Here is a 55804-nt window from a genome sequence, read left to right on the forward strand (position 1 = left end):
CGGGTTGTGACGACCGACATTGACACCCTCGCGACCGCACTCTACGTCAGAACCGACGACCTGCTGAAGGACGCGCCGCATCTGGCGCCGTGGCGGCCGCGGGTCGGTCTCAAGCCGCGGTTGACCGACGCGGAGCTGGTCACCCTGGCGATGGTGCAGGCCCTGCTCGGGTTCACCAGTGAGGCGCGGTTCCTGCGCCACGCCCACGCCCGCCTGCACCATCTGTTCCGCTACCTGCCCGGCCAATCCGGCTACAACAAGCGGCTTCGTAACGCCGCCGGTCTGGTCAAGGCCGTGATCCGCCTCCTGGCGGCGGACACCACACTGTGGACCGACGACGTGTGGCCGCTCGATTCCACCCCGGTGGAATGCGGCCGGTCCCGCCAGACCACGAAACGTTCCGACCTGGCCGGATGGGCCCAGTACGGCTACTGCGCCTCCCACACCCGCTTCTTCTGGGGCCTGCGCCTGCACCTGGTCTGCACCCCCGGCGGGCTGCCGATCGCGTTCGCGTTGACCGGCGCCAAGGCCGACGAGCGCACCACCCTGCTCGACATTCTCGACACCGACCCCGCGTTGGTCGAGCGACGCCCCGGTCAGACGGTGATCGCGGACAAGAACTACTACGGCCGCGACTTCGAACACGCCTTGGCCGAGGCCGGCCTCGTGCTGCTACGACCTGCCCGCAAACGCGAGGCCGAACGACCCGGCGCGACACTGTTCAAGCCGCTGCGCCAGGTCATCGAGTCGATCAACCAGACATTCAAGGCCCAACTCGACCTGGAACGACACGGCGGTCGCACCAAACCCGGCGTGATCGTCCGGGTCCTGCAACGCATCCTCGCCCTGACCGCCGCCATCTGGCACAACGACAAGACCGGACAACCCGTCAAGCGATCACTGACCGCCTACGACCACTGACCCCATGGAATCAATCATCTAGTCGACTTGGCCTACGCCCACGCGGCAGCAGGTGACCGCACCGCCGCCCAGTCCTACACCCGCGAAGCCCGCCGCCTGGGCCTGCAGATCAAGTCCGATCGCCACCTGCGCAGACTCGGTCAACTGATCCTGCCGTCAACGTGAGTTCAGGTAGTACAGCAACGCCACCAGCGTCCCCGACCCCAACAACTCCTGCCGCTGCGCCAGCTCGTTGACACGGCTCAACGGCACCCACTCCACACGACCAGCCTCTTCCGTGTCAGTCGGCTCCCCAAGGTGCTCGGCGGTCCGCCACAGGTAGACATCCATCGGCGCCGTGACCTGACCCGGCAACGGTTCGAAGCTCACCAGGTGCTCTGGCTCTCCGACCGGTCGCCAACCGCTCTCCTCAGCAGCCTCGCGCGCGGCGGTCGCGGCGGCTTCCTCTCCCTCGTCAACGAGCCCACCCAGCAACTCATAGCCCCACTGGTCGGTCGGGAACCGATAGCGCCACAACATCAGCGCCTCATCCCGCTCGTTCACGATCAACGCAATGGCAATCCGAGCCAGATGCACAACGTGGTAGTCCCACCGTTGCCCGTTCGGCGCCTCCACGTCCGCCAGCCCAACCCGCACCCAGGGGTTGTCATAGACGGTCCGCTCACCGAAGGTCTTCCAGGCACCGCGCTCATCGGTCACGTACGCCAGCCTAGACAGGATCACTGTCCGCACGCGTTGGTGATCATGGCGTTGAACGGCGCTTCGGCATCCTCGTAGCGAGGATCTCGGCGGCCTTGCGGTCCGATGCAGCCACCCAGGCCGCGTACACCCTGAGTGTCGTGGCTCCGCCGCCGCCATGGCCCAGCCGACCGGCGACGGTTCTAAGGTCCACACCCGCGATGAGAAGTTCGGTCGCGGAGTAGTGCCGTAGCTCGTGAACGTGCGTCTCTATGCCCAGCTTGCTGGCCATGTACTTGTATCGTCCGGACACGCTGTCCGGCTTGCAGGGCACACGCGGGTCTGGGTTGCGGATGCCGACGAACACGTACAGCTTGCCGGTGAACTCGATCCCGAGCGATGTGCATCGCTCAACGCAGCGTTGACGTTGTGCGCGCAAGAGGACCACCGTCTCTGAGTCGAGCGCGATACGCCGCATCTGGTGGGTCTTCGTGTCCTTGATCTGTTGGATGCTCTTCCGGTGGATGTAGTTCTGGCGGACCTCCACCACGGCCTCGTCAAGGTCGATGTTGTCCCATTGGAGCGCGCAGACTTCGCCTCGCCGCATCCCGGTGGTCATGACCAGCCAGACCAGGGTTCCCCACTCATCGTCGATGGCGAAAGCCGCGTCGACCAGCCTCGCCGCGTCCTGGGACGACGGCGGATCGGGTTGCGCCGGAAGCTGCTTCGGACGCTTCGCCTTGCGAGCCGCGTTGTCGTCAAGCCATTCCCACCGAACTGCGGCGGCCAGGGCACCGCTGATCACTGCCTGAATCTGCCGGACGGTCGAGGCGGACAACGGCTTGCACACGTGCGGCTTGCACCCACTACGCACGCAGTCGTGAACCCCGTCGACCTTGTGCGTGATGAACGGCGTTCCGTCACAACGCTGCCGACACCGGCGGAGTTCGGCATTGAAGGATTCGAGTACGCGCGGGGTGATCTTCTTGATGGACATCGAGCCCAGCACGGGCCGGATGTTCCGGTCGACATAGCCCCGGTAAGCCTCGCGCGTGCTGTCTTCCATCTCCGCGACACGCAGCCACTCGTCCAACACTGCCCCGAGGGGCACGGCCGACTCGGTCACCCGCTGCTTGTCGACCTGCGCGATGAGGCGGTTGAGTGTCGAGTTCGCCCTGCGGTGCGCGGCCTTGTCATTGCCTTTGACCGTCTCGCGAAGGTACGAACGTTTGCCCGTGACCGGGTCGTCTCCGGAGTAGACCACGACGCGGAGGTTGGTGCCGCGCGACTCGATCCTGCCGCGCTTGCGGGCCTCATCTGGCGAAACAGGCATGGCCTTGAGTGTACGTTCGCACCCAAGGCCGCACCCCAAGATCAACAGCAACTGACCCGCTGATCTACTCTTCGGTTATATATGCTGGTCAAGCTAGTTGGTGGCGGGTAGAGGATTCGAACCTCTGAAGCTTTCGCGACGGATTTACAGGCCATTCCCGCCACCATGTCTGACCTGCGGAAACCGTCTCTCACAGCATAACTTCGGTACGCATTCGGCACAACCCCGCCCGTCCGCCGTCGCCGGACGCCAGGTTTCCCGCCTCCCTCACGCCTGGTCGGGGCGACACGAGGGGCCCGGACGTGGAGGACGTTGCCCCTGGGCGCTGACGTCCAGCAGCCCGGGGCAAGGGGCGCAGAGTCAGCTACTCGCGCCGTTGGTCCCGCAACAGTTGCAGGATCTCGTCGAGCTTCACTCCCTGTTCAGCCTGGGCGGAGACGATCTCGGAGAGTCGGTTGCCCTGCCGACGCTGGGTGGCCTCGATCGTGGCCAGCATCTCGTAGATCGACTGCACGTCGTTGTCGAGCTGCCGCACCTTGCGCTCAAGCTCCGCCGGACTCGTCATGACCGTGAAGCCTAGCCGCCCTAGGCGTTGCCCAGCAGGCCACGGACCGACAAGGCTGGTTGCGGTTATCTAGGTAGCCTGCGCCACCACCTACCGCTCGACGCGCCCAAGGACCGGCTGTAGTCGACGGGGTGGGGACGTTCGCCGGGCCGGACACGAGCGGGGCTATGCCCGCCACAGGCCGTAAAGCCCGTAAAGGCCGTAAAAACGCAGGTCAGAGCTTTACGGCTCGACATCCGGTGCCGTAAACCGGTTTACGGCACACCTCGCCCGGTTTACGACCTTGCAAGCCCGTGACCAGCGCGTTTACGGCCTTTACGGGCTTTACGACCCCTGGAGAACAGGCAGCCCCCTCGACCACAGCCCCGCCCAGGGGCTCACCGGCTGTAGTCGCCGCTCCGACCAGCCTGACCCCGGAGGCCCGGGTCGTGTCGGCATCCGGCCGGGTCAGCGTGCGCGCCGCGCGGGCAGCACCGCCACCAGCCCGAGCGACTTCCTGGTGGCCCCACAGTCGGACGGTGTCCAGTTCGGTTGCGGGCGCGTGGGCAAGTCTTGGGAAGCTGGGGAAGGTAGGGGAAGATTCTGGAAGCCAGGGGGAAGATAGGGGAAGATTCTGGAAGCTGGGGGCTCTTCGAGAAGAGACGACGTTGTTCCGATTCGGAAGTCGCAGAAAGTCGCAGAACTGCGGCGATCTAGCGCTTGACCTGGCCAAATACAACTAGCGAGCGACATGTAGCCCGGCTGCCAACGTTAGCCAACTTTCGTCAAGTTTGGTCAACGTGCGCTAACTCCGACACCCGTGTGATGGTTTGCGTCAGTGCGGTCTTGTAGTCCATGATGCAGCGAGTAATGCCAAGCAAGACGAACGACCCTCCTGGGCTATAGGAGGGTCGTTCGGGTGTCAAACCAGTCAAGGAGTTGACCGCATGACTCTACCCAACAACACCCCAGGTCCCAACCCTTCAACCGCTCTGCATCCGCCTCTGCCTCTGCGCACGGCCTTCCTTCTTCTTCTCAGCGCTACGGTTGGGGCCCTGGTGGTACTGCATCCGTGGCTAGCGTTGCCCATCGGCATCGCCGGTGGCCTATTCAATGTGCTCGATCGCGCCATCGGGAATTAGACAGCCTGGAGACAGCCCGTCGGCTACGGCCCTACAGGGACACTCACCGGCCGTAGCCGACGGGAGCCCCAGGGTTGGACAGGGGCGGGGCTATGTCCGTCAGGGCCCGTAAAGGCCGTAATGGCCGTAAAGAAGCAGGCCAGAGCTTTACGGCTCGACGCTTGCGGCCGTAACCGGTTTACGGCCCACCCCGCCCGGTTTACGGCCTTGCAAGCCCGTGACCAGCGCGTTTACGGCCTTTACGGGCTTTACGACCCCTGGAGAACAGGCAGCCCCCGCGACTACAGCCCCACCCTAAGTTTTACCGGCTGTAGTCGACGTGGGGGCGTTCTCCGGGCCGGACACGAGTGAGGCTATGCCCGTCGCGCGGCCGTAAGCCCGTAGCGACAGCGGCGCGAAGGATGCCCGGAGGCTAGGCGTCTCGCTGTTGCAGCGCTCGAAGGTCGCGTTTGAGTTGGTCGACGTCCCAGCGGGCGTGACCACCGGCTGTCTCGCTTGCCGGGGTGACGAGGCCCGCGCGCCACCATGCCCGCAGCGTCTCCCGGTGGATCCCGAGTTCCCGCGCCGCGTCTCCGGTCGACACCAGGCGAGCAGTCACGGCGGTCACTCTGCCTGGCGAATCTGGCGTTTGCGCTGGTCAACTGGCGATAGTGGCGAATCTGGCGTTTCTGGCGTTTACTGCTCACGCCAAGAAGCGATCACCGACCGGAGGGTGACGGCAATGACGCCGCTATGGAGCGCCCGAGACCATCTAGTCCATCTCTGGGTGTCCCCCGACCCCGTACCGGGCCGTGTACGTCAGACGGTCTGTGGTCTGAGCGTCCCCGCCAGCCTCGTGCATGATCGGCGCGGCGCTATGTGCGTCCCCTGCCTGATCGCCGCCGGGAACGCGATAACCGATGAGAGCCGCTGGCGATCTGGGCCTTAGTCGAGGACTAACGTCCAACATCCTTGAAGGGTGTTGCTTTGATTTTCGGACCGACGACGGCGGGGTCAAAATTAGAGACACGCTTTTCAAAAAGCGTCGCACTGGGTGTCCAGTGATTCGGAACAGTGCGAACCATTTCGAAACCGAGAGACTCGTAGTAACGATGCAATCCATGATTCGTATTCCACACATCAAGGATCAAGTTCTCGCGGCCGTGGGAACGGGCGAGGTTCTCGGCAAATTTGACCATTTCGCCACCAATCCCCTTTCCGGCATGCCCACGTGGGACCATCATTCGATGAATGATGTATGACCGGTCGAGCTCATCATCCGTCCACAGCCCTTCGTCGGGGACAAGATCAACGGCAATAGTCCCGACGGGTTCGCCGTTGTCCGCGATTGCCAGCCAGGTCTCACCCGCATCGATGGAACGTTGGATGCGGCGTTGAAACTCGTCGCGAGTCAAGCCCGCATCCCCCCACTGGTCGCTTCCTTTTTCGTGTATCCAGTCAGTCACCTCCCACCGCCAGTCGGTGATGAGGTCCATGTCTTCTGCTGTCGCTCGCCGAAACTTCATGCCCCGGCTTCCTCGCCGTTATCGGTCATGTGCGTGATTACATTTCGGTCGGCAGGCAGGATTTCCATCGTCAGGCGGGTCGCTACACCCTTCGCGAAGGCGAGTCGCCGGAAGAGAAGAACGGAAACTCCCGAGGCAAGGTCGAATCTCTCACGTTCATCGTTTCGCGCTGGCCGACTAGATATTTCATGGTGAATCTGGTCTTCAACATATCCTCTTGCGGCCATTCTCCTGACGGTACCCTCCGGGATGTCGTACGGCACATCGAGGCCGCATTCTTGGGCAATTAGATGCGGATAGTACGTCGTTTGTACCGACCATGGAATCTCATCAACATAGCGGAACATCTCTCGAACAACGACGAGATCCTTGACGGCAACATTGAGCCTGTCGGCTACTACTACCGTTGCCGGTTCGATACGAAAATTGAAGTCCTGGCTCGGCTCGCGACCAGATGCGCGGACCACGGATGACCACGTGTCTGTGACGCTTCCTGGTTTATCCCTGCGTCGTGGATGTTCCGTATCCACGTTGTACTCCAGCATCGGCAGTCGCCGAATATAGGTTCCCGCGCGACCGCGCGTCTCAATCAGCCCCTCAGCCGCTAGCCCAGCTAGGGCGGATCGGATGGTGCCGCGCCCCGCCTGGTAGTGCTCGGCCATCGCCGGCTCGGTCGGCAGCTTCGCGCCATCGACAAGTCGTACGCCGAGCACGGTCGCCTCAGCGTGGATGGCTTCCCGCAGCTCATCGGCGAGCTCCTGGTACCTCGGTCCTGCTCCCACCGCACCTGCCTCCCGGTTGCGTTCGAACGAATCCTACGCAAGGGCTTGACAGGTGTCGACGCCAAGCCCTAGCGTCCATATCGTTCGAACGCAACGGACGGTATGAACGAATGGAGACGCGGGTGTACCCCAGTCATTACCCCGATGGCTTCACGGAGGCTGTCGTGGATGCGTTGTTGGCGGAGGTGGATGCGACGGTGCGGCCGGTGTACCGGTCGACGTCGCCGGTTGCGATGCGGGATGTGGATGTGCGGCGGGAGCGTCGTGCGATGCGCCGGGCGATCGGTGCGCAGGTGCGTGTGTTGCCGGTGGCCGGCCCTGTGGTTGTGCGGGGTGAGGCTGCGTGAGCGCGATGGGGTCGACCAGTCTGGAGCGGGCGACGTTCCGGTTGCCGGATGGTCGGCTGAAGGACACGGCGGTGGTTCGTCGACCGGACGCGGTGGGTGTGCTGCCGGTGCGGCGGGGTGTGCGCGGCGGGGTCGAGGTGTTCCTGGTGTCCCAGCCGCGTCCGGTGGTGGGTGTGCCGATGTTGGTCGAGGTCGTCGCGGGGAAGCTCGATCCGGGCGAGACCCCGGAGGCCGCCGCCGCGCGGGAGTTGCAGGAGGAAGCCGGGCTGTTCGCCGGTGAGCTGGTGGCGTTGGCGTCGGGGATGCCGGTGTCGCCGGGCTACACCACCGAGCGGATGTCGCTGTTCCTGGCGCGGGGGCTGGTCGAGGTGCCCGCGCGTGCGGAGGACTCCCACATCCACGGCGAGTGGTGGGAGCTGACCGGCGCGGTGGCGCTGGCGGCCAAGGGCTGGATCACCGACATGAAGACCGTGGCCGCGTTGCTGCTGGCCGTCCAGAAGGGGGTGTCGGCATGGGCGTGACGCGCTCGTTCGACCTGTACGCGGTGTTGTCGGTGACGCACCGGTTGCCGTCGAAGTGGTCGATGCATCAGGCAATCCTGGAGTTCATCACCGGAACGCAGATTGAGAGCCCGGTGGGGGTCCTGCCCGCTCGTCCGGCCTGCCGTGAGTGGATTCTCGGGCAGCACCCGCAGTTGCGCGGCATTCCCCGGCGCCCGGACTTCGCCGACGACGACTACGCGGGGATGGACGCGTGGGCGGACGCGCTGAAGCGGCAGTACGGGGCTGAGCTGGAGATCGCCGCGATGCCGGTGGGGCACTGGCAGCAGCCGTCCCTGATGGAGATCGTCCTGCTGTACAAGGACCCGAACCGGGTGCACGTCGTCGACCCCGACCGGCCCGGCTTCGGCGGGCAGGGCCCGTGGTGACCGCGCGGATGGTGCGGTTGCCGTGGAACGGGCAGCACTGGCCGGGCCGGTGGGCCGATGGCGTGCCGACCTTCCGTTTCCGGGACGCGCCCCCGGGGCTGGTCACCCGCCGCCAGTTGCGTGCCCGCGACATGTGCCCGGGTGGCGTGGACTGGGTGGCCCAGATCCGCTGGTCCCGGGGCCGACGCTGGGCCGCGCTCTACCGGCTCGACACCGCCAAACAGTCCCCGGGCGCGACCACCGCCCAGCTCCAGGCGCTGTGGAAGGCCAACAGGGCGTTGCGCACCTGCGCCGCCTGCGGACAGTTCACCGACTACCGGCTGCCCGCCTCCAACGGCCGCCGCTGCTGGCCCTGCGACCAGACCACCACACCCACCGATCCCACCACCTGATCACCAGGAAAGGGCACCAGAGATGGCCGAGAACACCTCCGACCACGAGTACGACCCGGAGTACGACCCGATGTTCGCCAAGATCATCCGGGGCGCCCAAGCCTTCCACCAGCGCGAAATGGCCGCGTTGCACGAGCGCATGGGCCTGCCCACCGACAAGTCCGCGAACGGCAAGCCCTCCAAGAAGGGCAAGTGACCCCGCCACCGGCCGGCAAGGCCGTGCCCGGGAACAACCCCCGATCCGGCGCTCGAACCGCCAAGAACGCTCGCCGGATCGGGGTCTCCAGCCACCACCAGGCAACCAGTAGTGGAGAGGGATCGATGCTAGCCACCCATGACAGCACCGTGGAACTGCTGTCCGACGCTGTCACCGTTCTGGACACGGTCGTGCGTCTGGTCTCCGCGCACCAGTTGGTCGCCGACCGGGTCTCGGTCGACGACCACGCCCTGATCTCGATTGACCACCCCGTCGAGTTCGGCCGCTGGGCCACGGCTCTGGGGGTCGAGGAGTTCACCGCGTGGCGCAAGGACGAGGACACCGTGGTGCTCCACGTCAGGAGCCGTGTCGAGTACATCGAGGTCACCGTCCTGGGCGAGGTCGCCGACCTGCCCGGGGTGAGCACCCGCCACCAGCGCTTCCTCGTGGCTGTGCTCACCACCACGACCACGCTGGCCGAGGCGCTGGGGGGTGCGGCGTGAGCGACGTGGTGATGGGGTCCTGCCTGACCTGGTCCGGCGGGTCCACCTACGGCATCCGGGTGCAGGTCCCGGTCGGTGAGGTCATCTATGCCCTGGACCGGCCGTTGATCCTGGTCACCCCGGTCGCGGCGGTGACCCCGGACCTGACCGTGAACGGTCCGGCGATCGAGATCCGCACCGACCGGTGGACGGTCGTGGAGGTGCGCTCTCCCTACGTCGGCGGGGCGGCGCGGGCGTTGCCGGTGGTCTGCGCCGACCGCGCGGTGGCCGAGCGCATCGCCGTCGCCTACACCGACGACCCGTCGGTGGACTGGGACACCGACCCCGCCGACCAGGAGGCGTGGTGCCTGTGCTGGACCGCCGCCCACGACCAGGACGGAGACACGGCATGAGCGCCTACATCGTCCACACAGGACGCCGCAAGTGGTGGGACGGGCGGGTGATCACCTTGTGCGGCCTGGTCATCCCGAAGATGGAAGCCGAACGCTGCTGGTTTTCGGCGCCGACCTGCCCGACCTGCAAGGAACTCAAGAAGCGGGGGGTGCGCCCGTGACCAGCGCCTACCCCGTCGCCCTGGACACGCTCGTGGAGCGGGTCAAGTCCCGCGCGGTCGAGCTGGGCGAGGTCCCGTCCCGCAACCGCATCAAGACCGAGTTCAAGGTGGGCGCGCCCAAGGCGTCCGCCGTGCTGGCCGAGTTGGAGGCCACCGGGTTCGACCCCACCCGCCCCGACACACCGACCCAGCCCCTGCACGTGGTCCGGGCCGGTGAACTCGCCGACCCCGACCCGGCGGGCGGGCCCGCCGCCGACGTGGTGACGCAAGCGACCGGGACGGTTGCGTCACCGGCCGACCAGGTCGGGCCCGTTCCCGTCCTGGTGGACCTGCCTGCTTCCGACGTGGCGGGGGTGTCCTTGGCGGCGCCTGAGGTCACCACCGTCACGGACCCGGGTCCCGTCCCGGTCGCGGTGCCTGCCCGGGCCGGGGTGCGGGGTGGGGGGGAGTGGTCGCGGACGTTGCCGCTGTTGGTGATCGCGGCGGGCGCGTTCGTCTCGATCTGGTCCGGCTGGGTGGGGCTGGGAGAGAAGTCCGGGTTCGGGTTGGTCCGGCTGCTGCCGGGGATCGCGGACGAGTTCGTCATCAACTCCGCGATCACCCTGCCGTTGGGCATGGAGGCCTACGCCGCGTTCGCCCTGCGGGTCTGGCTGACCGGCGGGTCGGCCGCGAAGGGACGCGGGTTCGCCAAGTGGTCGGCCATCGGCGCGCTGGTCCTCGGAGGACTCGGGCAGATCGCCTACCACTTGATGACCGCCGCCGGGATCACCGTCGCCCCGTGGTGGATCACCACGTTCGTCTCGTGCCTGCCGGTGGCGGTGCTGGGCTGCGCGGCGGCTCTGCTGCACCTGCGACGTGAGAGCACGGCAGAGGAGGCCGGGCGATGAGCGCGCGGGTCACCGGCCCCGTGGACCCGGGTCCGGGGCGTCGATCCGGGTGGCGGTCGGGGCTGCGCGCGCGCTGGCGTCGGGTGGTGTCGGCGGTGGGGTTCGTCGCGGTGCCGCTGGACGAGTTGGTGACGGCGTGGCTGGGTGTGCCGCCGGTGTTACCGCGGCTTCGGTGGTGGTGGCAGCAGGTGGCCGCCGAGTGGCGCGTGTGGCGGTGCGGCGTGGTCGAGGCCGAGGTAGTCGACGTGGAGAACGGGGTGTGGCGATGAGCAGGGACCGCAGGATCGATGAGTTGGCCCGGGTGGAGTTCACCGGGTCCATGGGCGAGGCGATCGGGCACTACTCGGCGGCGTTGCGGAACATCTCGCGTCGCTGGGACACCGAGCTGGGGTTGGCGTCGGCGGACGTGCGGGCGGCGCTGGTGGCGACACGCGGGTCCTGGCTGGGGCTGGACAAGGCGGCCCGGCGAGTGCGGGCGCGGCGGGTCGCGCGGCGTCTGCGGCGGGCCCAGTCGCTGGCGGCGGCCCTGGCCTCCAGGGCCGACCGGTTCCGGACCCAGTACGCCAAGCAGTTCCTGGTGACCGGCGTCGAGGCAGCCAAGGACTACACCCGCAAGCTGGAGGAAAGGGGCGGCGAATGAGGAGCGCGGCGGAGCGGATCGAGGAGATCGCCGAGTGCGAGTTCACCGGCAAACGCGTGGCCGAGCGCATCGCCCAGTACGCCCAGCTCACCCAGCGTCTCGCCCATGACCTGGCCCGGGAGCTGGACACGGCCGAGGAAGCCGCGGAGACCGCGTTGCGTCGGCTCAAGGGCCACCCGCTGCTGGTGGGCATCGATGTGCGCCTGCGGGCCCGGAAGGTGACCCGGGAACTGCGCGAGGCGCGGGAGCTGTGCAAGGGCATCTCGGCGGAGGCAGTCGCGTTCAACCTCCAGTTCCGCCGCGAGTTCGCCGACGCCCTGGACCCGAAACGGGCCGAGAAGACCAGGCACCATCGCGGAGAGGTCGACCTGTGATGCGACGCAACACCAACCCCGTGGCCCTGGTCGCCGCCGATGAGGCGAGCACCCCACGGCTGTGGGCCAAGATCGGCAGCCAGGCCGGGGTGCTGGCGCCCCCGTGGCTGCTGCTGGCCGGTACCGCCGGGGCCGGGGCGCTCTCACACGCGGTGTGGGGTGATCCGGGCGAGGTCGCCTGGGCCGCCGTCGCCGCGACCCTGGGCACCACCGGCCTGTCCAGCCTGACGTGGGCGATCACCCACGCACGGCGGCTTTTGGGGCGGGTGCACGCCACCGCCACCGTCGCCGCCGCCGGGGCGTGGCTGACCACCGCCACGGTCACCGGCCTGGACTCCGACGTGGTCACCGGCGCCCTGTGGTGGGGCGGCGCCGGTCTGGCCCTGTCGTGGAACCTGCGCTCGGTCATCCGCCGCCTGGACCCCGACCAGCAGGGCGGCGCGGACGCCCTGGCCACCCTGTTCGACAAGGCCAAGGACCAGGCCGGGCTCAAGGGCGCCCGCGCGCGGGCCACGCAGGTCACAGAACGCAAGATCAAGGGCGTGCTCGCGCTGGCCCCGGGCGAGGCCACCGTGCACGACGCCCAGCGCTCCATCGGCAAACTGGAGTCCGGAATGCAGGTCCCGCCCGGCACGCTGGCGCTGGCCGCGAACCCCGACCGCGCCGACCTGGCCGAGATCACCGTCTCCGACCCGCGTGTGCTGCGCACCCCGATCCCGTGGCCCGGACCGTCACGGCCCGGCGCGTCCATCGCCGACCCGCTGCGGGTCGGGGTGTTCCAGGACGGCGACGACTGCGAGTTCACCCTGCCCGGCAGCCACCTTCAGGTCATGGGCAGGACAGGGTCGGGCAAGAGTTTCGGCTCCGCCTGGAACACCCTGGGCGAGATCATGACCCGCCGCGACGTCCAGGTCATCGCCGTCGACACCAGCAAGGACGAGCAGACCCTCGGTCCGCTCAAGCCCGGCCTGGCCGCCGTGGTGACCGACCAGGCACACGCGGTCGAGGTGCTGCGCAGGCTGCACCGCCAGATCCCCCAGCGCACCAAGACGCTGGGCCGCACCGGCCACAGCAAGTGGACCAAGGGCTGCGGCATGGACTTCGTGGTGCTGTGGATCGAGGAAGCCTCCAAGTTCCTGGCCGCACTGTCCGGCAAGGACGAAGAGCGCTTCGAGGAGATCATCAAGGAAGCCCGCTCCGCCGGAGTGGCCATCGTCCTGTCGCTGCAACGCTCCGACTACACCCAGATGCCCACCCTGGTGCGCGGCCAGCTTGCCAAGTGGTGCTTCGGGCTCGGATCGTCCGACGACGCCAAATGGGGCCTGTCCACCCGCCAGCAGAAAGTGGACACCGTCGCCCCCGAGGAATGGGAGGCCAACTACCCCGGCATGGCCTACCTCGACGCGCAGGGCGTCTCCGAGAAACACGCCATGATGCCGCTGCGCTGCTACGACTGGGGCGAGAGCACCAGCCGCGAGACCATGGCCGCCCACGTCGCCGAACACCACCAGCACCACGACCCCGACCCGCTCACCGCGCAGCTGCTCCGCTCACCCGCCGGCGGCCCCCGGGACACCGACCTCGACCACACCGAGACCGACAGCGACAGCGACAGCGACAGCGACAGCGACAGCGACAGCGACAGCGACAGCGAGGACACCATGGACTGGGACGTGGCCGCCGACGAACTGGACGACGCGGCCCGGCACGACCCCGACCTCGCCGACCCCGACAGCACGGTCACCGCCGCCGCCCGACCCGACACCCCGATCCAGCAGCCCACCCCCGACGAAGCCGAGGCACTGCACACCGACCCGCCCGCCCAGCGGGCCACCCCCACGCAGTCCCGCGCCGCGCTGCACGACTGGCTCACCGAACGCGCCGCGACCGGACACGACACCTTCACCGCCTCCGACCCCGGCCTCGCCACACTGCGCGAACACCTCGGGATGGGACGAGCGTGGACCTACAAGGTCCTCGGGGAACTCCAGGACACCGGACGGCTGACCGTCCACAACGGCCTCTACACCATCGAACCCGACACCGACCCCGACACGGGACTGCGCGCCGCCTGACCCCCGCGCGCGGCTGCGCGTAAGACGCCCGACCACCCTCAAGATGATCTTGTCACGCGGGTGTCACACCCACCCGCGACCACCTGTCACGACACCTGTCACAGGCGGTGTCACGGCACCTGTCACGACCCGTGACACCGCCCCTGACCTCACACTCTCCACCCCAGCCCCGCCCCGCACCCCACCACAGGTGTCACGCGGGCCGCTCACCCTCCACAACCACACCCCCAGGGACACGCCACCAGGCCACTCCCCCTGGCCCCGCACGCCCTTGAGCCGGACTTGCCACCTCGGTCAGCCACCCCCAGTTTCTGTCAGCAAAGGACACTCGCCATGTCTGCCGCGCACAGCCCCACGCTCGACCCGGAGCGGATCGTTCTCGGCACGCTCATGTGGGCCACCCCCGACCAGGCCCGACCGCACCTGTCCCGTCTCGACCCGGGCGACTTCACCGACCCGAGGGGGCGGGAAGCGCTGGCCGTCATGTCCGACCTGATCGACACGCGGGTGCCCAGCCTCGACCCCGCCACCCTGCTCACCCACGCTCAACGCGGCGGCATGTTCCGTGACACCAACACCGCCCACCTGCTCACCGGCTGGGTGTTCGACGCCCACGCCACCGCCGTCCCCCTCGTGGTGGTCGAGTTCCACATCGCCGCGTTGATCGAGACCGCCTACCGCCGCGCCCTGACCGCCCACGCCACCCGACTCCGGCAGATCGCCGACATGCCCAGCCTCGCCGAGATGGACCACCACCTGGCCGCCGCCAACGCCACCCTCGCCCGACACCGCGCCCGCATCGACACCCCCGCGCTGCGCGCCTTCGACGAAAGGAGCGCAGCATGACCGCCGCGCTGCACGTTGTCCCGGCGCCACCACCGGTACCGGGACACCTGATCCTCGACCAGGTGCACGACTTCGTGACGCGGTTCTCCGTGTTCCCGCACGAGCACTGCGCGCCCATGCTCGCGCTCTGGTACGCCCACACCTGGGCGGCCGACGCCTTCTACATCACCCCCCGCCTGATCCTCTCGTCCCCCGAACCGGGCTCAGGCAAGACGCGGGTGCTGGAGATCGCGCAGCACCTCACCAGGCAACCGGAGATGACCGCCGGCGGGTCGGCCGCCGCGCTCGTGCGGATGGTCGCTGCCGGGCCGATCACCGTGCTCATGGACGAGGTCGACACCGTGTTCGGTTCCGGCGGTGCGGGCAACGAGGAAGTCCGCGGCATGCTGAATCTCGGCTACAAGCGCACCGCGACCATCCCCAAGACCAAGGGGGACCCTGCCAGCGGATTCACCGTCGAGCGCCTGCCGATCTTCGCCCCGACCGCGTTGGCCGGTCTCGCCGGGCGCATGCCCGACACCATCACCACCCGTGCCATCACCATCCACCTGCGCCGCCGACGCCACGACGAAACCGTGGAGCCTTACCGCGAGGCCAAGGTCATCCGCCAGGCCCTTCCGATCCGTGAGGCATTGAGCGCCTGGATGACCGAAATCGGCGAACGGCTGGTGGAGGCCGAACCGCACATGCCCGCCGGGGTGGATGACCGGCCCGCCGAAATCTGGGAGCCACTGCTGGCGATCGCCGACGAAGCGGGCGGACACTGGCCCGATACCGCGCGTGCCGCGTGCACCCACTTCGTGTTCAACCAGAAGAACACCCCTTCCCTCGGTGTCCGGCTCCTCGCGGATCTTCGCGCCCTGTTCACCGAGACCCGCACCGACCGCATGCACAGTGCCGAGATCATCACCCGACTCCGCGCACTCGATGACGCGCCCTGGTCCGATCTCGGCGGCAAACCACTCGACGCGCAACGCCTCGCCCGGGAACTCAGCTCTTACCAGGTCGCACCTTTGACGTTCCAGCATGAGGGCAGAAACGGAAAGGGCTACGTCACTTATCCCACCACCACCCAGGTCGAACAGGTGGGACTCGCCGACGCCTGGGCTCGCTATCTGACCGCGACGGACAACCAATTCGGCGACAAGGGGGAGCTATGACCACCAACCGGGCCCGTGGCACAGCACCGGGTGCCCGCCGCGTTTCTCGCGACTTGCTGACCGTCGCCGAGTTCTGCTCCGAGTTCAAGATCTCCCGGTCGACGCTCTACGAATGGCTTCCCAAGGGGCTTGCCCCGAAATGCACCAAACTGCCCAACGGTCAGCTCCGGTTCGACCGGGCCGACGTCGACCAGTGGTGGCAGAGCCTCCGGGCGGCAGCATGAGCACAAGCTATGACGTACGCGTCTACGCCACCGACATCTACCAGGGGAAACGCACAACCACCTACTGGGTGCAGTGGTCGGTGTCCCGGCAGCGGTTCAAGAAGCCGTTCAAGACCGAGGCGCTCGCGGACAGCTTCCGGTCGACGCTGGTCAGCACGTCCCGAAAGGGTGAGGCGTTCGACCTCAAATCCGGTCTTCCGCTGACGTTGCTGCGCAAGGAGACCAAGCACATCTCCTGGTTCCAGCACGCATGCAATCTCGTGGATGCCAAGTGGGACGAATCGTCACCCGGTCAACGGCGGACGGTTGCCGACACCCTGGTGCCCATAACCCTGGCTCTGACAGTGCCCAGGAAGGACCGCCCATCGGACGAGGTACTCCGGAAAGCGATGCGCCGGGCGTTCAGCCCCAACCGCAGGGACACCGGGCACCCGCCGGATATCGCGGACGCCCTGATCTGGCTGGTCGCGAACACCAGACCGGTAAGCGATTTGGAAGAGCCGAGTGTGCTACGCGAGGTGCTGACAAAGATTGAGCGCAAGATGGACGGACATCGAGCGGCACCGAACACGATCCGACTGCGCCGGGTAACTCTCGGAGTGGCACTGGACTACGCGTGCGTCGAAGAGAAGATCTTGACGACCAACCCGCTCAAGAACGGCGCTGTGAAGAAGCGCAAGCAGGCCGTACGCCAAGTCGACCGGCGGTCCGTGATCAACGCCGTTCAGTTCCGGACGATCCTCGCCGAGGTGCGGAAGATCGGCCGCACAGGACGCAAGTTGGTCGCGTTCTTCGCCGTGATGTTCTTCGCGGGGCTACGTCCGGAGGAGGTCACGGCCCTGCGTCGCGCCGACCTCGTGCTACCGCCTCGCGTGTGGGACGAGGACGCGCAGAAATGGCGAGTCACCGAGACCGGTGACATCAACGTCGCCGTGGCCACGCCGGAGGTCGGCGGTGCGTGGACCGACAGTGGACGACCCAACGAAGAGCGCGGGCTGAAGCATCGCGCCGAAGACGAGTTTCGGCGCGCGCCCATGGCCCCTGAGTTGGCGTTGATCCTGTACGAGCACGTGGACGAGTTCGGCATCCTGCTGGACGGGTTGCTCTTCGTCGCCGAGCGCGGCGGTCGCATCGGCAGCTCGACCTACTGCCGCGTGTGGTCCCAGGCCCGGGAAGTCGCGTTCACGCCGGAGGTGGCCGCGTCGGCGCTGGCGAAGCGCCCCTACGACCTTCGTCACGCGTGCGTGTCCTTCTGGCTCATCCTCGGAGTGGAGGCTGCCCGCGTGGCAGCGTGGGCGGGGCACAGCCTCGCCGTGCTGATGCGCGTCTACGCCGCGTATATCGACGCGGGAGAGGGCAGGGCCCGGCAGCTCATCGCATCCATGTGACCGCGCCAGCCCTTCGGTACGTCCTCGGTACAGACACCCGCAATCGACCGGATTCGGTCGGACACAACCGGACAGAACACAAACACCCCCGTGCCCTGTTTACGCAGGTCATGGGGGTGTTTTCGCAGGTGTGGCGGGTAGAGGATTCGAACCTCTGTAGCTTTCGCGACGGATTTACAGTCCGCTCCCATTGGCCGCTCGGGCAACCCGCCGGGGTGTCCGTTGCCGGACGGGGGGAACCTTACCCAACGGGCACGGGCTGGTTCCAACGGGTCCCCCCTTTTGCGCGGCGGGGGTCCGCTCGGGGGTGGCGGCGGTAGCATCCGTGCCGACCTGAACATCCCATGAACGCGGAGGTGCGTGGCACGTGGCGGACCCGTCATTCGACGTGGTGAGCAAGGTCGACCGGCAGGAGGTGGACAACGCGCTCAACCAGGCGGCGAAGGAGTTGACCACCCGGTTCGACTTCCGCAACACCGGGGCGAAGGTGAGCTGGTCGGGGGACGAGGCGATCACCTTCGAGGCGGAGACCGAGGAGCGGTGCGCGGCCGCGATCGACGTCTTCAAGGAGAAGCTGATCAAGCGCAGCGTCTCGCAGAAGGCGTTCGACATCGGGGAGCCGAGGCCGTCCGGCAAGAAGGTGTACCGGGTGACCGGGACGCTGGTGCAGGGCATCTCCACGGAGAAGGCGAAGGAGATCGCCAAGAAGATCCGGGACGAGGGGCCCAAGGGCGTCCAGGCCCAGATCCAGGGCGACCAGCTGCGCGTGTCGGCCAAGAAGAAGGACCACCTGCAGGACGTGATCGGGCTGCTGAAGAACAGCGACTTCGGCATCGCCCTGCAGTTCACGAACTACCGGTGACCCCCCGCTGACCTGCGCCGATGCCTCACGCAGCGGTCCCCGGTACACTCCGGGTAAATCCGAGCGAGGCATCGGCCAGGTTGCGGGTCTCCGGCCAGTACCCGACATAGGTGTCCAGGGTGATAGTCGGTGTGGCCCATCGCGAGCTGGTCCTGTGGTCGACGCAATCCGCGGTCGGTCTCCGCGCGGACACCGACCGCCGAGGCGCGACAACCACCCAACAGCACACAGGAGCCGGAGGAGCGCAACAACCACCGGACGACGGTTGAGCGATCGGATGCGGCCCGAGAGATTGCCCTCGCCGGGTGGACAGGTCTCCGGGATGACGGCAACCATGAACACTTGCGGTTCGTCGGGGGCAAACCATCATCCCGACAACCTTCCCGAGGGCTACCAGGGCCGGAGAGAGGGCGTAACCCTCGACCACGCTGGGGGCACAATCCTCAGTCACACACGCGCACTCGCCACCCCGGTCATGGAGGGTTGCGCCCTCTCCTACCCTGCAGGGCTGACGCCAGGGTGACGGGATGACGGGAACCCCGCTCCTTGTGGTGGCGAAAGCCACCCGAAGTGTCCACTATGGATGATCGGCACCGGTTGAGTTGATCATGAACAAATGGCCCCGACCTGGGGAAATGTTCAACAAAGGAGGTGCTATCGCCCGCGACAGGCCGGAGTCAATTGTGAGGCAGGTTACAGGCCGGGAGAGGCCGTCAGCATCTGGAGCGGCTGACTGAACGTCGCCACGGAGCCAGCCGCGTACGTGCGAGCAGGCGTCGAAGACCGCATAGCCTGCAGCAGCACAGCGAGTGACTCGCTCCGGATGTGGTACTTCACGACCAGTTCATCCAGCGGCACCGAGGCGTCCAGGTCGAGAATCTCGATACCGACAGTGACACCGTGCTCATCCAGATCGACAACGATGGAGTCGTTGAACTCAACGCTGCGAGCGACTGCAGCCGCGCTGAACTGCAGGTACGCGGCACCAGCCTCTTGGTCGATCTCCAAGGAGATGCCGTGGCTAGTTGTCATCGTCGCCCTTCCATACGGTCGTGATGATGAACTTCTCGGTGTCGCCATCCCTGTCCGTTGCAACAACGACCTTCAGCGTACGTGTTCCCACGTCGCCAATGTAGGTGGAACTGGCCTCTTTCACGATGCGGGTGTTGAAGTTACCCAACAGGTTAAAACATCACTCTCGGTGATCCCTCGCTGCGCCATGCGCCTGCGCGCGTGTCCCGAGAACTGCAGGCGCATCTCAGCTCGCAGTCCCAGCGACGATGCGAACTTCGAACGGAAGGGAGCCCACGACCTGACCATCAACCTGGATCTCCAGGGCGTAGCTCCCGGAGACTGCGACCGGGAATCCCAACGGAATGACGGTTACGGCGTGGCGAGCAACAGGCGCATCCGCTTCGCGGTTGTCAGTCACGGCAAGTCCTGAGACCTCGACTTGAAAGACCGGGTCGCCAGGGGTGAGCACACGAACACCGAAGCCGACAGAGGTCTCACCATCGCCCAAGTTGAACCGCATCACTAGGTGTACCTGTTGCACTAGGCCAGACGAGCGAACCTCCATGCGATCGAAGCCGCCACCGACGACGGTCAACAGGCCGCCTGAGTCCACCCTGGCAAACTCCGCCAACATCGCAAAGTCAAGACCCGCCACAACCATCCCTCTCTCAGCTGTACTGACGTACCGCCAGGCCCATATGGACGTTATCCAGAGGTCCTCAACATATGTTTGATCCGGGCCGAAAGATCCGCAGCGTTGAGGGACTCGGGCTCAGGGTGATCCGAGACGTTTATCAGCCGTTCGTCACGACACTGGCAACTAGCCGCAAACGTCATAACTTACTCAAAAGGCGTAGTTACGCCTATTCTGCAAGCTCAGTGGCGTTTTTGCAGGAACAGAGTGTAGCGCGCGTCGTTCCGCTTCGATGTCTGGCCGGTACAAGTCGGGTGCGGATCCAGCATGGCACCAGTCCGCACCAGCCATCACGCAACGGCACCAGTCCGCAGGTCAGAAGTCTCCCGCTAGGGTTGCCCAGGGTAGGGCGCGGTTCACGAACTAACGCTGACCAGCGCGAACAGGGGCGGGCCGGTCGGGCTCGCCCCCTGTGTCGTCGGTCACCCAGGTAACCCGACACCGGTCGGTCGCGATGCATTCGTGGGGGATCCGTCCCCGCCACTAGGCAGCCTTGAGTTCCGGGGGCTTCCATCAGGTGCGAGTTGGGATACGACAGGGGAGCCGTGATGAAGGGCATCGTCCTCGCCGGGGGCAGTGGCACCAGGTTGCACCCGATCACCCAGGCGGTGTCGAAGCAGCTGCTGCCCGTCTACGACAAGCCGATGATCTACTACCCGCTGTCGGTGCTGATGCTGGCAGGCATCCGGGACATCCTGATCATCTCCACGCCCACCGACCTGCCGAACTTCCGCCGCCTGCTCGGCGACGGCAGCCAGTACGGGGTGCGCTTCGGCTACGCCGAGCAGCCCCAGCCCAACGGCTTGGCCGAGGCGTTCATCATCGGCGAGGACTTCATCGGCGACGACCACGTCGCGCTGGTGCTCGGCGACAACATCTTCTTCGGCCAGGGCTTCTCGCAGCTCATGCAGGCCCACATCGCCGACCTGGACGGCGCGGTGCTGTTCGGCTACCCGGTCAAGGACCCGCAGCGCTACGGCGTCGGCGAGGTCGACGCCGAGGGCAGGCTGGTCTCCATCGAGGAGAAGCCCGCCCAGCCGCGGTCCAACCGGGCCATCACCGGGCTGTACTTCTACGACAACGACGTGGTCAAGATCGCCAAGGGCCTCGCCCCGTCCCCCCGGGGCGAACTGGAGATCACCGACGTCAACGTCGAGTACATGCGCCAGGGCCGCGCCCGTTTACTGGACATGGGCCGCGGCTTCGCCTGGCTGGACACCGGCACCCACGACTCGCTGCTGGAGGCGGGCCAGTTCGTGCAGGTCCTGGAGCACCGCACCGGCGTCCGCATCGCCTGCCTGGAGGAAATCGCCCTCGACCGCGGTTTCATCACACCGGACGAGTGCTACGCCCTTGGCGCCAAACTCGCCAAGTCCGGCTACGGCGACTACGTCATGGGCGTAGCTCGCGCGGCGGGCGCCACGGGCTGATCATCGGGTCCGAATCCCGCTGGCTGGAACCTCTTCGCACGCACCTGGGCACCACGTGGCCAGGATCTTGCGCTGCTCCAACGGATCTGTCCTCCGGTGTGCCCAAGATCGTGGTAATGCCACGAGGTACGGCGACGAGTTGGCCCGACTCACCCGCGCGGGGATCGACCTATTGGGACGACTGCCCGGTCGGCGCCGCACCCGAGTGACCGTGGCGGAGCTTGGTCTGGCCCTCGAAGGCCGAGAACGGTCGAAACGCCGGGGGTTGGCGCACGCCGGACGCGCGAGTGCCGGGTCAGAAGCCGTCGCGGGCCATGCGTTCGAGGCGGGCGATTCGGTCGGCGATCGGCGGGTGGGTGGAGAAGTGCCGGGCGACGCCGTCGCCGGGGCGGAACGGGTTGGCGATCATCAGGTGGGACTGGGCGGCGACCGCGGGTTCGGGGGCCAGGGGGGCGTGTCGGGTGCCCTGGTCGAGTTTGCGGAGGGCGGAGGCCAGGGCCAGCGGGTCGCCGGTGAGGCGGGCGCCGGACTCGTCGGCCTGGTATTCGCGGGAGCGGCTGACGGCCATCTGGACGATGGTGGCGGCGATGGGGCCGAGCAACGAGACCAGCAGCAGGGCGATCGGGTTGGCGCGGTCATCGTCGTCGTCGGTGAAGACGCCTGCGAAAAGGGCGAGGCTGGCGAGCATGCTGACGATTCCCGCGAGAGCGCCCGCGACACAGGAGATGAGGATGTCCCGGTTGTAGACGTGGGACAGTTCGTGGCCCAGGACGCCGCGGAGTTCGCGTTCGTCGAGTAGGTCGAGCAGGCCGGTGGTGCAGCAGACGGCCGCGTTGCGCGGGCTGCGGCCGGTCGCGAACGCGTTGGGGGCGTCGGTGGGGCTCAGGTAGAGGCGCGGCATGGGCTGGCGGGCGGTGGTGGCCAGCTCGCGCACGATCCGGTACAGCGCGGGCTGCTCGGCCTGCGACACCGGCCGGGCCCGCATCGCGCGCAGGGCCAGCTTGTCGGAGTTGAAGTAGGCGTAGCCGTTGACGGCCAGCGCGAGCACCGCGCCGACGAGCAGCGCCGTGCGGCCGAAGAGAGAACTCACGAGCAGGATCAGTGTGGTGAGCCCGCCCAGCAGGAGGGCGGTCTTGAGCCCGTTGAAGTGACCGTGCACGCCGCACCTCCTCGTCGTTCTCGTCTTCGTTCCAGTCCGCAGTATTCAACGACCACCCGGCGCGAGAAGTTCCAACCGGACAGTGGACCAGGCCGTGTCCCACAAGTCCGCGATGGTGGGAGGAAGAAGCTCAGTTGCCGCTTTCGCCCAAACGCCAGTAGGTCGTGGGGCGGACGCGCTGGCGGGGGTAACCACGTTCATCCAAAAGGTGGGCGCGCACCGCGAGCATCGACGTCCGTTCACCGGCCATCCACACCTCCGGCAGCCCCTCGGGCAGCTCCGCCGCGCGGACGGCATCGACGAGCGCGGTGCTCTCCCCCGCCGGGACGCCGTCACGATGCAGCCAGATGACGCCCGGGATCGGCTGTTCCTCGGCCGCATCGGCGACCTCCACATACGCGATGGCCCGCTTCTCGGACGGCAGCGCGCCGAGAATGGCGGTGATGGCGGGCAACGCGGTCTCGTCCCCGGCCAGCAGATACCAGTCGGCGGCGGGATCGGGCTGGTAGGCGGGCGACGGCCCGACAAAGATCATCTCGTCGCCCGGCCGGACCCGGGACGCCCAGGCCGAGGCCGGGCCCGCGTCGCCGTGCAGGACCAGGTCGAAGTCGACCTCGTTGGTGGCCGGGTCGTGCCTGCGGATGGTGTATGTCCTGGTCAGCGGCCGCACCTGGGACCAGCGGGCGCGCACGGACTCCAGGGTGAGCGGCTCGGGCAGCTCGGTGTCGTCGGGAAAGAAGTAGAGCATCACGTTCTGGTCGGTCCCCGCCCCCGCGAGCCCCGCCAACGACTCGTGCCGCACGGTCACCCGCGCCATCCGCGGCGTCACCCGCTCGACCCGGACCACGGGAACGCGCCACAACCGCGTCTCTTGCCTGCGCGAGCGCCTACGCGTCTCGGGGTGCGTGCTCATCACCCCTCATCCTCGCCCCCACACCCCCCAACGCCCGCACCGGCCCGCATCAGTCCTTCTGCGCGCTGAACACCGGCCCATTCACCTCGGCACGTTGCACGGGAACCACCTTCGGCTCCTCGACCACACCCGCACTCAGGAACACCGGCGTCTTCGGCTTCTCCGGTTGCACGCTGATACTCATCAAACACCCCTCTACTGGAACGACCGCCGCAGGCGGAGTGCCCCGCTTTCGACGACTCTAACGACATTCCAGCACCAGGGGACGACATTCCGCGACCCTTATCCGCGTAGTTCCATCGTGCAGCACTTCGGGCCGCCGCCGGACTTGCGGAGTTCGGTGATGTCGACGAAGTGGACGGTGTAGCCGTGGGTCACCAGTTCACCGGCGAGGTGGGTGGCTTCCTGGGGGAGGATCACGTTGTGGCCGTCGGAGACGGCGTTGAGGCCCAGGCAGGCGGCGTCTTCCGCGGTGGCGAGGATGGCGTCGGGGTAGAGGCGGCGGAGGGCCTGCTGAGTGCCCGGGGAGAACGCCTCGGGGTAGTAGGCGATGTGGGCCCGGGTGGTGGGGGTGGCCTCGGAGATGACGAAGAGGGCCACGTCCAGGTGGTAGTAGCGGGGGTCGACCAGGTGCAGGGACACGACCGGGACGCCGAGGACCTCCTGGGCTTCGGCGTGGGCGCCGGGGTCGGTGCGGAAGCCGGTGCCCGCCAACAGCAGGTCGCCGGTCCAGGTGAGGTCGCCCTCGGCCTCGTTGACGCGTTGGGGCATGACGACGTCGCGGTAGCCGTGGTCGAGGAACCAGGTGCGGTAGTGGTCGGCCTCCGCCGTGCGTTGGGGGGCGCGGAAGCGGGCGCCCAGGACCCGGCCGTCGATGACCGTGCCGGAGTTGGCGGCGAAGACCATGTCGGGGAGGCCGGGGGCCGGGTCGATGGTCTCGACGCGGTGGCCGAGGCGTTCGTAGGTGTCCTTCAGCGCCGTCCACTCGGCCACGGCCCGGTCGGTGCTCACCGGGCGGGTGGGGTCCATCCACGGGTTGATCGAGTACTCGACCGTGAAGAACCGGGGCGCGCACATGAGGTAGCGGCGCGTGGTGCCGAGGCGGGTCGCACCGGCCAGGCGAACGGGTGCTGAAGTCATGGATCGAAATGTAAGGGCGGCGAGTGCAGGCATCAATGTCGCTGAGGCGCCCTTGTGCATGCAGAATGTTGCGTGTGGACACGATCGATCAGCGAATCATTGCTCAGCTCGTGGCCGACGCCCGGTCGAGTTACGCCGATATCGGGAAGGCCGTGTCGCTGTCGGCGCCCGCGGTGAAGCGGCGGGTGGACCGGCTGTTGGAGACCGGGGTGCTGCGCGGGTTCACCGCCGTGGTCAACCCGGAGGCGCTCGGTTGGGGCACCGAGGCGTTCGTCGAGGTGCACTGTCAGGGGAACGTGTCGCCGGACCGGATCCGGCAGCGGTTGGAGCCGCTGCCGGAGGTGGTGGCCGCCTACACGGTCTCCGGGGCGGCGGACGCGATCGTGCACCTGCGGGCCGCGAACATCCACCACCTGGAGGACGCGCTGGAGCGGCTGCGGGCGGTGGACATGGTGTCGCGGACGGTCTCGACCGTCGTGCTCTCCACTCTTTTGGAGCGCCCGCCCGCGCCGGAACACAGCTGACGGATCACTACAGTCAGGGGTCATGACCGCCGAACCCGTCCTGCTGGAGCGGCGCGACGGCGTCGCCGTGCTCACGCTCAACGCCCCCGAGCGGCGCAATGCGCTGACGTTGGCCATGTCCGGGCGGCTGGCCAAGCTGGTCGCCGAGTGCGAGGCCGACCCGGGCACGTCCGCGATCGTGGTCACCGGGGCGCCACCCGCGTTCTGCGCCGGGGCCGACCTGACCGAGCTGGGCGAGTCGCGGGCGGAGGGGCTGCGCGGGATATACGCCGGGTTCCTCGCCGTGGCGCGGTGCTCGCTGCCGACCGTCGCGGCTGTCGGTGGAGCCGCGGTGGGGGCCGGGTTGAACCTGGCGCTGGCCGCGGATGTGCGGATCGGGGGGCCGCGGGCCCGGTTCGAGGCGCGGTTCCTGCAACTGGGCATCCACCCCGGCGGTGGGATGACCTGGATGCTGGACCGGATCGTCGGCCCGCAGACGGCGACCGCGATGACCCTGTTCCGGCACGTGCCGGACGCGGCCGAGGCGCGGCGGGTCGGGCTCACCCTCACCACCGTCGACGGCGGGCATGACGCGCTGGTGGATGCGGCCGTGGAGCTGGCGCTGCCCGCCGCGAAGGCCCCGCGCGACCTGGTCGTGGCGATCAAGGATTCATTGCGCGTGAACGCGATCACCGATAGCCACGCGGACGCGGTCGAGGCCGAACTGGTGAAGCAGGTCGCCTCGATGGACGCACCCGAGTTCGCCCGGTTGCTGGCCGCGATGAAGGCCAAGATCGGCCTTAGGGACACCGAATAGGCTGGCGCGGTCGGCGGATGGAACGGACGCCGACGTCCATTATCCGGGATAAGTGTGACTGAAAGTCACAGTCGGATGCGGTTCCCACCCGGCCGGTACCGGATACTGGGGATGAGGGGTCGCGCACAGCACTGTGATCTGTAGCGCGTTGCACGGGTCCGGGGTCGTGCGATGCCTACCGTTGACCGGAGGCGACCCGCAGTCCGGGTGTCGAACGAGAGGGATCGGCGAGAGCTCATGAGCACAGGTGTGGGGGGTGGCGGCGACGCCACCGGGACGACGCGGCCCGCCGCGGTCACCAAGCTGGACCGGGTGGTCATCCGGTTCGCTGGCGACTCCGGCGACGGCATGCAGCTGACCGGCGACCGCTTCACCTCGGAGGCCGCGGCCTTCGGCAACGACCTGTCCACCATGCCCAACTTCCCGGCGGAGATCCGCGCACCACAGGGCACCATCCCCGGTGTCTCCAGCTTCCAGGTGCACTTCGCCGACTACGACATCCTCACCCCGGGCGACCGCCCGGACGTGCTGGTGGCGATGAACCCGGCCGCGCTCAAGGCGAATATCGCCGACCTGCCCGCGGGCGGCACGCTCATCGTGAACACCGACGAGTTCATCAAGCGCAACCTGACCAAGGTCGGCTACGACGCCAACCCGCTCGACGACGACACCCTCGCGGCGTACCAGGTGCACCAGGTGGCCATGGCCACGCTGACCCAGGGCGCGCTCGCGGACACCGGGCTCGGCAAGAAGGACGCCGAGCGCTGCAAGAACATGTTCGCGCTCGGCCTGCTGTCGTGGATGTACCACCGGCCGACCGAGGGCACCGAGCGGTTCCTGCGCGAGAAGTTCGCCAAGAAGCCGGACATCGCCGAGGCGAACGTGCTCGCGTTCCGCGCGGGCTTCTACTACGGCGAGACCACCGAGGCGTTCGCGGTCACCTACGAGGTGGCCCCGGCCAAGCTGGCCCAGGGCACCTACCGGCAGATCACCGGCAACACCGCGCTCGCCTACGGCATCGTCGCGGCCGCGCAGCAGTCGAGGCTGCCGGTGCTGCTGGGCACCTACCCGATCACCCCGGCCTCGGACATCCTGCACGAGCTGTCCAAGCACAAGCAGTTCGGCATCACCACCTTCCAGGCCGAGGACGAGATCGCGGGCATCTGCGCCGCGCTGGGCGCCAGCTACGGCGGCGCGCTCGGGGTCACCTCGACCTCCGGGCCGGGTATCGCGCTGAAGTCGGAGACCATCGGCCTCGGCGTGATGACCGAGCTGCCGCTGCTGGTCATCGACGTGCAGCGGGGCGGGCCGTCCACCGGTCTGCCGACCAAGACCGAGCAGGCCGACCTGTTGCAGGCGATGTTCGGCCGCAACGGCGAGTCGCCGGTGCCGATCGTGGCGCCGCAGTCGCCCGCCGACTGCTTCGCCGCCGCGCTGGAGGCCACACACATCGCGCTGAAGTACCGCACGCCGGTGCTGCTGCTTTCCGATGGCGCGGTCGCCAACGGCTCCGAGCCGTGGCTGATCCCGGACGTCGAGGACCTGCCCGACCTGGGCGTCGAGTTCGCCACCGAGCCCAACGCCCCGGACGGCTCGTTCTGGCCGTACCTGCGCGACCCGGAGACGCTGGCCCGCGCCTGGGCGGTGCCGGGCACGCCGGGCCTGCAGCACCGCATCGGCGGTCTGGAGAAGGCCGACGGCACCGGCAACATCTCCTACGAGCCGGACAACCACGACCGCATGGTCCGGTTGCGCCAGGCCAAGATCGACGGCATCCCGGTGCCCGACCTTGAGGTGCACGACCCGTCCGGCAAGGCCCGCGTGCTGGTGCTGGGCTGGGGCTCCTCCTACGGCCCGATCGGTGCCGCCTGCCGCCGGGTGCGCAAGCTCGGGCTCTCCGTCGCGCAGGCGCACCTGCGCAACCTCAACCCGTTCCCGGCCAACCTGGGCGACGTGCTGCGCGGCTACGACAAGGTCGTGGTGCCGGAGATGAACCTCGGGCAGCTGGCGCTGCTGCTGCGGGGCAGGTACCTGGTCGACGTCATCAGCTACACCAAGGTGGCCGGGCTGCCGTTCAAGGCCGAGGAACTGCAGAACGTGCTCACCGACATCGTGAAGGGGGTCGACGCCGCGTGACCACGATCGATCTGGGCCTGCCCGGCCTGGCCGGGGTGCCCACCAGCGACGAGCCGCAGAAGGCCAAGGACTACAAGTCCGACCAGGAGGTGCGCTGGTGCCCCGGCTGCGGTGACTACGTCGTGCTCAACGCCGTGCAGTCGTTCCTGCCGACGCTGGGCCTCAAGCGGGAGAACATCGTCTTCATCTCGGGCATCGGCTGCTCGTCCCGGTTCCCGTACTACATGAACACCTACGGGATGCACTCCATCCACGGCCGCGCCCCGGCCATCGCCACCGGCCTGGCGACCGCCCGCCCGGACCTGTCGGTCTGGGTGGTGACCGGGGACGGCGACGCGCTGTCCATCGGCGGCAACCACCTGATCCACACGTTGCGGCGCAACGTGAACCTGAAGATCCTGCTGTTCAACAACCGGATCTACGGGCTCACCAAGGGCCAGTACTCGCCGACCTCGGAGGCGGGCAAGGTCACCAAGTCGACGCCGATGGGCTCGCTGGACTACCCGTTCAACCCGGTGTCGCTGGCGCTTGGCGCGGAGGTCAGCTTCGTCGGCCGGGCGCTGGACAGCGACCGCAAGGGCCTGACCGAGGTGCTGCGGCAGGCCGCCGAGCACCGCGGCTCGGCCCTGGTGGAGATCTACCAGAACTGCCCGATCTTCAATGACGGCGCGTTCGACGTGCTCAAGGAGCCGGGTGAGGCCGAGCAGCGGCTGATCCCGCTGGAGCACGGCAAGCCGGTGCGCTTCGGCGCCGAGGGCGAGTACGGCGTGGTGCGCGCGGGCTTCGGCTCGCTGGAGGTGGCCAAGGTCAGCGAGGTCGGCGAGGAGGAGCTGGTCGTGCACGACGCGCACATGACCGACCCGTCCTACGCGTTCGCGCTGTCCCGGCTCTCCACCCAGGACCTGCGCTACACCGTCACCGGCGTGTTCCGCTCGGTGTCCCGCCCGACCTACGACGACCAGGCGCGCGCCCAGGTCGAGGAGGCCAAGGCCACGCGGGCCGCCAACCTGGGCGACCTGCTGCGCGGCAAGGACACCTGGACCGTTGTCTGAGCTCTCGCGTTCTCGACGCGGCCCCTGCCCGGCTTCGGGCGGGGGCCGCTGTCGTTCAGCCGGGTGTCGGGCGGGTCTTGTGGTCCCACGGGACGAAGCCCGCGCGTTCGGCGTCCGGCACGGTGCGGAACCAGACCGTGGCGGTGACCAGTGGGTAGTCCGGGGACTCGGTGGTGTGGAAGACGCCCTGGGCGCCCTTGACCGTGTACTCGTTGGAGGGGGCCAGGCCACCGGGACCCGCCGGGGCGGCGTCGGCGGTGAAGGCGTCGTCGAGGGTGCCGGAGACCCGGGTGACCTCGTCCTCCTCGCGCGCCTGCGCCGGGATCCGCACCCCGGGCGCGGCGCCGTCCGAGTCGCCGTCGGCGGCCGCCGCGGACTCGGCCGGTTCCGGCTGCTCAGGCCGCTCCGGCGCGGGCCGCAGGGGCAGCCAGACCACCGGCGGGGATACCTGGCGCGCGGGTCTGCGCACCAGCAGGTACCAGGCCATGCCCAGGCCGAGCAGGAACGACAGCACGCACCACAGGACCGGTCGCCTCACCGGGGTGCCTCCTCGCCCTCGCCGCCGGGCCGCCTCCGCCCACCAAATCTATGTAGCACCCTGAGTGGGTGACTGCCAGTTCGGCGGGGGTCCGGGTCGGCGGTACGGGTGAGCGCGGCTCACCCGGGCGAGTGGCTCAGCCAAGCGGGCGGAAGCCGACGCGCTCCGCGTCGGCCACCGAACGGAACCACACCTCGGCCACCGTGCGGTCGAACTTCGGCGAGTCCGGGGCGCAGTAGCGCAGCGCGGTCACGCTGGCCTTGATGGTGTACTCGCTGGACGGCGAGCGGCCGCCGGGCAGCGGCATGGCCGAGCCGGGGCCGAACGGGCCGGGCGGCACGAACGGGTCGACCCCGCCGGACGGCGCCTGCTGCAGTGTGCGGGCGCCGCGCAGCCGCTGCGGCTGCGCCGCCGGGGCAGGCTTGGCACCAGCCGCGGTCTGCTCGGCCGCCAGGATCGGCTCGAACAGCGAGCGCTCGCGGTCGGAGGTCTTGGTGGCGGACTGGGCCACGGGCCGCTGCTCGGCCGCCGGAGTTGGCGCGGGCAGCGTCGGGGCCGGGTTCGCCGGTGAGGAGGTCTGCACGCCGAACGGGAACCGGTTCTGCGGCTTGGAGGGAATCCGCTTCGGCAACACGTTCGACATCCTTTCCGGCTGGGTCTGGCCGTAGGCCAGGGTCGGCTCGATGGGCTGCTGGAACCCGGGCTGGTCGGCCACCCCGGCCCGAACAGGCTCCGGCTCGGGCGCGCGCACCGGCGGCACCATCTCGGTGCGCTCCACTGCCGCGTGCGCGGGCTCCCGACGCTGTTCCTCCCGGCGGGGCAGTTCTTCCCGGTGCTGGTGGTCCTGGGCGGGCTGCTCGTCGCGCACCACCGGCACCAGCTGGGTGGCCTCGGCGGGCTCCGGCTCGTCCAGGTCGTGCGCGGGGGGTGGGCGATACAGGCCGGTGGCCTGCCCGCCGACCGGCTGGTAGTCGACCTCGGTGGCGGGCCCGGGGTGGTCCTCGTCCGCGTGCTCGTCGGCGAGGTCGCCGCCGGGAGAATCGTCGTAGGCGTGCCGCGAGCGCGGCTGCCCGTCCACGGCGGCCAAGTCGTCCAGGTCCGACTCGTCGTCCAGGTCGTCGACCAGGGCGTGGTCGACGCCCCGGGCGCGGCCGTCGGCGTCCAGGTCGCGGATCAGGTCGCCGGAGATCGGCGTGGTGTGCTGGGTGAAGATCGTGCCGGTGTCGTCGTCGTAGTCGGCGTCCTGGTCGGCGTCGGCGTCCTCGTCGGTGCCGTACTCGCCGTCCTGGTCGTCGGCGTAGTCGTTGGCATAGCCACCACGCTCGGCGGTGAGGTCGCCGTGCGCCGGGCGCTCGTCCTCGTCGGCGTAGCCGCTGTGTTCGCCGTGCTCATCGGCGGTCTGCTCGGCGTAGTCCTGGCGGTCGCCGTGCTGGTAGTCGTGGCCGCGGGCGGTGTCCTCACCGTCCAGGTCATCGACCAGGCGGCGGTCCTGCTGCCCGGCCACCGGGTCGCCGAACCAGTCCCGATCGGTCTCGGCGCCGGTGTCGGCCGCGGCGTAGTCGGCGGGCCGGGCGAACTGGGTGGCCTGGGCGGAGTCGACCGCGGGCGGGATGTACTGGGTGCGCTCGGCGGCCGCCTCGGGCGCCTGCCGCGGCTCGGGCGCGCCGTCGTAGCCGTGCTCGCGCCCGCCTGCCAGGTCGTCGTCATACTCGTCGCGCTCGTCATGACCGTCGTGGTCATCTCGGTCGAGCCGGTCGTCCTGCTGGTGGTCCCGGTCGTAGCCGTGGCCGTCGTGCGCGAGATCCCGGTCGCGGTGCTCGTGCTCGTGATCGTGGTCGTCGGCGCCGAACGCGGGTGCGGGCAGCGCGCGCAGGCCGCCCTCGTCCTCGTCGGAGAGGGTCAGCAGGCCGCGGCGGATGGAGTCCTCGCCGCCGCCCCCGACGCGTCGCTCCTCGACCCGCGCGGGCGTCAGGTTGTCGCGGGTGTCGCCGAAGCCGGGCACCAGGGAGCTCGCGCCGCTGCCGTAGTCGCGGGACTCCAGCTCGGCCCGGTTCGCCCGGCCCTTCGCCTCGGCCAGCTCGCCTTCCAGCTCCGTGACGCGCTTGCGGGCGGGGTTGCCGATCAGCAGCCAGCACAGGGCCGCGCCGACCAGGAAACCGGCGAGGCTCCACACCCACACCTGCCCGAAGAACGGCATCGCCGACGTCTCCCTCCCGGTCGCGCCGCTCGTCGGCGCGTCACACGGTTGACCAAGCCTAGGGGAGGTTACTGCGGACCACCGGACCCCCGCCGACATGCCGCGCAAATAGCCGGTACGTCACAGTGCCGGTGGACGAACTGTGCCTTATCGGGTTCGTTCGACTACGTACCGTGTCAACAACTCCAGCGCGTCCCGGGCCGGACACCCCGGAAGAGCGACGAGCTCGGCATGCGCCCGGTCCACGTAGGTGTCCAGCGTGCGCCGCGCGCGGTCCAGGCCACTGGACTTGCGCAGCAGGGCCAGCGCGTCGGCGATGTCGGCGTCGTCGGCGATCGGCCCGGCGAGCAGCTCGGCCAGCCTCGGGTCCGGGCCGTCGGCCAGCGCGTAGAGCATCGGCAGCGTGCGCACGCCCTCGCGCAGGTCGGTGCCCGGGGTCTTGCCGGACTCGTCGGCGGGCGAGGCGATGTCGATGACGTCGTCGGAGATCTGGAACGCCGCGCCGATGATCTCGCCGAACCGGCACAGCGCGGCGACCTGCTCGGCCGGGGCGCCGGAGAACATGCCGCCGTAGCGGCCGGAGGTGGCGATCAGCGAGCCGGTCTTCTGCGCGATCACCGAGAGGTAGTGCTCGATCGGGTCCTCCGCGCCGGGGCCGACGGTCTCCCGCATCTGCCCGGTGACCAGCTCGCGCATGGTCTCCGCGATCACCCGGGTGGCCTCCGCGCCGAGATCGGCGACCAGCATCGAGGCGTGCGCGAACAGGAAGTCGCCGGTGAGGATGGCGACGGAGTTGTTCCACCTGGCGTTGGCGCTCGCGTCGCCGCGGCGCATGGTGGCCTCGTCCATCACGTCGTCGTGGTAGAGCGTGGCCAGGTGCACCAGCTCCACCGCGGCCGCCGCGGTGATCACGTCGGCCGAGTCGCCCTGGTTGAACTGCGCGGCGAGCAGCGTGAACAACGGGCGAAAGCGCTTGCCACCGGCCTTGACCAGGTGCAGCGCGGCCTGGTCGACGAAGTCCACATCGCTGTGCACGACCTCGCGCAGCAGCCCCTCGACCCGGCCGAGGCCGTCCACGACCACCCGCACCAGATCGGGGTCGGCGCCGTCGAGGCCGGGGAACGCGGGAACCCCGATGACATCCGCGACCTTCCCGTTCCCGGGGTGGCCGGGACTCCCTGTGGCAATCACGTCGGCGGTGCTCCTGATCAACTGTGGCCGTCGTCTGGGTCTCTGCTGAAAGGAAGAGTGCTGGCCCGTGAAAACGAGCCTACTGGCCACCGCCCCGCACACCGCCCCGGATGTCTCGAAGGCCACCTCCGCCGGGGCGGAGATGGCCTTCGATTCGGGGAAAAGCCGTTATCGGACCCGTCGGGTCACCGGGTGATCACTGGATGGCGAAGGCACCGCTGCCCGCCCAGTCGAGGGCGAACGCCGGGGCAACGCCGAGCAGCAGCGTGACGAGCACGCCGAGGGTGATCGCCGCCGTGGTGAACGCGCCGGGCACGGTCACCGTGGGGCCGTCCGCGGCGGGCTCGCTGAAGTACATCAGCACGATCACCCGCAGGTAGAAGAACGCCGCCACCGCGGAGGCGATCAGCGCGATCACCACCAGCGGGCCCATGCCGTCCGACAGTGCCGCCTCGAACACCACGAACTTGCCGACGAACCCGCTTGTCAACGGGATGCCCGCCAGTGCCAGCAACAGGAACGTGAACACGCCCGCCAGCAACGGTGACCGCTTCGCCAGGCCCGCCCACTGCGACAGGTGCGTCGCCTCGCCGGAGGAGTCGCGCACCAGGCTGATCACGCCGAACGCGGCCAGCGTGGTGAAGCCGTAGGTGAGCAGGTAGAACAGCGTGCCGGACAGGCCCTTCTGGGTCAGCGCGATGGCCCCGATCAGCAGGAAGCCCGCGTGCGCCACCGAGGAGTAGGCGATCATGCGCTTCACATCGGTCTGGGTGAGGCCGAGGACCGCGCCGATGACCATGGACACGATGGCCACGCCCCACAGCACGCCGCGCCATTCCCACTGCGTCGACTGGAAGGCCACCTGCAACACACGCAGGATGCCGCCGAACGCCGCGACCTTGGTGCAGGCGCCCATGAACGCGGTGACCGGGGTCGGCGCGCCCTGGTAGACGTCCGGGGTCCAGGTGTGGAACGGGCCGACGGATGCCTTGAACAGCAGGCCGACCACCAGCAGGCCCATGCCCGCGAACAGCAGCGTGTCGGAGCGGTCGGAGCCTGCCGCGGCGGAGGCGATGTCGGACATCCGCACCGAGCCGGAGTAGCCGTAGAGCAGGGCCACGCCGTAGAGGAAGAACGCCGAGGCGAACGCGCCGAGCAGGAAGTACTTGACCGCGGCTTCCTGCGACAGCAGCCTGCGCCGCCGGGCCAGGCCGCACATCAGGTACAGCGGCAGCGACAGCACTTCCAGCGCCACGAACATGGTCAGCAGGTCGTTGGCCACGCAGAAGGTCATCATGCCGCCGAGCGCGAACAGCGTCAGCGGGAAGACCTCGGTCTGCATGCCGGTCGAGGCGACCTGCGCGCGGTCCTGGATGGTGCCCGGCCGGATCGCCGCGCTGGCCACGAACGCGCCGCCGGGCTCGACCGAGCGGTCGGCGATCAGCAGCACCGCGCCCAGTGACAGGGCCAGCAGCGTGCCCCACAGGAACAGACCCGGCCGGTCGACCACGAGCGTGCCGTTGAGCACGACCTCGCCCTTGACCGGGGCGTCCTTGAGGTAGATCACCAGGGCCAGCCCGGCGCCCGCGATGGTCAGCAGCGACAGCACGACCTGGCTCGACCAGCGCAGGTGCCGCGGCAGCAGCGCTTCCAGCAGCACGCTGACACAGGCCGCGCCGAGCACGATCAGGATCGGCCAGATCGCGGTCACCGAGGGCGCCTCGACCTGCGTCGGCGGCGCGGCTGGCTGCTCCTGCGCGAGCAGGAGCACGGAGGAAATCACCGACACTGCACTTGCCTCTCTGCGGGCTGGACCGGGTCGACCAGGGCCGCTTGGCACATCGTGGCGTCCACGGTCGGGGTCACGGTGTCGAGCACGGGCTTGGGGTACAGGCCCAGACCCACCACCAGCAGGATCAGCGGTGCGAGCACCAGCTTCTCCCGTGTGTCCAGGTCGACGATCTTCTTCGTGCCGGTGGCCGCCTGCGCGGTCAGCACGGCGCCGGAGCCGTCGGTGCCCGGGGTCTCGGCGGAGGGCACGCCGGGCAGCAGCGCGTCACCGCGCAGCGGGCCCTGCATGATCCGCTGGTAGAGCCAGAGCACGTAGAGCGCGGCGAAGATCATGCCGACGGTGGCGATGGTCGTGTACACCGGCGCGTTCGGGAACGAGCCGATGAGCACGAGAAACTCGCTGACGAACGAGTTGGTGCCGGGCAGCGACAACGTGCTCAGCCCGGCGATGAGCAGCACGCCGCCGAGCAGCGGGGTCAGCTTGGCCATGCCGCCGTAGTCGGCGACCCTGGTGGAGCCGCCGCCGCGGGCGATCACCATGCCGACGACCAGGATCAGCATCCCGGTGGCGATGCTGTGGTTGACCATGTAGGTGACCGAGCCGGTCAGCGACTGCGAGCTGAACGAGAAGATGCCCAGCGCGATGAAGCCGAAGTGCGCGATGGACACGTAGGCCAGGAACCGCTTCATGTCCCGCTGGCCGGTGGCCAGCAGCGAGCCGTAGACCACGCCTGCCACGGCCAGCACCAGCACCAGCGGCGCGAGCTCCTTGCTGGCGTCCGGGAACATCGGCAGCAGGTAGCGCAGGAAGCCGAAGGTGCCGACCTTGTCCAGGATACCGACCAGCAGCACCGCGACGCCGATCGGCGCCTCGGCGGTGGCGTCCGGCAGCCAGGTGTGCAGCGGCACCAGCGGGGCCTTGACCGCGAAGGCGATGAAGAAGCCGAAGAACAGCCAGATCTGGGTGGACAGCGGCGCGTCGTGCACGACCTGGACCAGCTTGGCCCAGTCGAAGGTGCCCGCGCCCAGCTCGTCCACGGCCATCGAGTAGCAGCCGATCACCGAGGCCAGCATGATCAGGCCGCCGAGGAACGAGTACAGGAAGAACTTGACCGCCGCGTACTGCCTGCGCGCGCCGCCGTAGGAGCCGATCAGGAAGTACATCGGGATCAGCATGATCTCGAACAGCACGTAGAACAGGAACACGTCGGTCGCGGCGAACACGCCGACGGTGAGCGCCTGCTCCAGCAGGATCAGCGCGAAGAAGCCGCCCTTGGTGCGGCCCTCGGGCAGCTTGTCCACCCAGCCCGCGCCGATCACCAGCGGCACCAGCAGCCCGATGACCGCGATCATCACCAGCGCGATGCCGTCCACGGCGAACGAGATGTGCACGCCGAAGGACGGGATCCAGGTCAGCGAGAAGCCCTGCTGCAACCGGTCGCCGCCGGGCTGGAAGTTCACCCAGGACACGATGGCCAGCACGAACTCCGCGACCGAGAACGCCAGCGCGGCGAGCTTGGCGGTGTGGTCGTTGCCGCGCAGCGCGGTGACCACCACGGCGCCGAGCAGCGGTACCAGCAGCAGCGCGGCGAGCAGCCAGGAATGGGCCCCTGACGTGGTCATGCGAACCTCACCATCAACAGTGCGGCGATCACCAGGATCGACCCTCCGAGCATGGACAGCGCGTACGAGCGCACGAACCCGGTCTGCAGCCTGCGCAGCCTGCCGGAGCTGCCGCCCAGGCCCGCCGCGATGCCGTTGACCAGGCCGTCGACGCCGCGGTTGTCGACGAACACCAGGAACCGGGTGAGCCAGACGCCGGGCCGGGAGATCAGCGCCTCGTTGAGGTGGTTGCCGTACAGGTCGGCGCGCGCGGCGCGGACCGGGAACGACACCCGCTGCGGGCGGGTGACCGGCTGCTCGCCGCGGCCGAAGAGCAGGAACGCGATGCCTGCGCCGAGCGCGGAGATCACCACGGTGAGCACGGAGACCACGGTCGCCGACAGCGGGCCGTGCTCCTCCTGCAGCTTGCCGACCGCGGGCTCCAGCCACTCCGGCAGCATCCCGGACAGCACGCCACCGGCGGCCACCGAGCCGACCGCCAGGATGATCATCGGGATGGTCATCGTCGGGCCGGACTCGTGCGGGTGGTAGGACCGCCCGTCCGCGGACTTCAGGTTCTCCCAGCGCGGCTTGCCCAGGAACACCAGGATCAGCAGGCGGGTCATGTAGAACGCGGTGAGGCCCGCGCCGAGCAGCGCGATGCCGCCGAAGATCCAGCCCCGGGTGCCGCCCTCGGCCAGCGCGGCCTCGATGATCGCGTCCTTGGAGAAGTAGCCGGACAGGAACGGGAAGCCGATCAGCGCGAGGTAGCCGAGCGTCCAGGTGATGAAGGTGATCGGCATCTTGCGCGCCAGACCGCCGAGGCGGCGGATGTCGCCCTCGTCGTTCATGCCGTGCATGACCGAACCGGCACCGAGGAACAGCCCGGCCTTGAAGAAGCCGTGCGTGAGCAGGTGCAGGATGCCCAGCGCGTACCCGGCCGGGCCGAGGCCGACCGCCAGGATCATGTAGCCGATCTGGCTCACCGTGGAGTACGCCAGGACCTTCTTGAAGTCGTCGTAGGCACAGCCGATGATGCAGCCGAGCAACAGCGTGATCGCACCGATGATCATCACGACCAGGCGGGCGTCACCGGCCTGCGCCAGCGAGTACAGCGGGCTGGAGCGGGCGATGAGGTACACGCCCGCGGTCACCATGGTGGCCGCGTGGATCAGGGCGGAGACCGGTGTGGGACCGGCCATCGCGTCCGGGAGCCACGCCTGCAACGGGAACTGGCCGGACTTGCCGCAGGCACCGAGCAGCAGCAGCACGCCGATGGCGACGATCACGCCGGTGGACTGCTGGCCGATCTTGTCGAACACCACGTCGTACTGGGTGGAGCCGATGTTCTTGAACATCAGGAAGATCGCCAGCGCCAGCCCGACATCGCCGACCCGGTTCATCAGGAACGCCTTCTTCGCCGCCGTTGCCGCGAAGTCCTTGCCCTGGTACCACCCGATCAGCAGGTAGGACGCCAGACCGACGCCCTCCCAGCCGAAGTAGAGGGTCACGAAGCTGTTGCCCAGCACCAGCAGCAGCATGGCCGCGACGAACAGGTTCAGGTAGGCGAAGAACCGGCGCCGGTCGCGCAGCTCGTGCGACATGTAGCCGATCGAGTAGATGTGGATCAGCGAGCCGACCCCGGTGATCAGCAGCACGAAGGTCACCGACAGCGGGTCCAGCCGCAGCCCGAACTCGACGTCCAGCGCGTTGACCGGGATCCAGTCGAACAGGTGCAGGTCGCGCAGCCGGTCCTCGGTGCCCTGCCCGGTCGTGTCGAAGAACAGCAGCACGCCGTACACGAACGCGGCGATGACGGTGGCGCTACCGAGCAGGTGGCCCCACTTGTCCGTGCGTCGGCCGCCGAGCAGCAGCACCGCGGCGCCCGCCGCGGGCAGCACGAGCAGCAGCCACGCCGCGCCCGCCACCCCGGAGGCCTGGTGGACCTCGGCAGCGAGGTTCATGGTTCCCGTCACCTGAGGATCCCCTTAGTACTTCAGCAGGTTGGAGTCGTCGACCGAGGCGGTCCGGCGGGTCCGGAAGATCGACATGATGATCGCCAGCCCGACCACCACCTCGGCCGCGGCCACGACCATCACGAAGAACGCCATGATCTGACCGGAGAGCTGCCCGTTGATCCGCGCGAAGGTCACCAGCGAGAGGTTCACCGCGTTGAGCATCAGCTCGACGCACATGAACACCACGATGGCGTTGCGGCGGACCAGCACACCGACCGCGCCGATGGTGAACAGCAGCGCCGACAGCAGCAGGTAGTAGGTCGGGGTCATCCGAGGTCACCCTTCCCAGGGTCCGACTTGCCAGGGGCGAGCGCGCGGGAGTCGGGGCCGGGCAGGGTGCCCGCGACCGCCTTGCGCTCCTCGTCCAGCTTCTCCGACGCGGTGGCGTCGATGAGCCGGGACAGCGACTCCTCGGCGACCGAGCCGTCCGGCAGCAGCGCGGGGGTGGCGACCGAGTTGGACGTGGCGAACACGCCAGGTCCGGGCAGCGGCGACGGCCGCTCGTACTCGCCGCGGAAGCGGGCCTCGACGAGCTCCTTCTGTGTCCGGCGGCCGCGCAGGTGCCGGTCGACGTAGCCGAGGACCATGGCGCCGACGGCGGCCACGATCAGCAGGGCGGAGGTCAGCTCGAACGGGAAGACCCAGTCGGAGAACAGCGCCCGGCCGATGTTGGCCACGTTCCCCTTGCCGCCGTTGGCGTTCTCGCCCGCCAGGTCGAGGGACTTGACGCTGGACAGCGCGCGGGACACGGCGGCCACGATGAGGACCGCGAGCCCGATGCCGAGCACGGTGGCCCAGAGCCGCTGTCCGCGCAGGACTTCCACGACGGAGTCCGAGGAGTCGCGGCCGACCAGCATGAGCACGAACAGGAACAGCATCATGATCGCGCCGGTGTAGACGATGATCTGCACGAAGCCCAGGAACGGAGCCTGCTGCACCAGGTAGATCACGCCGAGGCTGAGCATGGTCAGCACCAGGAACAGCGCCGAGTGCACCGCGTTCCTGGCGAAGATCATGCCGAGGCCGCCTGCCAGGGCCAGCGGGCCGAGGATCCAGAACGCGACCGCCTCGCCGGTGGTCACGTGCGTGGCGGCCTCCTGGGCCAGCAGCATCGCGCTCACTTGGCCACCTCGTTGTTCCGCGCGGCCAGCTGCGGGCCGTTCACGTAGTAGTCCTGCTCGTTGTCGCCCAGGCGCATCGGGTGCGGCGGCTGCTCCATGCCCGGCAGCAGTGGCGCCATCAGCTGTTCCTTGGTGTAGATCAGCCGCTGCCGGTCGTCGTCGGCCAGCTCGAAGTCGTTGAGCATGGTCAGCGACCGGGTCGGGCAGGCCTCGATGCACAGGCCGCAGCCGATGCAGCGCAGGTAGTTGATCTGGTAGTCGGCACCGTAGCGCTCGCCAGGGGAGTAGCGGGCGTCCTCGGTGTTGTCGCCGCCTTCCACGAAGATGGCGTCCGCCGGGCAGGCCCACGCGCACAGCTCGCAGCCGACGCACTTCTCCAGCCCGTCCGGGTGCCGGTTGAGCTGGTGGCGGCCGTGGTAGCGCGGCGCGGTGCCGGGGAAGTTCTCCGGGTACTCCTCGGTGACGACCTTCTTGAACATCGTCGAGAAGGTGACGCCGAAGCCCTTGAGCGGGTCGAAGATGCTCACTGCTGTGTCTCCTTGTCCGCGCCCCGCTCCGGACCGGCGCCGACCGCGGCGCGCTCCCGCCTACGGCGGACCCGCGGCTTGAGGTTTTCCTTGTCCGGCACCCGAAGGTCGAGCGGCGGCACCGGGTAGCCGCCGCCGGTGACCGGCACCTGCTCGTCCGGCGGCACCGCCCGGTCGGGCAGCAGCAGGGCGACCGCGATGAGCACCACCACGACGACCGCGACGATCCACACGATGGACCCGCTGGAGATCGACTGGTCGTGCCGGATGGCGCGCAGCGCGACCACCGCGACGATCCACACCAGGTTGACCGGGACCAGGACCTTCCAGCCCAGCCGCATGAACTGGTCGTAGCGCAGCCGGGGCAGCGTGCCGCGCAGCCAGATGAACACGAACAGGAACACCGCGGTCTTGCCGAAGAACCACAGCAGTGGCCACCAGCCGGTGTTGAAGTAGTTGCCGTCGATCAGCGAGATCGGCCACGGGGCCATGTAGCCGCCGAAGAACAGGGTGGTGCAGAAGGCCGAGACGATGACCATGTTGACGTACTCGGCGAGGAAGAACAGCGCGAACTTCATCGAGCTGTACTCGGTGTGGAAGCCGCCGACCAGCTCCGACTCAGCCTCGGGGAGGTCGAACGGGGCCCGGTTGGTCTCGCCGACCATGGAGATGAAGTAGATGACGAAGCTCGGCGCCAGCAGGTAGAAGTACCAGCCGCTGTGCTGCGCGTCGACGATGTCGCCGGTGGACAGCGACCCGGAGTAGAGGATCACGGCCACGATGGACAGGCCCATGGCGATCTCGTAGGAGATCACCTGGGCGGCCGAGCGCAGACCGCCGAGCAGCGGGTACGGCGAGCCGGACGCCCAGCCCGCGAGCACGATGCCGTAGACGCCCATGGACGAGCAGGCCAGGATCACCAGCACCCCGACCGGCAGGTCCACCAGCTGCAGCACGGTGCGCTCGCCGAAGATCGAGACCTCCGGGCCGAACGGGATCACCGAGAAGGCCAGGAAGGCCGGGATGGTGGACATGATCGGGGCCAGGAAGTAGACCTTCCGGTCCGCGGTGTCCGGGATGACCTGCTCCTTGAACGGGAGCTTGATCGCGTCCGCGATGGACTGGAACCAGCCGCCCGGACCGACCCGGTTGGGGCCGGGCCGGTGCTGCATCCTGGCCACGATCTTGCGCTCCAGCACGATCATCGCCATGGTCGAGAGCGCGCCGAGCAGCAGCAGCACCACGGCCTTGATCAGGATCAGCCAGAGCGGGTCGTCGGCCAGGAGTTGGGCCCTGGTCATGCGTTGCCTCCACTAACCGTCACCACGGCACCGTGGCCGACCCCGAGGGTCCGGCGCACGGTCGAGCCCGGGGAGTTGCCCGGCAGCCAGACCACGCCGTCCGGCAGGTCGGCGATCTGGACCGGGACGGTGACCGCGCCGCGGTCGGTGGCCACCCGTGCGGTGCCCGCCACGCCCAGGTCCGTCGCGGTCTTCAAGGACAGTCGCGCGTAGACCGGCCGGGCGGTGCCCGCCAGGTGCGGCTCACCGTCCTGTGCGGACCCGTCGTCCAGCAGCTGGCGCCAGCTGGCCAGCACGGCCTGTCCGGCACCGGCCTTGGCGGGCGCGGCCGCGGTCTCCGGCGCACCGGCGGTGCGCGCGATCGCGGGCAGCCGGGCCAGGTCAGCGGCGCTGGCGGCGGAGGTCTGGGTGAACAGGTCGACGTCCATCTCGACCGCGAGCGAGTCCAGGACCCGGCCGTCCGGCAGCGCGCCGGTGCCCTCCAGGGTGTGGCCGAACTCCCGGCGCCTGCCCTCCCAGTTGAGGTAGCTGCCGGACTTCTCGACCGCGGGGGCGATCGGCAGCACGACGTCGGCGAGCGCGGTGACCGCGCTGTGCCGCAGCTCCAGGCTGACCACGAAACCGGCCTCGGCGATGGCACGCAGCGCCAGCTCCGGGTCGGCCAGGTCGTACGGGTCGACCCCGCCGATCACCAGGCCGTCCAGCTTGTGGTTGTCGGCCGCGTCCAGGATGGCGTCGGTGTCACGGCCGACCCGGGTGGGCAGCGCGCCCTCGGCCAGGCCCCACACCTGCTCGACGACCGCGCGGGCCTTGTCGTCGCCGACCAGGCGGCCGCCGGGCAGCAGGTTCGGCGCGGCACCCGCGTCCAACGCGCCGCGCTCACCGGCGCGGCGCGGGATCCAGGCGAGCTTGGCGCCGGTGCTGTCCGCCAGCCGCAGCACGGCGCTGAGCAGGCCGGGCACCTGGGCGGCGCGCTCGCCGACCAGGATGACCGCGCCCGCGGCGCCGAGCGCCTCGGCGACGTCCGGCGCGTGCGCGGCCAAGCCGTCCAGCGCGGCGGGCTCGCCGCCGGGCACGCAGGCCAGCAGGGTGCCGTTGGTCTTGGTGACGCTCGGGCTGGTCCACTGGCCGAGGTGGAACACCTTGGTCTTGTTCTTGCGGGCTGCCTTGCGCAGCCGCAGGAACACGATCGGCGCCTCCTCCTCGGGGTCGAGGGCGACCAGCAGCGCGGCCGGTGCCTGCTCGATGCCCCGGAAGGTGACCCCGGTGTCCGGCGTGGTGCCGACCACGGTGGACGCCAGGAACTCCAGCTCTTCGGCGGAGTGCGGCCGGGCCCGGAAGTCGATGTCGTTGGTGCGCAACGCGATCCGGGCGAACTTGCCGTACGCGTACGCGTCCTCGACGGTCAGCCGACCGCCCGCCAGCACCCCGACGCCCTTGCCGTCGCGGGCCTTGACCAGCCCGTCCGCGGCCACCTGGAGCGCCTCGGTCCAGCTGGACTCGACCAGCGCTCCGGTCTTCGCGTCACGCACCAGCGGCCGGGTGATCCGGTCGGCGGCGGTGGCGTAGCGGAAGGCGAACCGGCCCTTGTCGCAGATCCACTCCTCGTTGACCTCGGGGTCGTCGCCCGCGAGCTTGCGCATCACCTTGCCGCGCCGCCAGTCCGTGCGCTCCGCGCAGCCGGACGAGCAGTGCTCGCACACGCTCGGGGTGGACACCAGGTCGAACGGCCGCGACCGGAACCGGTAGGCGGCACTGGTCAGCGCGCCGACCGGACAGATCTGGATGGTGTTGCCGGAGAAGTAGCTCTGGAACGGCTTCTCCTCGGCGATGCCGATCTGCTGCTGGGCGCCGCGTTCGAGCAGCTCGATGAACGGGTCGCCCGCGATCTGCGCGGAGAACCGGGTGCAGCGCTGGCAGAGCACGCAGCGCTCACGGTCGAGCAGCACCTGGGTGGACACCGGGATCGGCTTGGGGAACGTCCGCTTGGTCTCCACGAACCGGGATTCCGTGCGGCCGTGCGCCATGGCCTGGTTCTGCAGCGGGCACTCGCCGCCCTTGTCGCAGATCGGGCAGTCCAGCGGGTGGTTGATGAGCAGCAGCTCCATCACGCCCTGCTGCGCCTTGTCCGCCACCGGCGAGGTCAGCTGGGTGTTGACCACCATGCCGTCGGCGACGGTGATCGTGCAGGAGGCCTGCGGCTTGGGCATCGGGCGCCCGCCCATCTCGACCTCGACCAGGCACTGCCGACAGGCGCCTGCCGGGTCGAGCAGCGGGTGGTCGCAGAACCGCGGGATCTGGATGCCCAGCCGTTCCGCGGTGCGGATGACCAGCTCGCCCTTGGGCGCGTCCACCACGTGGCCGTCGACGGTCAGCCGCACGTGTCCCTCGGGGACCGGCTTGGTCTCGACGGGGTTCTCCGGCGCGATGGTCATGACTGCGCTCCTACAAGTGCCCTGTTCTTGTCACAGAGGGCGAGGAATTCGTCCCGGAAGTACTTGATGCCGCTGGTGATCGGGCTGACCGCACCGTCACCGAGCGCGCAGAACGAGCGGCCCAGGATGTTGTCGCAGATGTCGAGCAGGGTGTCGATATCGGACTCGGTGCCCTTGCCCTCGACCATCCGCTCCAGGATGCCGGTGAGCCAGTAGGTGCCCTCGCGGCACGGGGTGCACTTGCCGCAGGACTCGTGCTCGTAGAACTGGGTCCACTTCATCACCGCCCACGGCACGGACACGGTCTCGTTGAAGACCATGACCGCGGTGGTGCCCAGCATCGAGCCCGCCGCCGCGGCGCCCTCGAAGTCCAGCGGGACGTCGAGGTGCTCGGCGGTGAACATCGGCGTGGACGAGCCGCCCGGGGTCCAGAACTTGAGCGGGACGCCGTCCTTCATGCCGCCCGCCAGCTCCAGCAGCTCGCGCAGCGTGGTGCCCAGCGGCGCCTCGAACTGGCCGGGGTTGGTCACGTGGCCGGAGATCGAGTAGATCTTCGGGCCGGGCGACTTCTCGGTGCCCATGGTGCGGAACCAGTCGGCGCCGCCGTTGACGATGAACGGCACGCTGGCGATGGTCTCGACGTTGTTCACCGTGGTCGGCGCCGCGTAGAGACCGGCGGCGGCCGGGAACGGGGGCTTGAGCCGGGGCTGGCCGCGACGGCCTTCGAGCGAGTCGAGCAGTGCCGTCTCCTCGCCGCAGATGTAGGCACCCGCGCCCGCGTGGACGGTGATCTCGATGTCGAAGCCGGAGTCGAGGACGTTCTTGCCGAGGTAACCGGCCGCGTGTGCCTCGCGGATCGCCGCGTTGAGGCGACGGATGCAGTGCAGGGCCTCGCCGCGCACGTAGATGAAGCAGTGGTGCGACCGCATCGCGTAGGAGGCGATGATGCATCCCTCGATGAGGGAGTGTGGGTCGGCCATCATCAGCGGGATGTCCTTGCAGGTACCCGGTTCGCCCTCATCGGCATTGATCACCAGGTAGTGCGGCCTGTCCTCGTTGGGCGGCATGAACGACCACTTGATACCGGACGGAAACCCGGCACCACCGCGGCCGCGCAGACCGGAAGCCTTCACCAGCTCGACCAGCTGCTCGGGCGTGCCGCCGAGCGCCTTGCGCAGCGCGGTGTAGCCCTCCAGCTGCTCGTAGGTCTTGATGGACCACGACGTCGGCGACAGCCAGCGCTTGGTCAGCACCGGGGTGACCGGTGCGGGCTTGTTCGGAGTGGTCACTTCTTCTCCACCTCCGGCAGGGGCGGGTTCGGCATGGCGGGCGCGGTCCAGCCGCGGTCCTCGGCCAACTTGGCGCCGCGCAGGGTTTCCACCGCCGCGCTCGGGCCGTCCACAGTGGACCGGTAATCGGCCTCGTCCTCAGGCCAGAACCCGGCCAGCTCCAGCTCCGCGGTGCGGAAGTCGCGCAGCGGGGCGCCGCGCGTAGGCGCGGGCTTCTCGCCGCGGCGCAACGCGTCGACCAGCTCGACGGCCTTCTCCGGGGTCTGGTTGTCGTAGAACTCGTAGTTGACCTGGATGACCGGGCCGAGGTCGCAGGCCGCCAGGCACTCGGCGTGCTCCAGCGTGATCGAGCCAGGCTGCCCCGGCTCGCCCACGGTCTCGTTGTGGCCCAGGCGCTTGCCGCCCTCACCGAGGTGCTCGCCGAGCTTCTTGTAGATGTCGTCGCCGCCCAGCACCGCGCACAGAGTGTTGGTGCACACGCTGACCAGGTGCTCGCCGCAGGTCTTGCGCTTGTACATGGTGTAGAAGGTGGCGACCGCGCTCACCTCGGCGGCGGTCAGGTTCAGCTGCTGGGCGCAGAACTGGATGCCCGCCTGGCTGACCCGCCCCTCCACCGACTGCACCAGGTGCAGCATCGGCAGCAGCGCCGACCGCGACTGCGGGTACCGCGCGATGAGCGCCCGCGCCCGCTCGACGGTCAGCGCGTCGAACACGCTCAGGTCCTCGGCGATGTCCGTGACCAGGTGCTCCGCGGCGACCGGTGAGACCCCGAGAACGTCGGTGTCGCCCACCGTCGCCTGGTATGTCTCACCCGCGCCCACGCTGGAGCCACCGTAAGTGGAACCGGTGCTGCTCAACGGTCACACCCTCCCATCACCGGGTCGATCGAGGCCACGGCCGCGATTACGTCGGCGACCATGCCGCCCTCGGACATCGCGGGCATCGCCTGCAGGTTCACGAAGCTGGGTTCGCGCACGTGCACGCGCAGCGGCCGGGTGCCGCCGTCGGAGACCAGGTGGTAGCCCAGCTCGCCGCGCGGCGACTCGACCGGCACGTAGACCTGGCCCGCCGGGACCTTGAAGCCCTCGGTGACCAGCTTGAAGTGGTGGATCAGCGACTCCATCGACTGACCCATGATCTTGCGCACGTGCTCAAGCGAGTTGCCCATGCCGTCCGGGCCGATGGTCAGCTTGGCAGGCCAGGCGACCTTCTGGTCCTCGACCATGACCGGGCCGGGCTCCAGCTTCTTCAGCGCCTGGTTGATGATCCGCAGCGACTGGTGGATCTCCTCCAGCCGCAGCAGGTAGCGGGCGAACGAGTCGGCCGCGTTCGAGGTGGGCACCTCGAAGTCGTACTCCTCGTAGCCCAGGTACGGCTCGGTCTTGCGCAGGTCCCAGGGCAGGCCTGCGGAGCGCAGGATCGGGCCGGTGATGCCCAGCGCCAGGCAGGCGTCCACCGGCAGGTAGCCGACGTCCTTGAGCCGGTTGCGCCAGATCGGCTGGCCGGTGAGCAGCTTGTCGTAGTCCGGCAGCCGCTTGGTCATGACCTTGAGGAAGTCCTTGACCTTGACCTCGTAATCGTCCGGCAGGTCCTGGGCGACGCCGCCGGGCCGGATGAACGCGTGGTTCATCCGCAGGCCGGTCAGGTGCTCCAGCAGGTGCAGGGCCTCCTCGCGCTCGCGGAAACCCGCGGTCATCGCGGTCAGCGAGCCGAGCTCCATGCCGCCGGTGGCCAGCGCCACCAGGTGCGAGCTGATCCGGTTGATCTCCAGCAGCAGCACCCGGATGACCTGCGCCCGGCGCGGCGCCTCGATGCCGAGCAGCTTCTCCACGGCCAGGCAGTAGGCGGCCTCGTTGGACAGCGGCGCCAGGTAGTCCATCCGCGTCACGAAGGTGACGCCCTGGGTCCAGGTGCGGTACTCGCAGTTCTTCTCGATACCGGTGTGCAGGTAGCCGATGACGCTGCGGGCCTGGGTGACGGTCTCGCCCTCCAGCTCCAGCACCAGGCGCAGCACGCCGTGCGTGGACGGGTGCTGCGGGCCGAGGTTGATCACGATCCGCTCGTCGTGGATCGCGTCCTCCAGCACGCTGTCCCAGTCGCCGCCGGTGACCGTGTAGACCCGGCCCTCGGTGGTCTCCCTGGACTCGGCCGGGACCTGCTCCCGCGAGTCCGCGTTCTGGCTGGTGGTCACGAGTACGACCTCCGCTGGTCCGGCGGAGGGATCTCCGCGCCCTTGTACTCCACCGGGATGCCGCCGAGCGGGTAGTCCTTGCGCTGCGGGTGGCCGTCCCAGTCGTCCGGCATGAGGATGCGGGTCAGCGCGGGGTGTCCGTCGTAGACGATGCCGAACATGTCCCACGTCTCGCGCTCGTGCCAGTCCGCGGTCGGGTAGACCTCGACCACCGAGGGCACGTGCGGGTCGTCGACGTCGACGGCCACCTCCAGCCGGATCCGGCGGCGGTAGGTCATCGAGGTCAGGTGGTAGACCGAGTGCAGCCGCTGGGCGATGTCCACCCCGTAGTCCACACCGGACACCGAGCTGCACAGCTCGAACCGGAGCGCGGGCTCGTCGCGCAGCAACCTGCACAGCGCGAGCAGGTGTTCGCGGTGGACGTAGAAGGTGATCTCGCCGCGGTCGACCGTGACCTGCTGGATCGCGTCGGCGGGGACGCCGTGCGCGGCCATCGCGGTGTTCAGGTCGTCGGCGAACTCGTCGAACCAGCCGCCGTAGGGACGCTCGGCCGGGGCCGGGCTGTAGCCGGGCAGCACCAGACCGCCGAAGCCGGAGGTGTCGCCGGTGCCCGCGACGTTGAACATGCCCTTGCGGGTCCGTCCGGCCTGGACCGGCTCGACCGGGACGGGCGTGCGGTGCGCGGCGTCGGTGCCGGGCTGCTGCAGGCCATCGGCGGGCTGCTGGGCGCTGGAGTGCGCGGCGCCGGTTTCCTTGCCCGCGTTCGCTTCCGGCGTGGTGGGAGTCTCGTCAGCCATTAGTTCACTTCTTCTTCGCGAACTTCACGGAGGAGGGGATCAGCTCCGTGCGGGCGCCGGAGGCCGCGCGGATGGCGGCCCTGGTGGCGTTGATCGGCTCGTCGCCGATCTTGGCGTGCAGCTTGAGGATCGCGTCCAGCAGCATCTCCGGCCGCGGCGGGCAGCCGGGCAGGTACATGTCCACCGGGACGACGTGGTCGACGCCCTGGACCACCGCGTAGTTGTTGAACATGCCGCCGGAGGAGGCGCACACGCCCATCGCCAGCACCCAGCGCGGCTCGGCCATCTGGTCGTAGATCTGGCGCAGCACCGGGGCCATCTTGTTGGTCACCCGGCCCGCCACGATCATCAGGTCGGCCTGCCTCGGCGAGGCGCGGAAGGCCTCCATGCCGAAGCGGGCGATGTCGTAGCGCGGGCCGCCGGTGGTCATCATCTCGATGGCGCAGCAGGCCAGGCCGAAGGTCGCGGGCCACAGCGAGTTCTTGCGCCCCCAGTTGACCAGCTTCTCCAGGCTGGCCAGCAGGACGCCGTTCGGCAGCTTCTCTTCCAGTCCCATTGCCGGTCCCCCTCTCAGTTCCAGTCGAGCCCGCCGCGCCGCCACACATACGCGTAGGCGAAGCCGACCGTGGCGATGAACAAGAAGATCTCGAACAGGCCGAACATCCCCAGCACGTCGGCCGACACCGCGAACGGGTAGAGGAACACCATCTCGATGTCGAAGAGGATGAACAGCATGGCCGTCAGGTAGTACGCGACCGGGACGCGGCCGCCGCCGATCACCGGCTGCGGGGAGGGTTCGATGCCGCACTCGTAGGCGGACACCTTGGCCCGGTTGTAGCGGCTCGGCCCGACCAGCGGCCCGAGCAGGGCGCTGAACACCGCGAACGCCCCGGCCAGCGCGAACATGACCACCAGGGGCAGGTAGACGCCCAGGTCGGTGGTGACGTCCGGGGGCTGGGCCAGGAACGATCGGGCTAGCGACTCCGTGACCGCTGAACTGAGCGTTGACACCCTCGTCGTCCTTTCCCGCGTCCTCCGCCCGGAACCCTATGGGCCGTGGGTCACACCACTGTTTGTTAGGCGGCCCTAACTGAGCGTTCCCGGCGTTTGTGAAAACATTCACAAGCTCGGCCTTGAGTTGTGAACGGCTTCACAAGCATCGGGCCCAGTGTAGGACCTTGCTCACAGCCCGAAACGCGACCCCCTCGGCAACTCTCCGTGAACAGCCGGTGATCGCCAGGAGTGCTCTGACCAGCGCGAACAGACCGCTTGCATGAGCTACCAGACCAATTCCGGCAACCCTGCCGAAACCTGGGAATGATTTTCGCCCGGACCTGCCGCAATCGCGACCCAAGGGCGCGACGACATCCCACTTACAGGTGAGAACACGACATCGACGGAGCGGACGGTCGCTCCCTCGTCCGTCGAGATTTCACCCGCCCGTGGACGACTCGCTCAGACGCTGGGCGTGACCCGGGTGGCGGCGGTGATCACCCGGTCGAACGCGTCGCCGTCCTTCGGGTCGTACAGCCCGGCCAGCAGCTTGAGGACCAGCTTCATCAGCGTCTTGCGCGGCAGCCCGTACTTGGTCGCCAGCCCCATCACGGTCGGGTTGCCGATCAGCCGGGAGAAGATGTTGCCCAGCCGGTAGTAGCTGCCCAGCGCCTGTTTGAGCGCCACCGGGTAGCCTTCCAGCGCTCGCTCCCTGGCCGGTCCCTCGGCCCGCGCCAGCGCCTGCACCACGCACTCGGCGGCCAGCCGGGCCGACTCCATGGCGTAGCCGATGCCCTCGCCGTTGAACGGGTTGACCATCCCGCCCGCGTCGCCGACCAGCAGCAGGCCCGCGCGGTAGTGCGGGGTGCGGTTGAAGCCCATCGGCAGCGCCGCGCCGCCGACCTTGCCGATCGCGTTGTGCTCGCGGAAGCCCCACTCCTCCGGGGTGCCGTCCAGCCAGGCCCGCATGAGCTGCCGGTAGTCGGTGCTGCCGAAGGCCGCCGAGGTGGACAGGATGCCCAGGCCCGCGTTGACCGTGCCGTCGCCCATGCCGAACAGCCAGCCGTAGCCGGGCAGCAGCACCGGGTTGTCCGGGTCGGTGCGGTCCCACAGCTCCAGGTGCGACTCCAGGTAGTCGTCCTTGCTGCGCGGGCTGGCGTAGTAGCGGCGGACCGCGACGCCCATCGGCCTGCTGTCGATCTTCTCCAGGCCGACCGAGAGGGCCAGCCGGGCGGACACGCCGTCGCAGGCCAGCACCAGCGGCGCCCGGTAGGTGACCGGCACCTTCTCCGGGCCCGCCTTGGCCGTCACGCCGACGACCCGGCCGTTCTCCACGATCGCGGCACCGACGGTGGTGCGCTCCAGCAGCCGGGCCCCGGCGCGCTGGGCGGTGCGGGCCAGCATCTCGTCGAAGTCCTGGCGCGGCCGCACCACCCCGTACGGCGGGAAGGTGGCCAGGTCGGGCCAGTCGAGCTCCAGGGTGATCCCGCCGCCGACCACGCGCAGGCCGCGGTTGTGCAGCCAGCCCGCCTCCTCGCGGGTGTCCACGCCCAGGTCGATGAGCTGCTTGACGCCGCGCGGGGTGAGCCCGTCGCCGCAGACCTTCTCCCTGGGGAAGGTGCTCTTCTCCAGCAGCAGCACGTCCAGCCCGGCGCGGGCCAGGTAGGTCGCGGCGGTGGACCCGGCCGGGCCCGCCCCCACCACGATGACCTCAGCGTCTTCCCCGGCCTTGCGCCTGCTCATCGCGCTCCTTGTGAAAGCCTTCACGTTCCTGGTGTGAAGTCTAGTGGCAGCTGAAACGTCCGAACTGTGATCAGCGATCCACCTCCGAACACGGACACGGTTGCCCGTTGGAGGGCGAGACAGATGAGCGAGCCCGACCCCGACCTGACCACGACGTCGCCACTGGGCATCGTGGGGCTCCCGCTCCCGCCGGAGGTGCCACTGGCCCGACCCGCGCGGGCGGCCCGGTTCATCGCCTCCGCCCTGATCCTGCTGACCACGGCCGTCGCCGGGCTCGCGGCCTGGCAGTCGTGGCGGACCTACTGGCTGGTCCGGGACGTGTACTCGGCGGTGCCGACGGTCACCCAGGACCAGCTCGACACCGCGACCCAGCGCGGCGACTGGCTCTCCTACGGCTGGCTGGGCGGCGTGGCGTTGTCCGGGATCGCGTTCCTGTTCTGGCTCTGGCGTGCCCGGATCAACTCCGCCCGCATCTGCGACGCGCCGCAGCGGCTGCGCATCCGCTGGTCGGTGCTGTCGTGGTTCATCCCCCTGGGCAACCTCTGGCTCCCCCAGATGGTCGTCGGCGACGTGTGGCGCGCCAGCCACCCGGACACCCCCGCCCGCGGCGGCGACCTGCGCGACGTGCGGGCCAGCAAGCTGATCGCGGTGTGGTGGGTACTGTTCCTGGCCATGCACGCGGTCGACCTGTTCGCGGTGAACCTGCTGGCGAAGGACGACACGGAGAAGACGTTCGAGTCGGTGTTCTTCGCCAACGCCCTCAGCGCGGGCCTGGCCGGACTGTGCGCACTGGCGGCGCTGACGGTGATGTGGCGGATCGACCGGTGGCAGGCGGGCCGCGAGCTGATCCGCTAGTCCGGGTTGGTCGCCCGGTGCAGGGCGACCACGCCGAAGGTCAGGTTCAGCCACTCGACGTCGCCCCAGCCGGCCTCGGCGATCAGCTCCGCCACCCTGCGCTGATCATGCCAGTCCCGCATCGACTCGGCCAGGTAGGCGTAGGCCTCCCGGTTGGACGAGAACGGCCGGGTCACGATCGGCAGGGCGCGCAGCACGGTGTTCCGGTAGAGCCACCGCAACGGCCGCAACGGCGGCTGGGACACCTCGCAGATGACCAGCCGCCCACCCGGCTTGACGACCCGACGCATCTCGGCGAGCGCGGCCACGGTGTCATTCATGTTCCGCAACCCGAACGACACGGTCACCGCGTCGAACGCACCACTCGCGAACGGCAGGTGGAACGCGTCGGCCGCGACCCTCGGCACACCCCGGTCCGAGCCGCCGCGCAACATCTCCAGGGAGAAGTCGGCGGCCACACACCAGGCCCCGGACCGCGCGTACTCCACCGTGGACACGGCGGTGCCTGCCGCGAGGTCGAGGACCCGCTCACCGGGAGACGCGTCCAACACCTGACGGGTCGTCTCCCGCCAGCGACGGTCGAAGCCGAGGGTCATGACCGAGTTCGTACGGTCGTAGCCCCGGGCAACCCCATCGAACATCTCCGCGATGTCACGCGGGTCCTTGTCCAAGCCGGCTCGGGCCATCATGTGCGCAGCGTACGAGGGTGTCCCCCGCGCTGGAACTCCGGCCGCGCATCGGCGTGTCAGGTGCGGGGTCCTGAGCGCCGGGAGGTTCAGGAGAGGCTCAACGCGGTCAGCATTCCGCGCACCGAGCTGGGCCAGTCGAACTCCTCGGCACGAGCACGGGCGGCAGCCCGCCGATCCGGCTCGGGCACCGACAACAACCCCTCCACCGCCCCGGCAAACGCAGGCGCGGCATCCGCCACGGCCTGTCCGCAATCCGGCCGCACGATCTCCGGCAAAGCCGACGAAGCCGAAACCACCACCGGCGTTCCGGAAGCCAATGCCTCCAGCGCCGCCAACCCGAACGTCTCATGCGGCCCAGGCGCCAACGAAACATCCGCAGTGGCAAGCAAACGTGCCACATCCGCCCGATCGGACACGAACCCCAGAAACGTCACCGGCAGCCCCACCGCCCTGCGGCGCAACGCCGACATCCGAGGGCCATCCCCCGCCACCACCAGCCGTACCCGATTCCCCATGGCACGCAGCTCGGCAAGCGCATCGATGCTGCGTTCCACGTGTTTCTCCGGCGATAATCGCCCACAATGCACCAGAAGCGCGTCAGCCCCCTGCGCCAATTCGGCACGCAAGGCACCGTCATGCCTGGTCGGCGCGAAAGTGGTCAGGTCGACCCCTAACGGAACCCTGGTCACGTTGGTAGCACCGATCCGGTCGAACTCGGCGCGGGCGAACGCCGTCGTGCACACAACCGTGTCGTAGTTGGCCGCCATCCGCTGGTTCGCCACGTCCGCGACCCGGCGGGCCAGCGGTCCCGGCATCAGGAACTGCTCCAGCAACCGATCCAGTCGTTCATGCGAGATCACCACGCTCGGCACGCCCCGCTCGGCCGCCCACCGGCCCATGCCGCGCAGGGTGAGCCGGTCGGACACCTCCAGCCGGTCCGGTCTCAGCCGGGAGAGCAGTGCGCCTACGCGAACCGGGTCGACCGCGCGGTAGCCGGCGGTACCGGGAATGCGCGGGGCGGGCAGGGTGATCCGTCGAACTCCGGTGGGTAGGTGCTCGTCACCCACTCGGCCACCGGGCACCACCAGTGTGACCTCATGTCCGGACGCCGCGTAGCCTGCGCCGAGGTGGTGCAGCGCGGTGCGCAGACCACCGGATCGTGGGCCGTAGAAGTTGGCCAGTTGCACAATCCGCATCGCTCAGGCCACCTTCACCAAGTCTACGCGACCGACTCATCCACCATGCACCACACACACGACACGGCGCGGGTCACGCCGCCTTGGACCGCCGGTCCAGTGCCACCGCGTCGTAGTGGCCAAGTAGTTCCTCGCACGCCGCGCTCCAGGTACGGCCGAGGACATCCGTACGGCCCGCCGCCCCCATGCGGCGGCGCAGCAGTGCGTCGGTGAGTCGTTCGACCGCCGGTACCAGCTGGTTCGGGAAGTCGTCCGGGTCCAGCAGGAAGCCGGTGCGGCCGTGGTCGACCAGGTCGCGCGGACCACCCGCGTTCGGCGCGATCACCGGTACCCCGGACGCCATGGCCTCCTGCACGGCCTGGCAGAAGGTCTCGTGCGGGCCGGTGTGCACGAACACGTCGAGACTGGCGTAGGCGGCGGCAAGGTCGGCTCCGTCACGGAAGCCGAGGAACGCGGCGTTCGGCATCCGCTCGCGCAGCGACCGCACGTCCGGCCCGTCACCGACCACCACCACCCGCACCCCGGGCAGCTGGTCGAGCACGGCCAGGTGCTCCACCCGCTTCTCCGGCGCGAGCCTGCCGACATAGCCGACGAGCAGTTCGCCGTCCGGTGCCAGCCGGGCCCGCAACTCACGGTCGACGTGTTCGGGTGCGAACCGGCGGATGTCCACGCCCCGGCCCCAGCGGTGGACACGCGGGATCCCGCGTCCGGTCAGGTCGCGCACCGCGGCCGACGACGGCGCCAGCGTCCGGTCGGCGTTGGAGTGCAGCCTGCGGATCCACCGCCACGCGGCCCGCGCGCCCCGGCTCAGCCCGTAGGAGGCGGCGAACCCGGCCACGTCGGTCTGGTAGACCGCGACCGTGGGCACGCCCAGCCGCCGCGCCGCCCACAGCCCGCCCGCGCCGAGCACGAAGGGTGAGGCCAGGTGCACCACGTCGGGGCCGAAGTCCGCCAGGTCGGCGAGCATCTTGCGGTTCGGCAGCCCGATCGGCAGGGAGGTGATCACCGGCAGGTCGACCGCGCGCACCCGGACGACGTCCGCGCCGAGATAACGGTCGGGCCCGGCACCGGGAGCCACCACCATCGCCCGGTGCCCGCGCTGGTGGAGATGTTCGAGCACCCGCAGGACGGAGTTGGTGACGCCATTCACCTGCGGCAGAAAGCTCTCGGTGACGATCGCGACGCGCACCCCTGGACCGTGGCACCCCACCCCTCCCACCCGGGGGTCGGCCGCGTGACAGTGCGGCGAACGACACCGGAACAGCAGGTGGGTACCGCCGGAATGACCAACTTTGGCCTGCCGGGCCCCGATCCGTCATCTACCGGACGCACACCGGCCACAACCGGTCGTCACTCTAGGTTGGCATGACGCTCTTGTCCTCCCGCTCGCGCCGACCAGTGGAGCCGGGACTGCTCTCCCGAGCCCTGGAGATCGCCGGGCGCCTGGCCAACGACGCCACGGACGTGATCATCGCGACCGCGGGCCGCGGGGCCAGGCCGGAGGTCTTGGACTCCCCGTTCGACTGGGTCACCGACACCGACCGCACGCTGGAGCGGCACACCCGGCGGGTGCTGACCGCCGAGTTCCCCGGCATCCCGGTGGTCGGCGAGGAGTTCGGCGCCGACGTCGGCTCGGACGACTCGGAGTACCGGTGGGTGGTGGACCCGGTCGACGGCACCGCGAACTACGTGGCCGGGGTGCCGTGGTGCGCCTACAGCCTGGCGCTGGTGGACGCGGAGGGCCCGGTGGTCGGCGTGGTCGCCGACCCGTATCGCAGCCAGATCTACGCGGCCGCGCGCGGTCGGGGCGCGCGGGCGAACGGGGTGCGGGTGTCGTTGATCGACCGGACGGACACGGCGGGCACGATCGTGTGCACGGAGTTGGCGCGCAACGGTCCCTGGCCGGGCATGGGCGGGTTCATCGAACGCGCGGCCGCGGCGCACGCCGGTGTGCGGGTGCTGGGCTCGGCCGCGTTGTCGGTCGCCCAGGTGGCCCTCGGTCACGCGTCGGCCGCCGTCCTGCACAGCTACCACGAGTGGGATGTGGCGGGCGCGGTCGCGTTGGCCCTGGAATCGGGGGCCGTCGTGCTGGACAGACGTGGCGAGGACGCGCCGCTGCCGGTCGACGGGCTGTTGGTGGCCGCGCCGGGGGTGGCCGAGACGGTGCTCTCCTGGTGGCAGGAAACGGCCGC

General features: G+C 69.1%; 61 protein-coding genes and 1 tRNA gene (1 of these 62 cut by a window edge). 27 read left to right on the top strand and 35 right to left on the bottom strand.

Annotated elements, in window-relative coordinates; all coding sequences use genetic code 11:
- Positions 1-6 precede the first annotated feature (6 nt).
- Together C503_RS0132095 and C503_RS46395 are read left to right on the top strand one after the other, a co-directional pair.
- The gene (locus C503_RS0132095; RefSeq protein WP_018683199.1) at positions 7-921 is read left to right on the top strand and encodes an IS982 family transposase; all 915 of its coding nucleotides are present in this window, start codon (positions 7-9) and stop codon (positions 919-921) included.
- Positions 922-948: 27 nt separating this feature from the next.
- Positions 949-1086 (top strand): hypothetical protein, encoded by a 138-nt coding sequence (locus C503_RS46395; protein WP_018686334.1) that lies wholly within the window; start codon positions 949-951, stop codon positions 1084-1086.
- Here C503_RS46395 and C503_RS0132105 read toward each other — a convergent pair.
- From C503_RS0132105 to C503_RS45165, 6 genes are all read right to left on the bottom strand, one after another.
- The gene (locus C503_RS0132105; protein ID WP_026316917.1) at positions 1078-1620 is read right to left on the bottom strand and encodes an NUDIX domain-containing protein; all 543 of its coding nucleotides are present in this window, start codon (positions 1618-1620) and stop codon (positions 1078-1080) included. The genes C503_RS46395 and C503_RS0132105 overlap by 9 nt on opposite strands.
- A gap of 43 nt (positions 1621-1663) precedes the next feature.
- The gene (locus tag C503_RS0132110; protein ID WP_018686336.1) at positions 1664-2932 is read right to left on the bottom strand and encodes a tyrosine-type recombinase/integrase; all 1269 of its coding nucleotides are present in this window, start codon (positions 2930-2932) and stop codon (positions 1664-1666) included.
- 364 nt (positions 2933-3296) lie between these two features.
- A complete protein-coding gene (locus tag C503_RS46400; RefSeq protein ID WP_156893658.1) occupies positions 3297-3497 on the bottom strand; it encodes a hypothetical protein in 201 nt (66 codons plus the stop codon).
- A 1533-nt stretch (positions 3498-5030) separates the two neighbouring features.
- Positions 5031-5216, bottom strand: coding sequence for a MerR family DNA-binding transcriptional regulator (locus C503_RS45155; RefSeq protein WP_084477436.1), 186 nt, complete (start codon positions 5214-5216; stop codon positions 5031-5033).
- A 337-nt stretch (positions 5217-5553) separates the two neighbouring features.
- The gene (locus tag C503_RS45160; RefSeq protein ID WP_084477433.1) at positions 5554-6123 is read right to left on the bottom strand and encodes a GNAT family N-acetyltransferase; all 570 of its coding nucleotides are present in this window, start codon (positions 6121-6123) and stop codon (positions 5554-5556) included.
- Positions 6120-6905: a GntR family transcriptional regulator gene (locus C503_RS45165; protein ID WP_084477434.1), complete on the bottom strand. Its 786-nt coding sequence runs from the start codon at positions 6903-6905 to the stop codon at positions 6120-6122. The genes C503_RS45160 and C503_RS45165 overlap by 4 nt, the downstream gene beginning before the upstream one ends.
- Before the next feature lie 164 nt (positions 6906-7069).
- On the opposite strand from C503_RS45165, the gene C503_RS0132130 reads away from it, so the two are divergent.
- The 17 genes from C503_RS0132130 to C503_RS0132210 all read left to right on the top strand — a co-directional run bounded on the left by C503_RS0132130 (position 7070) and on the right by C503_RS0132210 (position 17418).
- Positions 7070-7252, top strand: a complete 183-nt coding sequence (locus C503_RS0132130; RefSeq protein ID WP_156893659.1) for a hypothetical protein — start codon at positions 7070-7072, stop codon at positions 7250-7252.
- A 5-nt stretch (positions 7253-7257) separates the two neighbouring features.
- Positions 7258-7773: an NUDIX hydrolase gene (locus C503_RS41605; protein ID WP_156893665.1), complete on the top strand. Its 516-nt coding sequence runs from the start codon at positions 7258-7260 to the stop codon at positions 7771-7773.
- Positions 7764-8180, top strand: a complete 417-nt coding sequence (locus C503_RS0132140; protein ID WP_018686341.1) for a hypothetical protein — start codon at positions 7764-7766, stop codon at positions 8178-8180. The genes C503_RS41605 and C503_RS0132140 overlap by 10 nt, the downstream gene beginning before the upstream one ends.
- The gene (locus C503_RS41610; protein WP_156893660.1) at positions 8177-8572 is read left to right on the top strand and encodes an RRQRL motif-containing zinc-binding protein; all 396 of its coding nucleotides are present in this window, start codon (positions 8177-8179) and stop codon (positions 8570-8572) included. The genes C503_RS0132140 and C503_RS41610 overlap by 4 nt, the downstream gene beginning before the upstream one ends.
- 22 nt (positions 8573-8594) lie before the next feature.
- Complete coding sequence (locus tag C503_RS46405; RefSeq protein ID WP_018686343.1) at positions 8595-8768, top strand: hypothetical protein; 174 nt, start codon at positions 8595-8597, stop codon at positions 8766-8768.
- A gap of 125 nt (positions 8769-8893) precedes the next feature.
- Positions 8894-9271 (top strand): hypothetical protein, encoded by a 378-nt coding sequence (locus C503_RS0132155; protein WP_018686344.1) that lies wholly within the window; start codon positions 8894-8896, stop codon positions 9269-9271.
- Positions 9268-9663 (top strand): hypothetical protein, encoded by a 396-nt coding sequence (locus C503_RS0132160; protein ID WP_018686345.1) that lies wholly within the window; start codon positions 9268-9270, stop codon positions 9661-9663. Before C503_RS0132155 ends, C503_RS0132160 begins: the two co-directional genes overlap by 4 nt.
- Positions 9660-9824 (top strand): hypothetical protein, encoded by a 165-nt coding sequence (locus C503_RS47035; RefSeq protein WP_018686346.1) that lies wholly within the window; start codon positions 9660-9662, stop codon positions 9822-9824. Before C503_RS0132160 ends, C503_RS47035 begins: the two co-directional genes overlap by 4 nt.
- The gene (locus tag C503_RS0132170) at positions 9821-10711 is read left to right on the top strand and encodes a hypothetical protein (protein WP_018686347.1); all 891 of its coding nucleotides are present in this window, start codon (positions 9821-9823) and stop codon (positions 10709-10711) included. Before C503_RS47035 ends, C503_RS0132170 begins: the two co-directional genes overlap by 4 nt.
- On the top strand, positions 10708-10980 hold the full coding sequence (locus C503_RS0132175; RefSeq protein ID WP_018686348.1) for a hypothetical protein: 273 nt from the start codon (positions 10708-10710) through the stop codon (positions 10978-10980). The genes C503_RS0132170 and C503_RS0132175 overlap by 4 nt, the downstream gene beginning before the upstream one ends.
- Entirely contained in the window at positions 10977-11351 is a 375-nt protein-coding gene (locus tag C503_RS41615; RefSeq protein WP_156893661.1) for a hypothetical protein, read from the top strand. Before C503_RS0132175 ends, C503_RS41615 begins: the two co-directional genes overlap by 4 nt.
- Positions 11348-11725 carry a hypothetical protein gene (locus C503_RS0132185; protein ID WP_018686350.1) on the top strand — a complete coding sequence of 126 codons (378 nt, stop codon included), beginning with the start codon at positions 11348-11350 and terminating at the stop codon, positions 11723-11725. Before C503_RS41615 ends, C503_RS0132185 begins: the two co-directional genes overlap by 4 nt.
- Complete coding sequence (locus tag C503_RS0132190; RefSeq protein WP_018686351.1) at positions 11725-13800, top strand: hypothetical protein; 2076 nt, start codon at positions 11725-11727, stop codon at positions 13798-13800. The genes C503_RS0132185 and C503_RS0132190 overlap by 1 nt, the downstream gene beginning before the upstream one ends.
- A 333-nt stretch (positions 13801-14133) precedes the next feature.
- Entirely contained in the window at positions 14134-14646 is a 513-nt protein-coding gene (locus tag C503_RS0132195) for a DnaB-like helicase N-terminal domain-containing protein (RefSeq protein ID WP_018686352.1), read from the top strand.
- 116 nt (positions 14647-14762) lie between these two features.
- Complete coding sequence (locus tag C503_RS0132200; RefSeq protein WP_245572639.1) at positions 14763-15806, top strand: DUF3631 domain-containing protein; 1044 nt, start codon at positions 14763-14765, stop codon at positions 15804-15806.
- Positions 15803-16030: a helix-turn-helix transcriptional regulator gene (locus C503_RS0132205; RefSeq protein ID WP_018686354.1), complete on the top strand. Its 228-nt coding sequence runs from the start codon at positions 15803-15805 to the stop codon at positions 16028-16030. The genes C503_RS0132200 and C503_RS0132205 overlap by 4 nt, the downstream gene beginning before the upstream one ends.
- Positions 16031-16098: 68 nt before the next feature.
- The gene (locus C503_RS0132210; protein ID WP_156893662.1) at positions 16099-17418 is read left to right on the top strand and encodes a tyrosine-type recombinase/integrase; all 1320 of its coding nucleotides are present in this window, start codon (positions 16099-16101) and stop codon (positions 17416-17418) included.
- 131 nt (positions 17419-17549) lie between these two features.
- Here the strand turns inward: C503_RS0132210 and C503_RS0132215 are convergent.
- A tRNA-Tyr gene (locus tag C503_RS0132215) sits at positions 17550-17630 on the bottom strand.
- A 155-nt stretch (positions 17631-17785) separates the two neighbouring features.
- Here C503_RS0132215 and C503_RS0132220 point away from each other — a divergent pair.
- Entirely contained in the window at positions 17786-18280 is a 495-nt protein-coding gene (locus C503_RS0132220; RefSeq protein ID WP_018686356.1) for a YajQ family cyclic di-GMP-binding protein, read from the top strand.
- A gap of 693 nt (positions 18281-18973) precedes the next feature.
- Here C503_RS0132220 and C503_RS43765 read toward each other — a convergent pair.
- The 3 genes from C503_RS43765 to C503_RS47050 form a co-directional block, all read right to left on the bottom strand.
- On the bottom strand, positions 18974-19312 hold the full coding sequence (locus C503_RS43765; RefSeq protein ID WP_018686357.1) for a DUF2283 domain-containing protein: 339 nt from the start codon (positions 19310-19312) through the stop codon (positions 18974-18976).
- The gene (locus tag C503_RS47040; RefSeq protein ID WP_169514638.1) at positions 19302-19460 is read right to left on the bottom strand and encodes a hypothetical protein; all 159 of its coding nucleotides are present in this window, start codon (positions 19458-19460) and stop codon (positions 19302-19304) included. The genes C503_RS43765 and C503_RS47040 overlap by 11 nt, the downstream gene beginning before the upstream one ends.
- A 78-nt stretch (positions 19461-19538) precedes the next feature.
- Entirely contained in the window at positions 19539-19949 is a 411-nt protein-coding gene (locus C503_RS47050) for a DUF6941 family protein (protein ID WP_169514641.1), read from the bottom strand.
- A 587-nt stretch (positions 19950-20536) separates the two neighbouring features.
- On the opposite strand from C503_RS47050, the gene rfbA reads away from it, so the two are divergent.
- Positions 20537-21418 carry a glucose-1-phosphate thymidylyltransferase RfbA gene (rfbA, locus tag C503_RS0132235; RefSeq protein WP_018686359.1) on the top strand — a complete coding sequence of 294 codons (882 nt, stop codon included), beginning with the start codon at positions 20537-20539 and terminating at the stop codon, positions 21416-21418.
- A gap of 295 nt (positions 21419-21713) precedes the next feature.
- On the opposite strand, the gene htpX is transcribed toward rfbA, so the two are convergent.
- The 4 genes from htpX to ddaH all read right to left on the bottom strand — a co-directional run bounded on the left by htpX (position 21714) and on the right by ddaH (position 24630).
- A complete protein-coding gene (gene htpX / locus C503_RS0132240; RefSeq protein ID WP_018686360.1) occupies positions 21714-22577 on the bottom strand; it encodes a zinc metalloprotease HtpX in 864 nt (287 codons plus the stop codon).
- A gap of 130 nt (positions 22578-22707) precedes the next feature.
- On the bottom strand, positions 22708-23490 hold the full coding sequence (locus C503_RS0132245; protein WP_026316920.1) for a siderophore-interacting protein: 783 nt from the start codon (positions 23488-23490) through the stop codon (positions 22708-22710).
- A 49-nt stretch (positions 23491-23539) separates the two neighbouring features.
- Complete coding sequence (locus tag C503_RS48660; RefSeq protein WP_018686362.1) at positions 23540-23674, bottom strand: hypothetical protein; 135 nt, start codon at positions 23672-23674, stop codon at positions 23540-23542.
- A 98-nt stretch (positions 23675-23772) separates the two neighbouring features.
- Positions 23773-24630 (bottom strand): dimethylargininase, encoded by an 858-nt coding sequence (ddaH, locus tag C503_RS0132255; protein ID WP_245572640.1) that lies wholly within the window; start codon positions 24628-24630, stop codon positions 23773-23775.
- A gap of 74 nt (positions 24631-24704) precedes the next feature.
- Between ddaH and C503_RS0132260 the strand changes: the two genes are divergently transcribed.
- From C503_RS0132260 to C503_RS0132275, 4 genes are all read left to right on the top strand, one after another.
- Positions 24705-25154, top strand: coding sequence for an Lrp/AsnC family transcriptional regulator (locus C503_RS0132260; protein ID WP_018686364.1), 450 nt, complete (start codon positions 24705-24707; stop codon positions 25152-25154).
- A 22-nt stretch (positions 25155-25176) separates the two neighbouring features.
- Positions 25177-25950, top strand: a complete 774-nt coding sequence (locus C503_RS0132265) for an enoyl-CoA hydratase (protein ID WP_018686365.1) — start codon at positions 25177-25179, stop codon at positions 25948-25950.
- Between the two features lie 237 nt (positions 25951-26187).
- The gene (locus C503_RS0132270) at positions 26188-28086 is read left to right on the top strand and encodes a 2-oxoacid:acceptor oxidoreductase subunit alpha (protein WP_018686366.1); all 1899 of its coding nucleotides are present in this window, start codon (positions 26188-26190) and stop codon (positions 28084-28086) included.
- A complete protein-coding gene (locus C503_RS0132275) occupies positions 28083-29138 on the top strand; it encodes a 2-oxoacid:ferredoxin oxidoreductase subunit beta (RefSeq protein ID WP_018686367.1) in 1056 nt (351 codons plus the stop codon). The genes C503_RS0132270 and C503_RS0132275 overlap by 4 nt, the downstream gene beginning before the upstream one ends.
- A 55-nt stretch (positions 29139-29193) precedes the next feature.
- Here the strand turns inward: C503_RS0132275 and C503_RS0132280 are convergent, their stop codons facing one another.
- The 18 genes from C503_RS0132280 to C503_RS0132365 form a co-directional block, all read right to left on the bottom strand.
- Positions 29194-29676, bottom strand: a complete 483-nt coding sequence (locus C503_RS0132280) for a sunset domain-containing protein (RefSeq protein ID WP_156893664.1) — start codon at positions 29674-29676, stop codon at positions 29194-29196.
- 136 nt (positions 29677-29812) lie between these two features.
- Positions 29813-31873, bottom strand: coding sequence for a sunset domain-containing protein (locus tag C503_RS48245; protein ID WP_020608214.1), 2061 nt, complete (start codon positions 31871-31873; stop codon positions 29813-29815).
- Positions 31874-32020: 147 nt separating this feature from the next.
- Positions 32021-33010 carry a polyprenyl synthetase family protein gene (locus C503_RS0132290; RefSeq protein ID WP_026316922.1) on the bottom strand — a complete coding sequence of 330 codons (990 nt, stop codon included), beginning with the start codon at positions 33008-33010 and terminating at the stop codon, positions 32021-32023.
- Between the two features lie 250 nt (positions 33011-33260).
- Positions 33261-34829, bottom strand: a complete 1569-nt coding sequence (gene nuoN, locus C503_RS0132295) for an NADH-quinone oxidoreductase subunit NuoN (RefSeq protein ID WP_156893666.1) — start codon at positions 34827-34829, stop codon at positions 33261-33263.
- Positions 34830-34843: 14 nt separating this feature from the next.
- The gene (locus C503_RS0132300) at positions 34844-36478 is read right to left on the bottom strand and encodes an NADH-quinone oxidoreductase subunit M (protein WP_018686370.1); all 1635 of its coding nucleotides are present in this window, start codon (positions 36476-36478) and stop codon (positions 34844-34846) included.
- Positions 36475-38385 carry an NADH-quinone oxidoreductase subunit L gene (gene nuoL / locus C503_RS0132305; RefSeq protein ID WP_026316924.1) on the bottom strand — a complete coding sequence of 637 codons (1911 nt, stop codon included), beginning with the start codon at positions 38383-38385 and terminating at the stop codon, positions 36475-36477. Before nuoL ends, C503_RS0132300 begins: the two co-directional genes overlap by 4 nt.
- Before the next feature lie 60 nt (positions 38386-38445).
- Positions 38446-38745 (bottom strand): NADH-quinone oxidoreductase subunit NuoK, encoded by a 300-nt coding sequence (gene nuoK / locus C503_RS0132310; protein ID WP_018686372.1) that lies wholly within the window; start codon positions 38743-38745, stop codon positions 38446-38448.
- Complete coding sequence (locus C503_RS0132315) at positions 38742-39587, bottom strand: NADH-quinone oxidoreductase subunit J (protein WP_026316925.1); 846 nt, start codon at positions 39585-39587, stop codon at positions 38742-38744. The genes nuoK and C503_RS0132315 overlap by 4 nt, the downstream gene beginning before the upstream one ends.
- A 5-nt stretch (positions 39588-39592) precedes the next feature.
- The gene (gene nuoI / locus C503_RS0132320; protein WP_018686374.1) at positions 39593-40123 is read right to left on the bottom strand and encodes an NADH-quinone oxidoreductase subunit NuoI; all 531 of its coding nucleotides are present in this window, start codon (positions 40121-40123) and stop codon (positions 39593-39595) included.
- Positions 40120-41424 carry an NADH-quinone oxidoreductase subunit NuoH gene (nuoH, locus tag C503_RS0132325; RefSeq protein ID WP_018686375.1) on the bottom strand — a complete coding sequence of 435 codons (1305 nt, stop codon included), beginning with the start codon at positions 41422-41424 and terminating at the stop codon, positions 40120-40122. The genes nuoI and nuoH overlap by 4 nt, the downstream gene beginning before the upstream one ends.
- Entirely contained in the window at positions 41421-43859 is a 2439-nt protein-coding gene (locus tag C503_RS0132330) for an NADH-quinone oxidoreductase subunit G (protein WP_018686376.1), read from the bottom strand. Before C503_RS0132330 ends, nuoH begins: the two co-directional genes overlap by 4 nt.
- Positions 43856-45148, bottom strand: a complete 1293-nt coding sequence (gene nuoF / locus C503_RS0132335; RefSeq protein WP_018686377.1) for an NADH-quinone oxidoreductase subunit NuoF — start codon at positions 45146-45148, stop codon at positions 43856-43858. The genes C503_RS0132330 and nuoF overlap by 4 nt, the downstream gene beginning before the upstream one ends.
- On the bottom strand, positions 45145-46005 hold the full coding sequence (nuoE, locus tag C503_RS0132340) for an NADH-quinone oxidoreductase subunit NuoE (RefSeq protein WP_051114995.1): 861 nt from the start codon (positions 46003-46005) through the stop codon (positions 45145-45147). Before nuoE ends, nuoF begins: the two co-directional genes overlap by 4 nt.
- Positions 46002-47339, bottom strand: coding sequence for an NADH-quinone oxidoreductase subunit D (locus C503_RS0132345; protein ID WP_018686379.1), 1338 nt, complete (start codon positions 47337-47339; stop codon positions 46002-46004). Before C503_RS0132345 ends, nuoE begins: the two co-directional genes overlap by 4 nt.
- Positions 47336-48136 (bottom strand): NADH-quinone oxidoreductase subunit C, encoded by an 801-nt coding sequence (locus tag C503_RS0132350; RefSeq protein WP_018686380.1) that lies wholly within the window; start codon positions 48134-48136, stop codon positions 47336-47338. The genes C503_RS0132345 and C503_RS0132350 overlap by 4 nt, the downstream gene beginning before the upstream one ends.
- Positions 48137-48140: 4 nt before the next feature.
- Positions 48141-48692 carry a NuoB/complex I 20 kDa subunit family protein gene (locus C503_RS0132355; RefSeq protein WP_018686381.1) on the bottom strand — a complete coding sequence of 184 codons (552 nt, stop codon included), beginning with the start codon at positions 48690-48692 and terminating at the stop codon, positions 48141-48143.
- Between the two features lie 14 nt (positions 48693-48706).
- Complete coding sequence (locus tag C503_RS0132360) at positions 48707-49099, bottom strand: NADH-quinone oxidoreductase subunit A (RefSeq protein WP_026316926.1); 393 nt, start codon at positions 49097-49099, stop codon at positions 48707-48709.
- A 492-nt stretch (positions 49100-49591) separates the two neighbouring features.
- A complete protein-coding gene (locus C503_RS0132365; protein WP_281170551.1) occupies positions 49592-50896 on the bottom strand; it encodes a geranylgeranyl reductase family protein in 1305 nt (434 codons plus the stop codon).
- Between the two features lie 99 nt (positions 50897-50995).
- Here C503_RS0132365 and C503_RS43775 point away from each other — a divergent pair, with 99 nt between their 5' ends.
- Positions 50996-51727: a DUF4328 domain-containing protein gene (locus C503_RS43775; RefSeq protein WP_018686384.1), complete on the top strand. Its 732-nt coding sequence runs from the start codon at positions 50996-50998 to the stop codon at positions 51725-51727.
- On the opposite strand, the gene C503_RS0132375 is transcribed toward C503_RS43775, so the two are convergent.
- The 3 genes from C503_RS0132375 to C503_RS0132385 all read right to left on the bottom strand — a co-directional run bounded on the left by C503_RS0132375 (position 51724) and on the right by C503_RS0132385 (position 54801).
- Positions 51724-52413: a demethylmenaquinone methyltransferase gene (locus C503_RS0132375; protein WP_026316927.1), complete on the bottom strand. Its 690-nt coding sequence runs from the start codon at positions 52411-52413 to the stop codon at positions 51724-51726. The two genes, C503_RS43775 and C503_RS0132375, sit on opposite strands and share 4 nt — an antisense overlap.
- 89 nt (positions 52414-52502) lie before the next feature.
- Positions 52503-53612, bottom strand: a complete 1110-nt coding sequence (locus C503_RS0132380; protein ID WP_018686386.1) for a glycosyltransferase — start codon at positions 53610-53612, stop codon at positions 52503-52505.
- Positions 53613-53685: 73 nt separating this feature from the next.
- Positions 53686-54801, bottom strand: a complete 1116-nt coding sequence (locus C503_RS0132385; protein ID WP_018686387.1) for a glycosyltransferase family 4 protein — start codon at positions 54799-54801, stop codon at positions 53686-53688.
- Positions 54802-54977: 176 nt separating this feature from the next.
- Between C503_RS0132385 and C503_RS0132390 the strand changes: the two genes are divergently transcribed.
- On the top strand, positions 54978-55804 hold the 5' portion of the coding sequence (locus tag C503_RS0132390) for an inositol monophosphatase family protein (protein ID WP_026316929.1). Its footprint extends 4 nt past the window's final position; the window shows 827 of its 831 coding nt (coding positions 1-827); the start codon lies at positions 54978-54980; the stop codon falls past the right edge of the window.

Source organism: Actinokineospora enzanensis DSM 44649 (assembly GCF_000374445.1).
GTDB lineage: Bacteria > Actinomycetota > Actinomycetes > Mycobacteriales > Pseudonocardiaceae > Actinokineospora > Actinokineospora enzanensis.

Bases quoted from the DNA above. Each gene is read 5' to 3' on its own strand.
- C503_RS0132110 (WP_018686336.1), bottom strand. From the start codon at position 2,932: ATGCCTGTTTCGCCAGATGAGGCCCGCAAGCGCGGCAGGATCGAGTCG.
- C503_RS46400 (WP_156893658.1), bottom strand. From the start codon at position 3,497: ATGACGAGTCCGGCGGAGCTTGAGCGCAAGGTGCGGCAGCTCGACAAC.
- C503_RS45160 (WP_084477433.1), bottom strand. From the start codon at position 6,123: ATGAAGTTTCGGCGAGCGACAGCAGAAGACATGGACCTCATCACCGAC.
- C503_RS41605 (WP_156893665.1), top strand. From the start codon at position 7,258: ATGGGGTCGACCAGTCTGGAGCGGGCGACGTTCCGGTTGCCGGATGGT.
- C503_RS0132140 (WP_018686341.1), top strand. From the start codon at position 7,764: ATGGGCGTGACGCGCTCGTTCGACCTGTACGCGGTGTTGTCGGTGACG.
- C503_RS46405 (WP_018686343.1), top strand. From the start codon at position 8,595: ATGGCCGAGAACACCTCCGACCACGAGTACGACCCGGAGTACGACCCG.
- C503_RS0132155 (WP_018686344.1), top strand. From the start codon at position 8,894: ATGCTAGCCACCCATGACAGCACCGTGGAACTGCTGTCCGACGCTGTC.
- C503_RS47035 (WP_018686346.1), top strand. From the start codon at position 9,660: ATGAGCGCCTACATCGTCCACACAGGACGCCGCAAGTGGTGGGACGGG.
- C503_RS0132175 (WP_018686348.1), top strand. From the start codon at position 10,708: ATGAGCGCGCGGGTCACCGGCCCCGTGGACCCGGGTCCGGGGCGTCGA.
- C503_RS41615 (WP_156893661.1), top strand. From the start codon at position 10,977: ATGAGCAGGGACCGCAGGATCGATGAGTTGGCCCGGGTGGAGTTCACC.
- C503_RS0132185 (WP_018686350.1), top strand. From the start codon at position 11,348: ATGAGGAGCGCGGCGGAGCGGATCGAGGAGATCGCCGAGTGCGAGTTC.
- C503_RS0132190 (WP_018686351.1), top strand. From the start codon at position 11,725: ATGCGACGCAACACCAACCCCGTGGCCCTGGTCGCCGCCGATGAGGCG.
- C503_RS0132195 (WP_018686352.1), top strand. From the start codon at position 14,134: ATGTCTGCCGCGCACAGCCCCACGCTCGACCCGGAGCGGATCGTTCTC.
- C503_RS0132200 (WP_245572639.1), top strand. From the start codon at position 14,763: ATGCTCGCGCTCTGGTACGCCCACACCTGGGCGGCCGACGCCTTCTAC.
- C503_RS0132205 (WP_018686354.1), top strand. From the start codon at position 15,803: ATGACCACCAACCGGGCCCGTGGCACAGCACCGGGTGCCCGCCGCGTT.
- C503_RS43765 (WP_018686357.1), bottom strand. From the start codon at position 19,312: ATGACAACTAGCCACGGCATCTCCTTGGAGATCGACCAAGAGGCTGGT.
- rfbA (WP_018686359.1), top strand. From the start codon at position 20,537: ATGAAGGGCATCGTCCTCGCCGGGGGCAGTGGCACCAGGTTGCACCCG.
- C503_RS0132245 (WP_026316920.1), bottom strand. From the start codon at position 23,490: ATGAGCACGCACCCCGAGACGCGTAGGCGCTCGCGCAGGCAAGAGACG.
- C503_RS48660 (WP_018686362.1), bottom strand. From the start codon at position 23,674: ATGAGTATCAGCGTGCAACCGGAGAAGCCGAAGACGCCGGTGTTCCTG.
- ddaH (WP_245572640.1), bottom strand. From the start codon at position 24,630: ATGACTTCAGCACCCGTTCGCCTGGCCGGTGCGACCCGCCTCGGCACC.
- C503_RS0132265 (WP_018686365.1), top strand. From the start codon at position 25,177: ATGACCGCCGAACCCGTCCTGCTGGAGCGGCGCGACGGCGTCGCCGTG.
- C503_RS0132270 (WP_018686366.1), top strand. From the start codon at position 26,188: ATGAGCACAGGTGTGGGGGGTGGCGGCGACGCCACCGGGACGACGCGG.
- C503_RS48245 (WP_020608214.1), bottom strand. From the start codon at position 31,873: ATGCCGTTCTTCGGGCAGGTGTGGGTGTGGAGCCTCGCCGGTTTCCTG.
- C503_RS0132300 (WP_018686370.1), bottom strand. From the start codon at position 36,478: ATGACCACGTCAGGGGCCCATTCCTGGCTGCTCGCCGCGCTGCTGCTG.
- nuoK (WP_018686372.1), bottom strand. From the start codon at position 38,745: ATGACCCCGACCTACTACCTGCTGCTGTCGGCGCTGCTGTTCACCATC.
- C503_RS0132315 (WP_026316925.1), bottom strand. From the start codon at position 39,587: ATGCTGCTGGCCCAGGAGGCCGCCACGCACGTGACCACCGGCGAGGCG.
- nuoH (WP_018686375.1), bottom strand. From the start codon at position 41,424: ATGACCAGGGCCCAACTCCTGGCCGACGACCCGCTCTGGCTGATCCTG.
- C503_RS0132330 (WP_018686376.1), bottom strand. From the start codon at position 43,859: ATGACCATCGCGCCGGAGAACCCCGTCGAGACCAAGCCGGTCCCCGAG.
- C503_RS0132350 (WP_018686380.1), bottom strand. From the start codon at position 48,136: ATGGCTGACGAGACTCCCACCACGCCGGAAGCGAACGCGGGCAAGGAA.
- C503_RS0132355 (WP_018686381.1), bottom strand. From the start codon at position 48,692: ATGGGACTGGAAGAGAAGCTGCCGAACGGCGTCCTGCTGGCCAGCCTG.
- C503_RS43775 (WP_018686384.1), top strand. From the start codon at position 50,996: ATGAGCGAGCCCGACCCCGACCTGACCACGACGTCGCCACTGGGCATC.
- C503_RS0132375 (WP_026316927.1), bottom strand. From the start codon at position 52,413: ATGGCCCGAGCCGGCTTGGACAAGGACCCGCGTGACATCGCGGAGATG.
- C503_RS0132380 (WP_018686386.1), bottom strand. From the start codon at position 53,612: ATGCGGATTGTGCAACTGGCCAACTTCTACGGCCCACGATCCGGTGGT.